The sequence below is a fragment of the Shewanella sairae genome, from assembly GCF_023283535.1.
GTDB classification, from domain to species: Bacteria; Pseudomonadota; Gammaproteobacteria; order Enterobacterales; family Shewanellaceae; genus Shewanella; species Shewanella sairae.
Genome location: NZ_JAKILT010000042.1, coordinates 1 through 45,770, shown reverse-complemented (window position 1 = coordinate 45,770; position 45,770 = coordinate 1). Strand labels below are relative to the sequence as shown.

General features: G+C 43.7%; 37 protein-coding genes and 1 riboswitch. Of the genes, 24 read left to right on the top strand and 13 right to left on the bottom strand.

Annotation, left to right across the window (positions count from 1 at the left end):
* Positions 1 to 333: 333 nt before the first annotated feature.
* Positions 334 to 798 (top strand): flavodoxin, encoded by a 465-nt coding sequence (locus L2748_RS16460; protein WP_220781445.1) that lies wholly within the window; start codon positions 334 to 336, stop codon positions 796 to 798.
* A 261-nt stretch (positions 799 to 1,059) separates the two neighbouring features.
* A complete protein-coding gene (gene purU / locus L2748_RS16455; protein ID WP_220781444.1) occupies positions 1,060 to 1,893 on the top strand; it encodes a formyltetrahydrofolate deformylase in 834 nt (277 codons plus the stop codon).
* Between the two features lie 72 nt (positions 1,894 to 1,965).
* Here the strand turns inward: purU and L2748_RS16450 are convergent, their stop codons facing one another.
* The 4 genes from L2748_RS16450 to map all read right to left on the bottom strand — a co-directional run bounded on the left by L2748_RS16450 (position 1,966) and on the right by map (position 7,031).
* Positions 1,966 to 2,307, bottom strand: a complete 342-nt coding sequence (locus tag L2748_RS16450; protein ID WP_220781443.1) for a DUF3718 domain-containing protein — start codon at positions 2,305 to 2,307, stop codon at positions 1,966 to 1,968.
* Positions 2,308 to 2,519: 212 nt separating this feature from the next.
* Positions 2,520 to 3,344, bottom strand: a complete 825-nt coding sequence (gene dapD / locus L2748_RS16445) for a 2,3,4,5-tetrahydropyridine-2,6-dicarboxylate N-succinyltransferase (protein ID WP_220781442.1) — start codon at positions 3,342 to 3,344, stop codon at positions 2,520 to 2,522.
* Between the two features lie 33 nt (positions 3,345 to 3,377).
* The gene (gene glnD / locus L2748_RS16440; RefSeq protein ID WP_220781441.1) at positions 3,378 to 5,933 is read right to left on the bottom strand and encodes a bifunctional uridylyltransferase/uridylyl-removing protein GlnD; all 2,556 of its coding nucleotides are present in this window, start codon (positions 5,931 to 5,933) and stop codon (positions 3,378 to 3,380) included.
* 258 nt (positions 5,934 to 6,191) lie between these two features.
* Positions 6,192 to 7,031 carry a type I methionyl aminopeptidase gene (gene map / locus L2748_RS16435; RefSeq protein ID WP_276516290.1) on the bottom strand — a complete coding sequence of 280 codons (840 nt, stop codon included), beginning with the start codon at positions 7,029 to 7,031 and terminating at the stop codon, positions 6,192 to 6,194.
* A gap of 255 nt (positions 7,032 to 7,286) precedes the next feature.
* Between map and rpsB the strand changes: the two genes are divergently transcribed.
* The 17 genes from rpsB (at position 7,287) to tilS (ending at position 27,293) form a co-directional block, all read left to right on the top strand.
* A complete protein-coding gene (gene rpsB / locus L2748_RS16430) occupies positions 7,287 to 8,015 on the top strand; it encodes a 30S ribosomal protein S2 (RefSeq protein ID WP_012156108.1) in 729 nt (242 codons plus the stop codon).
* Positions 8,016 to 8,148: 133 nt separating this feature from the next.
* Entirely contained in the window at positions 8,149 to 9,000 is an 852-nt protein-coding gene (tsf, locus tag L2748_RS16425; RefSeq protein ID WP_220781439.1) for a translation elongation factor Ts, read from the top strand.
* 144 nt (positions 9,001 to 9,144) lie between these two features.
* Positions 9,145 to 9,873 carry a UMP kinase gene (gene pyrH, locus L2748_RS16420; protein ID WP_220781438.1) on the top strand — a complete coding sequence of 243 codons (729 nt, stop codon included), beginning with the start codon at positions 9,145 to 9,147 and terminating at the stop codon, positions 9,871 to 9,873.
* A 32-nt stretch (positions 9,874 to 9,905) separates the two neighbouring features.
* Entirely contained in the window at positions 9,906 to 10,463 is a 558-nt protein-coding gene (gene frr, locus L2748_RS16415) for a ribosome recycling factor (RefSeq protein WP_220781437.1), read from the top strand.
* Positions 10,464 to 10,703: 240 nt separating this feature from the next.
* Positions 10,704 to 11,504, top strand: a complete 801-nt coding sequence (gene uppS, locus L2748_RS16410; protein ID WP_220781436.1) for a polyprenyl diphosphate synthase — start codon at positions 10,704 to 10,706, stop codon at positions 11,502 to 11,504.
* Positions 11,505 to 11,523: 19 nt separating this feature from the next.
* The gene (locus L2748_RS16405) at positions 11,524 to 12,381 is read left to right on the top strand and encodes a phosphatidate cytidylyltransferase (RefSeq protein ID WP_220781435.1); all 858 of its coding nucleotides are present in this window, start codon (positions 11,524 to 11,526) and stop codon (positions 12,379 to 12,381) included.
* Between the two features lie 4 nt (positions 12,382 to 12,385).
* Complete coding sequence (gene ispC, locus L2748_RS16400; RefSeq protein WP_220781434.1) at positions 12,386 to 13,576, top strand: 1-deoxy-D-xylulose-5-phosphate reductoisomerase; 1,191 nt, start codon at positions 12,386 to 12,388, stop codon at positions 13,574 to 13,576.
* A gap of 14 nt (positions 13,577 to 13,590) precedes the next feature.
* Positions 13,591 to 14,961 (top strand): sigma E protease regulator RseP, encoded by a 1,371-nt coding sequence (gene rseP, locus L2748_RS16395; protein WP_220781433.1) that lies wholly within the window; start codon positions 13,591 to 13,593, stop codon positions 14,959 to 14,961.
* Positions 14,962 to 14,992: 31 nt separating this feature from the next.
* Positions 14,993 to 17,476: an outer membrane protein assembly factor BamA gene (gene bamA, locus L2748_RS16390; protein ID WP_220781432.1), complete on the top strand. Its 2,484-nt coding sequence runs from the start codon at positions 14,993 to 14,995 to the stop codon at positions 17,474 to 17,476.
* A 57-nt stretch (positions 17,477 to 17,533) separates the two neighbouring features.
* Positions 17,534 to 18,031 carry an OmpH/Skp family outer membrane protein gene (locus L2748_RS16385; RefSeq protein ID WP_220781447.1) on the top strand — a complete coding sequence of 166 codons (498 nt, stop codon included), beginning with the start codon at positions 17,534 to 17,536 and terminating at the stop codon, positions 18,029 to 18,031.
* A gap of 4 nt (positions 18,032 to 18,035) precedes the next feature.
* A complete protein-coding gene (lpxD, locus tag L2748_RS16380; protein ID WP_220781431.1) occupies positions 18,036 to 19,052 on the top strand; it encodes a UDP-3-O-(3-hydroxymyristoyl)glucosamine N-acyltransferase in 1,017 nt (338 codons plus the stop codon).
* 32 nt (positions 19,053 to 19,084) lie between these two features.
* Positions 19,085 to 19,546, top strand: coding sequence for a 3-hydroxyacyl-ACP dehydratase FabZ (fabZ, locus tag L2748_RS16375; protein WP_012278046.1), 462 nt, complete (start codon positions 19,085 to 19,087; stop codon positions 19,544 to 19,546).
* Positions 19,543 to 20,313, top strand: coding sequence for an acyl-ACP--UDP-N-acetylglucosamine O-acyltransferase (gene lpxA / locus L2748_RS16370; protein WP_220781430.1), 771 nt, complete (start codon positions 19,543 to 19,545; stop codon positions 20,311 to 20,313). The genes fabZ and lpxA overlap by 4 nt, the downstream gene beginning before the upstream one ends.
* A 67-nt stretch (positions 20,314 to 20,380) precedes the next feature.
* Complete coding sequence (gene lpxB / locus L2748_RS16365; protein WP_220781429.1) at positions 20,381 to 21,532, top strand: lipid-A-disaccharide synthase; 1,152 nt, start codon at positions 20,381 to 20,383, stop codon at positions 21,530 to 21,532.
* A complete protein-coding gene (gene rnhB, locus L2748_RS16360; protein WP_220781428.1) occupies positions 21,532 to 22,149 on the top strand; it encodes a ribonuclease HII in 618 nt (205 codons plus the stop codon). The genes lpxB and rnhB overlap by 1 nt, the downstream gene beginning before the upstream one ends.
* Positions 22,150 to 22,329: 180 nt before the next feature.
* Positions 22,330 to 25,800: a DNA polymerase III subunit alpha gene (gene dnaE, locus L2748_RS16355; protein ID WP_220781427.1), complete on the top strand. Its 3,471-nt coding sequence runs from the start codon at positions 22,330 to 22,332 to the stop codon at positions 25,798 to 25,800.
* Positions 25,801 to 25,874: 74 nt separating this feature from the next.
* Positions 25,875 to 27,293 carry a tRNA lysidine(34) synthetase TilS gene (gene tilS, locus L2748_RS16350; protein ID WP_220781426.1) on the top strand — a complete coding sequence of 473 codons (1,419 nt, stop codon included), beginning with the start codon at positions 25,875 to 25,877 and terminating at the stop codon, positions 27,291 to 27,293.
* Between the two features lie 116 nt (positions 27,294 to 27,409).
* Here tilS and dgcS read toward each other — a convergent pair whose 3' ends face one another.
* The gene (gene dgcS, locus L2748_RS16345; protein ID WP_220781425.1) at positions 27,410 to 28,279 is read right to left on the bottom strand and encodes a diguanylate cyclase DgcS; all 870 of its coding nucleotides are present in this window, start codon (positions 28,277 to 28,279) and stop codon (positions 27,410 to 27,412) included.
* A gap of 204 nt (positions 28,280 to 28,483) precedes the next feature.
* On the opposite strand from dgcS, the gene L2748_RS16340 reads away from it, so the two are divergent.
* Positions 28,484 to 30,433 (top strand): monovalent cation:proton antiporter family protein, encoded by a 1,950-nt coding sequence (locus L2748_RS16340; RefSeq protein ID WP_220781424.1) that lies wholly within the window; start codon positions 28,484 to 28,486, stop codon positions 30,431 to 30,433.
* Positions 30,434 to 30,475: 42 nt separating this feature from the next.
* A complete protein-coding gene (locus L2748_RS16335) occupies positions 30,476 to 31,189 on the top strand; it encodes an SGNH/GDSL hydrolase family protein (protein WP_220781423.1) in 714 nt (237 codons plus the stop codon).
* Here the strand turns inward: L2748_RS16335 and L2748_RS16330 are convergent.
* The 8 genes from L2748_RS16330 to L2748_RS16295 form a co-directional block, all read right to left on the bottom strand.
* Positions 31,186 to 32,310, bottom strand: a complete 1,125-nt coding sequence (locus L2748_RS16330) for a patatin-like phospholipase family protein (protein ID WP_220781422.1) — start codon at positions 32,308 to 32,310, stop codon at positions 31,186 to 31,188. The two genes, L2748_RS16335 and L2748_RS16330, sit on opposite strands and share 4 nt — an antisense overlap.
* A gap of 234 nt (positions 32,311 to 32,544) precedes the next feature.
* Entirely contained in the window at positions 32,545 to 34,257 is a 1,713-nt protein-coding gene (locus L2748_RS16325) for a proline--tRNA ligase (RefSeq protein ID WP_220781421.1), read from the bottom strand.
* Between the two features lie 187 nt (positions 34,258 to 34,444).
* Positions 34,445 to 35,077, bottom strand: a complete 633-nt coding sequence (locus tag L2748_RS16320; protein WP_220781420.1) for an acyltransferase — start codon at positions 35,075 to 35,077, stop codon at positions 34,445 to 34,447.
* A 9-nt stretch (positions 35,078 to 35,086) separates the two neighbouring features.
* Positions 35,087 to 35,845 carry a tRNA (N6-threonylcarbamoyladenosine(37)-N6)-methyltransferase TrmO gene (tsaA, locus tag L2748_RS16315; RefSeq protein WP_220781419.1) on the bottom strand — a complete coding sequence of 253 codons (759 nt, stop codon included), beginning with the start codon at positions 35,843 to 35,845 and terminating at the stop codon, positions 35,087 to 35,089.
* Positions 35,846 to 35,875: 30 nt separating this feature from the next.
* The gene (rcsF, locus tag L2748_RS16310; RefSeq protein WP_220781418.1) at positions 35,876 to 36,259 is read right to left on the bottom strand and encodes an Rcs stress response system protein RcsF; all 384 of its coding nucleotides are present in this window, start codon (positions 36,257 to 36,259) and stop codon (positions 35,876 to 35,878) included.
* 121 nt (positions 36,260 to 36,380) lie between these two features.
* On the bottom strand, positions 36,381 to 37,769 hold the full coding sequence (locus tag L2748_RS16305; RefSeq protein WP_220781446.1) for an amidohydrolase family protein: 1,389 nt from the start codon (positions 37,767 to 37,769) through the stop codon (positions 36,381 to 36,383).
* Positions 37,770 to 37,843: 74 nt separating this feature from the next.
* The gene (locus L2748_RS16300) at positions 37,844 to 40,888 is read right to left on the bottom strand and encodes an amidohydrolase family protein (RefSeq protein WP_220781417.1); all 3,045 of its coding nucleotides are present in this window, start codon (positions 40,886 to 40,888) and stop codon (positions 37,844 to 37,846) included.
* A 154-nt stretch (positions 40,889 to 41,042) separates the two neighbouring features.
* Positions 41,043 to 41,435 carry an H-NS histone family protein gene (locus tag L2748_RS16295; protein WP_220781416.1) on the bottom strand — a complete coding sequence of 131 codons (393 nt, stop codon included), beginning with the start codon at positions 41,433 to 41,435 and terminating at the stop codon, positions 41,043 to 41,045.
* Positions 41,436 to 41,790: 355 nt separating this feature from the next.
* On the opposite strand from L2748_RS16295, the gene L2748_RS16290 reads away from it, so the two are divergent.
* The 3 genes from L2748_RS16290 to L2748_RS16280 all read left to right on the top strand — a co-directional run bounded on the left by L2748_RS16290 (position 41,791) and on the right by L2748_RS16280 (position 45,542).
* Positions 41,791 to 42,540 carry an electron transfer flavoprotein subunit beta/FixA family protein gene (locus tag L2748_RS16290; RefSeq protein ID WP_220781415.1) on the top strand — a complete coding sequence of 250 codons (750 nt, stop codon included), beginning with the start codon at positions 41,791 to 41,793 and terminating at the stop codon, positions 42,538 to 42,540.
* A complete protein-coding gene (locus L2748_RS16285; RefSeq protein ID WP_220781414.1) occupies positions 42,540 to 43,463 on the top strand; it encodes an FAD-binding protein in 924 nt (307 codons plus the stop codon). The genes L2748_RS16290 and L2748_RS16285 overlap by 1 nt, the downstream gene beginning before the upstream one ends.
* 195 nt (positions 43,464 to 43,658) lie before the next feature.
* Positions 43,659 to 43,881, top strand: a riboswitch (Lysine riboswitch).
* Positions 43,882 to 43,961: 80 nt separating this feature from the next.
* Entirely contained in the window at positions 43,962 to 45,542 is a 1,581-nt protein-coding gene (locus L2748_RS16280; RefSeq protein ID WP_220781413.1) for a Na+/H+ antiporter NhaC family protein, read from the top strand.
* The last annotated feature ends 228 nt before the right edge of the window (positions 45,543 to 45,770 follow it).

Genomic DNA, 45,770 nt, shown 5'->3' with positions numbered 1-45,770 from the left:
GGTTTTGATTTACGGGTCATTTGTTCACCTTGTGTTTAGATGGGGATTATACCCCTTACATCTTGGTGTCCAAATTCACTATGCCACTACAATTCGCAAGTTCGGCAGTGAGGGGGCTATGATGAGTTTTAAAGCACTGTACAGTATTGAAATAACACATTCTTCGGATATGAGCACTGCGTTGTAAGTGTTTACGGTGCCTTTGTCTACAAGAATGCTTCATCGCATCAGTCCTTCTTGAGGTCACTTTATTCTTGCTACAAAGCTTGCAGCAAAGTTCATCTATACAGTATGTTAAGGATATAACTAAATGGCTTTTAGGCGAAGTAAAACATGAAAAAAGTGAATCTAGTTTTTGGAACAGTTTATGGTGGCGCGCAGTTTGTTGCAGAAACCTTGCAACAGGCATTAACCAATTCAGGACGAGAGGTAAACCTTTTCCAACCTGATCAGCTTGGTGGCTTTATTCCACCAGAAGATGAATTGCTGCTGATTATTTGCTCAACAACAGGGCAAGGGGATATTCCTGATGATATTCAACCTTGGTTTTACGAAATGCAGTCTAAAGCGCCTTACTTACCCGAACTTAAGTTTGGTCTGATTGGCTTAGGTGATTCAAGTTACGAAACTTTCTGTGGTGCAGGGGAGCAGTTCCTCGCGTTATTTGAAGAGTTAGGCGCAAAACGTCTAGGTGACTTCCTTAAAATTGATGCAGGTGAGACGATGGAACCAGAGGTCGAAGCGCTCGCTTGGTTACCAAGTTGGAATGAGTTGATTGATAAAGAGTTGGCAGCCTAATTGCGACAAGCAAATGTTCAATAAAAAGCGCGTATCGTTAACGCGCTTTTTTTATGCCTCTATTTTAGCTTGCTGTTATTGTGAAGCCAGGACTCAATCTCGCTGTTTTGTTTACAGTATCTTTAATATTCCAGCTTAAAAAATACAGGATCTATAATTAAAAAGCCAAGCGGATAATAAATTTACCTGCATGATTGAATGTCGATTTTTGGCGAGGTAGCTTGATGAACAGACGGCGACTTTTATCACAATAGAGGGCATATGGAACGCAAAGTGTTAATTATTGATTGTGCTGATGCACCTGGACTTATCACCAAGATTACTGGCGTATGTTTTGCCCATGGTTTAAACATCATTAAAAATAGTGAGTTTGTTGATAATGCTCAAGGTCGTTTTTTTATGCGTACAGAGCTTGAAGGGCCAGCTTTTGCTAACTCTTTATTGACTGAATTACAAACGGTATTGCCAGAGAAGAACCAAACTCGTTTGGTCGATGCTGGCAAAAAACGGGTGGTGATCATGGTGACTAAAGAGGCGCACTGTTTGGGGGACATTCTTATTAAGTCCTATTCAGATGCACTTGATATTGAGATTGCTGCAGTGATAGGTAATCACCAGGTATTGCAGCCTTTAGTTGAAAAGTTTGATCTTCCTTTTCATTACATCAGCCATGAAGGGTTAAACCGCCATGAGCATGAAGCTATGATGCTTGATGTTATCGCCAATTACAGACCTGACTATATTTTATTAGCGAAATTTATGCGGGTACTAACTCCTGAGTTTGTAAGCCAGTATCCAAGTAAAATTATTAATATTCATCACTCTTTTCTACCCGCCTTTATCGGCGCGGCACCGTACAAACAAGCTTGGGAACGCGGCGTCAAAATTATTGGCGCAACGGCGCATTTTGTAACGAACTCATTGGATGAAGGACCCATTATTAAACAAGATGTCATTCCTGTGGATCATAGCTTTAGTGCTGAAGATCTTGCGCGGTGTGGTCGTGATGTTGAAAAGAGTGTGTTAAGTAAGGCATTGCACTTAGTGGTTAATGAAGATGTGATTGTATACGGTAATAAAACCGTGGTGTTTTAATGCGTATTTTTTGCGACAGTTTACCGATATTAAAACAGAGGCTTAGGCCTCTTTTTACTGAAAACGTGGGGCTTAAAAGTTAACGACGTACAGTGTCTGCTCGTTATCTGTCATGGCAATATCTTTAATGGTGACAGAACCGACATTGTAAGGGGCTATTTTTCTCGCGGTTTTATCTGCTCCGGCATTGACGGTAAAATTGTAAAAGCTTTCACCATTGCAGACTAAGCGTGGAAAAACGCGACTCTTCTTAATGCGATAATCTTTCATAGTGCGGTTAAATGTCATTACATTGTTGCTGAGAACTGCTTTACAGACTTGGACTAAGGTTTGTTCAATTTGTGGTGACATTGCGGCATTAACACTAAATGACATGGCTAGTGCAGCACCAGCTAAAGCAAATGTTTTAATCATGTCTTGCTCCTAACACTCAATATTGGGGTTCAACATTGAGTTAAGCGTATAGGCTAACAAAGGACGGAAAAAGCCGTTTAAGTTGTATCAAAATATTGAGACAAATGCAGAATGTGTCTGTAGATGTCGAAGTGTGTCACTTATGAAAATATACCAACAAAAAGCCCGCATTAATGCGGGCTTCAATATTCAGCTAAATACGAGTAAACAAACTAGTCAACGATACGTAGTAGTTCGTTTATGCCAACTTTTCCGCGAGTCTTTTCGTCTACTTTTTTAACGATGATCGCAGCGTAAAGGCTGTAAGTACCGCACTTAGATGGCAAGTTACCAGCAACAACCACAGAGCCTGCTGGAACGCGACCGTAATGTACTTCGCCAGTTTCACGGTCAAATATGCGCGTGCTTTGACCAATGTATACGCCCATTGAAATAACGCTACCTTCTTCAACGATAACGCCTTCAACGATTTCAGAACGTGCTCCAATGAAACAGTTGTCTTCAATAATCGTTGGACCAGCTTGTAATGGCTCTAAAACGCCACCAATACCCACACCGCCAGATAAGTGAACGTTCTTACCAATTTGTGCACAAGAACCTACAGTGGCCCATGTATCAACCATAGAGCCTTCATCTACATACGCACCAAGGTTGACGTAAGAAGGCATTAGTACTGTATTCTTACCGATAAATGAACCTTTACGTACAGCCGCTGGTGGTACAACACGGATAGCTTCTTTACGGAAACGTGCTTCATCATAATCAGCAAATTTCATTGGTACTTTGTCGAAGTATTTGGTTTCTGCGCCATCGATGACTTGGTTATCGAAAATGCGGAAAGAAAGCAGTACCGCTTTTTTTAGCCATTGATGTACATGCCACTCACCATTAATTTTTTCTGCAACTCTGGCTTCACCAGTGTCTAGCATTGCAATGGCTTTCTCAACATCAGCACGAACACTTGGTTCTACTGTTGCTGGAGTGATTTCTGCGCGCGCTTCAAAAGCCGCCTCAATACGTTGGCGTAAAGCCTCCATTAACTTCTCCCAATATTTTGTTTAATATAAAATCTATAAAGCACTGACTAGTGCGTCACGTAATTTATTCTGTTGGCTTTCATCAAGCTGCTGACCGTCCGTTGTCTGCAATAAAAAGAAATCTTCTGCTCTTTCACCTATGGTGGTGATCTTTGCTGCTAGCAATACGACTTCACAGCGATACAGTACCTCACCGACTCTGGCGAGTAAGCCAGGAGAGTCAAGCGAGATGAGCTCCATCATACTTTTACCATGGCTTCGGGTCTCAGGGAAACTGACTTGAGTCCTAACTTTAAAAGGTTTCATCTTTCTTGAAAGATTTCTAAACTTTGGCAACTTAGGCGTTTCATTACTCAAGGCTTTAATTAACGTTTTTTTAATCCCTTGGATCCGTGAAAGCTGGCTTACTGGCTGGCCATCTTGTTCCAAAATGACAAAAGAGTCTAGCGCATATTGGTCTTTGGAGGTCATGATACTGGCATCGTGTACAGTGATGTTTTTATTGTCCAATATCGCCATCACAGTCGCAAATAGCTTAGGTTTGTCTTTACCGTAGACAAATAGTTCGGTACCACCTCGAGTAGCATGCTTTGAGATAAGTACTAAGGTTTCATCTTGCTTGTGCTTGATAATCGCTTCTGCATGCCAGGCAATCTGGTTAGGCTGATTACGTAGGAAGTAATCCGCTTTAAAGCGTTGCCATAGACTATCTATGTCTTTTTCTTTTATGCCACGACGCAAAAGCTCTTTTTTTGCCTTAGCTTGGTGTTCGCGCACACGGGCTCGGATATCAATGGGCTTTTCTTTGCCGCGGGCTAACACGCGTTGGGTAGAAAAATATAAGTCTCTTAATAGCGAGCCTTTCCAGTTATTCCAGGTACGCTCATTGGTGGCGCAGATGTCTGCAACGGTTAGACAGTATAAATAGCTCAAATGCACCGCATCACGCACGCGCTCGGCAAAATCAGCCACCACATCAGGATCGGATATGTCGCGGCGCTGAGCGGTCACGGACATGACTAGGTGGTTTTCGACTAACCAGCTTACGAGTCGACCGTCATGGTTGTTCATGCCATGTAATTTACAAAAGTCGAGTGCATCAGTGGCGCCGAGTTTACTGTGGTCGCCGCCGCGACCTTTGGCAATATCGTGAAATATGGCACCTAATACCAATAAGCCTTTTTTAGGCAGCTGATTGATTAGCACTGAGCCTAATGGAAACTCTTCTTTTTGCTCTGGCTGTGCAAAACGCTCGATATTAAGCAGTAATCTATGGGTATGCTCGTCAACGGTATAGGCATGGAACAGGTCGAACTGCATTTGACCTTCAATGGCGCGCCATGCTGGTAAGTAAGCTGACAACACGCCATGTTTATGCATGAGTGATAACGCGACTATACCGCGAGGGTGTCGTAAAATTTGCATAAAGAGGTTGCGGCATGACTCGTGATACATCAAGGCTTGCGGCTGCGCGCGCCTTGCCTGACGTAGCTTGCGCAGTGTCACGGCATAGATAGCTTGAATATTGGAGTTTTTAGCGACCCATAAAAAAAGCGCTAAGATATTTTCTGGCGTATCGAATAGATCGCTATGCAGGCTTTCTATAAAGCAACCACGACGTTGGAAATTTTCATCAATAGCAACCACTTCTAAGGCTTTGATATGGCCTAGTGTGGCGCGCTTAAACAGTTGCAATAGCATTTGATTTAGCTCCATTACGCGCCTAACTGTGCGGTAATAGTTTTTCATCATTTGCTCAACAGCAAGTTGGGTGCCATCTTCATAGCCCATTAGCTTGGCAACTTGTGGTTGCAGATCAAACAACAAGCGGTTTTCGTCGCGGCCCGAAATTAAATGCAGGGAGCAGCGCAGTCGCCATAAAAACTCTTGGGCTTCTAAGAGCTCGTCAAGTTCGACAGGTTCAAGAAAACCGTGTTGAATAAGCTCTTCAAACTTCTCAGCATTAAAATGGCGCATTGCTACCCAAGCAACAGTTTGAATATCACGCAGGCCACCAGGGCAGCTTTTTAGGTTGGGTTCTAAGTCAAAGGCACTAGCGCGGCTATGACGGGCATTCTGCTCGTCACGTTTCGCCACGTAAAACTCGCTGCTTGGCCAAAAATCTGCTTGTCTAATATTACGATAGAGTAGGGTAAATAGCGCTTGTGGACCGCAGAGTATACGCGATTCTAGTAGATTGGTTGCCACTGTAACATCTGCACGACCTTGCTCTAAGGTTTGCTCAATAGAACGTACACTATGGCCAACTTCTAGCCCGGCATCCCAGATGAATGCAATAAAGGCGCTGAGAGCCTGTTCAGCTTCAACGGATAATTCACCTTCAGTCAAAAACAACAGATCGACATCAGATTGTGGGTGCAGTTCACCACGGCCGTAGCCGCCGACGGCGATCAATGCAATGGGATAATGCTCAAGATGGTGTGCTAGCCATTGCTGTTGCAGCAGCTTATCAACGTGTTGGCAGCGAGTGCTTACTATCGAACGAACATCTGATGTAGCACTAAAGCTATCAAGTATCGTTTGATTTAGTTCAATTAAAGCATGTTTGGCAGACTGAGCACTATTCATCAAATCTCTTTTTCGAGAGCGGATCCGTTGCCAACGATTATCTATGCAATAAATGCTAATTTAAAGGGCTTTATGGTGATAAATCATCAGTTAATGTGGAATTATTTAACTTGCTTTATTTTGGTGCAGACTTTGCTGCCTAATTGAGCATAAATTAATAAGATTTCGCTAACTGCAGCGAATGCAATTTAAATTTGCAATAGAAAATAAAAAGGCGTGCCTAAGCACGCCCTGTACACTTAAATCACGTAAATGTTGTTAGTGATTAATTACACGTGGTAATTCTTTCTCTTCTTCCCTTAACGTTAGCACTTCAACACCTGTTTGCGTCACCAATAATGTGTGCTCCCACTGGGCTGAGTTTTTGCCGTCTGAAGTGGTTACAGTCCAGTTGTCTTTTTTATCTAATACACTGGTGTGACGCCCTGCGTTGATCATTGGCTCGATGGTGAAACACATGCCTGGACGCAATACGGTTTTGTCATTATTTTTATAATGCATAACTTGTGGCTCTTCATGGAAGCCTGCGCCAATACCGTGACCACAGTAGTCCGTCACAATGCTGTACTTCTCAAGACCCGTTTTCTTCGACTTGATGAACTTTTCGATTAAGGTACCAATTTCACCTAGTTTCATACCAGGACGTACTTTTTTCACGCTAACGTACAATGCTTCTTGCGCAATGCGGCAAAGACGTACGTTTTTCGGGCTCACATCGCCGATAAGGAACATTTTTGATGTGTCACCGTGGTAGCCATCAACAATAACGGTAATATCGATATTGACAATATCACCATCAACGAGCGCACGATCACTTGGAATGCCGTGACAGATCACATCGTTAATTGAGGTACAGATTGACTTTGGAAAACCGTGGTAATCAAGTGGGGCTGAAATCGCACCATTTTCTTCAGTAAATTTGGCACAAATATCGTTTAATTCATTGGTCGTCGCGCCCGCTTTTACATACGGAGCAATCATTTCGAGTACTTGAGCGGCTAATTTACCCGCAGCACGCATTTTTTCAATCTCTTCAGCTGTCTTAATTACTATACTCATTTTCTGATGTCTCTTTGTCTTTAATTTGTCGTCTTTCAATATGACGATTATGCACGAAAAACGACGTAAATATTTGTGCTTTTTTTCATATTATGGTATAAAGCGCGCCGTTATGTTTGACTCTTGTCGTTATCACTTTAGGTGATTCGCCCGAGTTAAGATGGCGGCCATTATACATGGCTATTGATAAATACTAAATCACACACATATCGACACGTTCTTCGGGGTGCCCATAATCGGGTCGAAGATATGGGATATGTGGAGGTCTAACCCCCATTTTTTAAGGTAAATAAAATGACTACAGTTTCAATGCGCGACATGCTACAAGCCGGTGTTCACTTCGGTCACCAGACTCGTTACTGGAACCCAAAGATGAAGCCATTCATCTTCGGCGCTCGTAACGGTGTTCACATCATCAACCTAGAGCACACTGTACCAATGTTCAACGAAGCACTTGCTTTCATCAGCAACGTTGCATCTAAGAAAGGTAAAGTTCTTTTTGTTGGTACTAAGCGTGCTGCAAGCGAAGCTATCAAAGAAGCTGCTGTTTCTTGTGATCAGTACTACGTTGATCACCGTTGGTTAGGTGGTATGTTGACTAACTGGAAAACAGTTCGTCAATCAATCAAGCGTCTTAAAGACCTTGAAAGCCAGTCTGTAGACGGTACTTTCGACAAGCTGACTAAGAAAGAAGCGCTAATGCGTACTCGTGAACTTGATAAGCTAGAGAAGTCTCTAGGTGGTATCAAGAACATGGCTGGCCTACCAGACGTAATTTTCGTTATCGGTGCTGACCACGAGCATATCGCTATTAAAGAAGCTAACAACCTAGGTATTCCTGTTGTTGCTGTTGTTGATACAAACTCTTCTCCAGACGGTATCAACTACATCATTCCTGGTAATGATGATGCTATGCGTTCTATCCGTCTATACACTCAGTCTGTTGCTGCTGCTGCGAAAGCTGGCCGTGGTCAAGACCTAGCTGTTCAAGCTGAACAAGACGGTTTCGTAGAAGCTGAATAATATCGGTTGATGAATTTTCATCACCCTTATTAACCAAGATACATGATTGGTGAACAGGGGCACTTTCATTCAAATGATTGGCCCCTGTTTCTTATCTATTGAATTTGAAAAATTATCTGTAGAGGATTTAGCAATGGCAATTACTGCTGCCCAAGTTAAAGAACTTCGTGACCGCACTGGCGCTGGCATGATGGACTGTAAAAAAGCACTGACTGAAACTAACGGTGACATCGAGTTAGCAATTGATAACATGCGTAAGAGCGGTGCTGCTAAGGCTGCTAAAAAAGCGGGTAACATCGCTGCTGAAGGTACTATCCTTATCAAGCAAGGCGAAGGTTACGCTGCTCTACTAGAAGTTAACTGTCAAACAGACTTCGTAGCAAAAGATTCTAACTTCCTAGGCTTCGCTAACGAAGTACTAGAAGTTGCTGCTGCATCTAAAGTAACTATCGAAGCACTTAAAGAGCAGTTTGAAGAAACTCGTGTTGCTCTAGTTGCTAAAATCGGTGAAAACATCAACGTACGTCGCGTTGAGTACATCGATGGCGCTAACCTAGCTGAATACCGTCACGGCGAGCGTATCGGTGTTGTTGTTACTGGTGAAGCTGACGAAGAGACTCTAAAGCACATCGCAATGCACGTTGCTGCTTCTAAGCCTGAATACGTTAACCCTTCAGACGTTCCTGCGGAAGTTGTTGAGAAAGAAAAAGCTCTACAAATCGAAATCGCAATGAACGAAGGCAAGCCTGCTGAAATCGCTGAGAAAATGGTTATCGGTCGTATGAAGAAGTTTACTGGTGAGGTTTCTCTTACTGGTCAAGCTTTCATCATGGAACCAAAGAAAACTGTTGCCGAAATTCTTAAAGAGAAAGGCGCTTCAGTAACTAACTTCATTCGTTTAGAAGTTGGTGAAGGTATTGAAAGAAAAGAAGAAGATTTCGCTGCAGAAGTTGCTGCACAAATCGCTGCTACTAACAAAGGTTAATTTCCTTTCTTAGTACACATAAGACCGTAGCAATTGCTGCGGTCTTATCGTATATAATCAACTGGTTTTTTGTATTAGTTAGATAAAACGCTAATAAATGAGTTGAGTGTATAACCCCTATCGCCATAATCAGGACTAATAAATATGAGTACCAATCCTAAACCTGCTTTTCGTCGTGTTCTTTTAAAACTAAGTGGTGAAGCCCTAATGGGTGAAGAAGGCTTCGGCATTGATCCTAAAGTTCTCGATCGTATGGGACAAGAGATCAAAGAGCTTGTTGAACTCGGTATTCAAGTGGGTGTTGTCATTGGCGGTGGTAACTTGTTCCGTGGCGAAGGTCTAGCTACAGCGGGTATGAACCGCGTAGTAGGCGACCATATGGGCATGTTGGCAACAGTGATGAACGGCTTAGCAATGCGTGATTCATTGCACCGTGCATACGTAAATGCACGTTTAATGTCAGCCATTCCGCTAAAAGGCGTGTGTGATGACTACAACTGGGCTGAAGCAATTAGTTTGCTAAAATCAGGCCGTGTTGTTATTTTTGCTGCAGGTACAGGTAACCCATTCTGTACGACTGACTCTGCTGCGTGTTTACGTGGTATTGAGATTGAAGCAGAAGTTGTGATTAAAGGCACAAAAGTTGACGGCGTATATTCAGATGATCCGGTTAAAAACCCAGATGCCGTCAAGTATGATGTTATGGGGTACAATGAAGTACTCGAAAAAGAATTGAAAGTAATGGATTTGGCTGCATTCACTATGGCCAGAGACCATAACATGCCATTGCTAGTATTTAACATGAATAAGCCAGGTGCACTGCGCCGCGTAATCATGGGCGAGCAAGAAGGCACAATGATTAAAGCTGATTAAGCTATATTTAGTGACTTAAAAGGACATATAACGTGATTAACGAAATTAAGAGCGATGCGCAAACTCGTATGGACAAGTGTGTTGAGTCAACCAAAACTCAAATGGCTAAAGTTCGTACAGGCCGTGCACACCCAAGCTTATTGGATACTATCCAAGTACCTTACTACGGTTCGCTGACTCCGCTTAAGCAAGTTGCAAGTGTATCTATTGGTGATGCACGTACACTGACTGTATCAGTATTCGACCGTACTATGATTGCAGCAGTTGAAAAGGCGATCATGAGCTCTGATCTTGGTCTAAACCCAATGTCAGCGGGTGCGACAATTCGTATTCCATTGCCAGCACTAACTGAAGAACGTCGTAAAGACCTAATCAAGGTTGTTCGCGCTGAAGCTGAAAATGGCCGTATTGCTATCCGTAACGTACGTCGTGACGCTAACTCAAGTGTTAAAGAGTTAGAGAAAGAAAAAGAGTGTACTGAAGATGACGTTCGCCGCAGTGAAGATGATGTGCAAAAGCTAACTGATGCGCACATCAAACTAGTTGACGAAATCCTAGTAGCAAAAGAAAAAGAGCTGATGGAGTTCTAATTAGAACTGCTCAGATAGGGAGTGTTGGTTATTTCAATTAGATTTTTGACTCGTTTTGGCTTTTTTAGTGAGATATAGCGTTCTTTTTACGTTCAGTATTAAGCCTTATAGCTCACGCCTTGTAACAAAAGCGATGAGCTCGAACAAAAATTAAACTTGAATGAACAACATGCCCTAGAGTTCAGACGCCGTGTAGAGTTATACTACACGGCGTTTGTCTATTTTTAAGGGTTGTAATAGATGTCAATCGATTCCCAGTCTGGCAAAGAAGATGTTCAGACCTTACCAAGCGAAATATCCGCCTTGGTAAAACAGTCGATCCCTAAACACGTTGCTATCATTATGGACGGCAATGGACGTTGGGCACAGGCTCAGGGAAAGCCTCGCGTTATTGGTCATAAGGCCGGTGTTAAGGCTGTTAGACGAGCGGTAAGCACAGCCCGTAAACTGGGTGTGGAATCATTAACTTTGTTTGCGTTTTCAAGCGAAAATTGGCGCAGACCTGACAAAGAAGTCAGCTTGTTAATGGAACTGTTTTTTACTGTGTTACAGCGTGAGCTTAAGCTGTTACACAACAATGGTGTTCGCCTTAATATTATTGGTGATACCAGCCGTTTTTCTCCACGTCTGCAAAAACAGATTGCTGCGGCTGAAGAGAAAACCGCCGACAATAAAGACTTGGTCCTAAATGTTGCTGCTAATTACGGTGGTCGTTGGGATATCATGCAAGCGGCGCAGAAGCTGGCTGCAAAGATTGAAACGGGTGAAATGAGCAGTACTCAGTTTACCGAAGAGGCTTTAAGCGAGCATCTTTGTATGCAAGAGCAAGCTGAAGTCGATTTAATGATCCGCACTGGTGGTGATTACCGGATCAGCAATTTTGTTTTATGGCAAGCGGCATACGCCGAGTTAGTTTTTACTGACACACTTTGGCCAGATTTTGATGAGGATGCGTTCAAAGACGCGATAGCAATTTTTGCTAATCGCCAACGTCGATTCGGTTTGACTGGAACTCAAATCGATACCATCCGCTCTTTGTAATAATAATGAGGGAAGTTTTTTGCTAAAACAACGAATAATAACAGCAATTTGGTTAATCCCCTTAGTTTTTGGTGCCATCTTCGGTTTACCGAATGAGTATTTCTCTTGGGCACTATTGGGAGTATTTTTAATTGCCGCTAAGGAGTGGGGGCGTATCATTGATAGCCGCTGCAATATGACACAGTGGAGCTTTACCGTCACTATCGGAGTCTTGTTGGTTGCACTAAATATCCTAGTGCCAGCAGATGAAATTTGGCTTAGAGGTATGTTACACCCGATATTTTTGGGGGTGATTCTCATCGGTGGTTTTTGGTGGTTTCTATCATTCTTCATGGTACTTTCATTCCCTAAAAGTGCAAATTTTTGGGAAAAAAGCCACATACTTAAGTCCATGTTTGGTCAGTTAACGCTCATTCCTTGTTTTGTATCTTTACTTGCACTTAAAGGGTTAAGCACTCAAGCATCGCCATATTATGGCGCAACGCTAGTTTTCTTAGTGATGTTAGTTGTATGGGCGACAGACTCTGGTGCTTACTTTGCAGGTAAGCGCTTTGGTAAACGAAAACTGATGCCTAATGTGAGTCCGGCTAAGACCATTGAAGGTCTATTGGGCGGTTTACTCACCACTATGATAGTTGTTGCTGGTGTGATGTATGCTTCACCTGAACAAGAATTAGGTTTACTGATTGCAGTGACATTGTTTACCGCACTCGCATCGGCGGTGGGCGACTTGTCTGAAAGTATGTTTAAGCGCGTAGCTAAGATTAAAGATTCAGGCACTATCCTACCAGGTCACGGTGGCGTATTAGATAGAATTGATAGCCTAACGGCTGCCTTACCGATATTCACATTAATCTATATAGCTTTTTGGATGTAACTAAATGCAAAATATGGTGATTTTAGGCGCAACGGGTTCAATAGGAACCAGCACATTAAGTGTGGTCGCGTGTAATCCAGAGCAGTACAAAGTGTACGCTTTAGTGGCAAATACCAATGTCGCAAAGATGCTAGAGATCTGTGCTTTACATCAGCCTAAAATTGCCCATATGGTCGATGCTACAGCAGCGACAGCGTTAAAAGAGCAACTGCCTAGCCATTTATCGATTGAAGTCACGACAGGTGAAGATGAGCTGTTATCACTCGTCAGCAGTAATGAAGTTGATACTGTGATGGCGGCGATAGTCGGTGCTGCCGGACTGCCTTCAACGTTAGCAGCGGTTAATGCGGGTAAGCGAGTACTGCTTGCTAACAAAGAGTCTTTGGTGATGTCTGGCCAATTATTTATTGAGGCGATGCAAAAATCTGGTGCACAAGTTCTGCCTGTGGATAGTGAGCATAATGCTATCTTCCAATGTTTGTCTGAGCGCTCACAATTAGAGATTGGCCGTTGTGATTTAACTGGCGCAGGCGTATCGCATATTTTGTTGACGGGGTCGGGTGGTCCATTCTTAACGTCAGACTTGTCTGCGCTATCTGCTATGACGCCTGATCAGGCTTGTAAGCATCCTAACTGGTCAATGGGGCGTAAAATCTCTGTTGATTCGGCAACCATGATGAACAAGGGTCTTGAGTATATTGAGGCGCGTTGGTTGTTTAATGCAAGCCAAGACCAGCTAAAAGTGGTTATTCATCCGCAAAGCGTGATTCATTCAATGGTGCAGTACCGCGATGGTTCGGTATTAGCGCAATTAGGTAACCCTGATATGCGCACTCCAATTGCGCATTGTATGTCTTTTCCACAGAGAATTGCCTCTGGAGTTGAACCTTTAGATTTTTTCAAAGTCGGACAGTTAAGCTTCTTAGAACCTGACTTTAATCGTTTCCCTTGTTTAGCGTTAGCGATTGAAGCATGTAAGCAAGGTCAAGAGGCAACGACGGTATTGAATGCAGCCAATGAAATTTCTGTACAGGCATTTTTAGATGGCAAAATCCGTTTCACCGATATAGCAAAAATAAACGAACAGAGCTTAATGAATACGGCAACGCATCCATTAAATAATATTGACGATATTTTGGCATTAGATTCACAGAGCCGCAGATATACGTTAGATGCCATCAGTAAGCTGAATTAGTTCAGAGGAAAGGAATGATCGATTTTTTATGGAACCTCGGTTCTTTTATTGTTGCTTTAGGGATTTTAATTGCTGCCCACGAATACGGGCACTTTTGGGTGGCGCGTCGCTGTGGCGTTAAAGTTGAGCGCTTCTCTATTGGCTTTGGTAAAGCAATTTGGCGCAAGACGGGCCAAGACGGCACTGAGTATGTGCTGGCGATGATCCCGCTTGGTGGCTACGTCAAAATGCTTGATGAGCGTGTTGATGAAGTCCCTGAAGAGCTGAAAGACCAAGCCTTTAACCGTAAAAGCGTTTGGCAGAGAATTGCGATTGTCAGTGCTGGACCAATTGCTAACTTCCTGTTTGCAATAGTCGCACTTTATGCCATGTATCTAATTGGTGTTCCCGCTGTAAAGCCTGTTATCGATTCAACGATTGCCGGCACTCCCGCTGCGCAAATTATCGTTAAAGAACCTATGCAAGTCATTGCCGTCGGTGGCCAGAAGGTCAGAGATTGGGAAGAAGTGAATCTTGCATTGGCCGGCCATATTGGCGATAGCAAGGTTGATGTCACTGTTGCGCCTTTGTCGCGTTTAGAAGGTGCTTCAGGCGATGAAAAAACTTATTCGTTAAATACCCAAGGTTGGAAGTTTAATCCTGAGAAAGAATTGCCAATCACAGCGATTGGTCTTGGGATGTATCGTCCTTCTATTTTACCTGAACTTGGTATGGTAACCGAAGATGGTGCCGCTGGGCTTGCAGGGATTAAGGTAGGTGATACCTTAGTCGCAATCGATGGCGAGAAATATAAAGATTGGCCACGTTTTGTTGAGATTGTACAAAATTCAGCGAATAAGTCGATTACGATTACGGTACGCCGTAACGGTGAACAGTTGAAAATGACCGTTACGCCAAAATCACGCGAGAATGCCGCAGGCAAACTTGAGGGGGTTATTGGTGTTGCGCCAACGGCAGAACCTTGGCCTGAGAATATGAAAGTGCAGTTGGAATATGGATTTTTAGAATCTTTTCCGGTTGCGGTCGATAAAACATGGCAACTTGTCTCTGTCAGCATTAAGATGATTGGCAAGTTATTTACTGGTGACGTTTCGGTTAAAAATTTGAGTGGCCCTATTTCAATTGCACAAGGTGCAGGTAATAGTGCTAACGTCGGACTGGTATATTTTTTAGGATTTCTCGCATTGATTAGCGTTAACTTAGGCATTATTAACTTATTGCCTTTGCCAGTGCTCGATGGGGGACACCTTTTGTATTACTTCGTTGAGGTAATTACAGGCAGGCCTGTACCGGAGAAGGTACAGGAAATTGGATTCAGAATTGGGGCAGCTTTGCTGCTGATGTTGATGAGCGTTGCGCTTTTCAATGACTTTTCCCGACTCTGAGCAAGGACAGACAAATAATTAGAAGTGCTCTATGAGATTGAATAAACTTTTTGCCTCGATGTTATTAGTCGGAGCGTCTTTTTCAGGGAACGGTTGGGCCGAAACATTCCAACCTTTTGAAGTAGCTGATATCCAAGTTGAAGGTTTACAGCGAGTGGCACTCGGTGCGGCTTTGCTTAACTTACCTGTGAAGGTAGGGGATACTGTTGATCAATTAAAATTGCAGCAAGCGATTAAAAGCTTATATGCATCGACTAACTTCGAAAAAATAGAAGTGCTCCGGGATGGTAATATTCTGGTTGTGAAAGTCACTGAAAGACCTACCATTAGCTCTGTTACTTTTGAAGGTAACAAAGATATTAAAGATGAGCAGTTGCAGGAGAGCTTAGATGGCTCTGGTGTAAAAATCGGTGAATCACTTGACCGCACTATGCTTTCTGGTATTGAGAAAGGTCTACAAGATTTCTATTATGGTGTCGGTAAATACGGCGCTAAAGTTAAGGCTGAAATTATTAACTTACCTCGTAACCGAGTTGAGCTTAAATTCACCTTCACTGAAGGCTTAGCGGCTGAAATTCGTCAAATCAACGTAGTGGGTAACACCGAGTTTAGCGATGCCGAGTTAATTGGTATGTTAGAGCTTAAAGACTATGTTGCCTGGTGGGATCTGTTTGGCGAGCGTCGCTACCAAAAGCAGAAGCTGCAAGCAGATTTGGAAACCATTAAGACATACTATCAAAACCGCGGTTATATTCGTTTTGATGTGACATCGACTCAGGTTGCTATGACACCTGATCGTAAAGGTCTATATATCACTATCAATGTTGATGAAGGTGAACAGTATAAGGTCAAAGACGTTAATCTAACCGGTGATTTAATGGGTAAAGAGGAGCTGTTAGAAGCCATTTTACCGTTAAAAGCTGGCGATATGTATAACGGCGGTGATGTGACCTTTACCGAAGAAATGTACGGTAAGTATCTAGGTCGATATGGTTACGCATACCCAGAAGTTAAAACCTACCCTGAAATTGATGATGAAACTAAAGAAGTTAATCTAAATATCAATATTAAGCCAGGTAAGCGTGTGTATGTTCGTAACATTAACTTCACGGGTAACACGGTTACTAAAGATGAAGTAATGCGTCGTCAACTACGTCAGATGGAAGGTGCGTGGCTTAACTCTGGACAAGTCGAGTTATCTAAGTCAAACCTTAACCGTCTTGGTTACTTTGAAACGGTTGATACTGAAACAGTGCAGGTTCCAGGTACTGACGATTTAGTCGACGTAGCCTTTAACGTGAAAGAGCAGCCATCAGGTTCATTTAACGCCGGTGTGGGTTATGGTACTGAATCGGGGCTGAGTTTGCAGTTTGGTGTGCAGCAAAGTAACTTCCTTGGTACAGGTAACCAAGCTGGGGTTAACTTAAACACTAATAAGTATTCGAAGAACGTTAATATTAACTATACCGATCCATACTTTACTAAAGATGGCGTAAGCCTAGGTGGTAGTATTTATTGGAGTGAGTTTGATGCGGACGAGGCAAACCTTGAAGCCTATAAGAATAGCTCTTACGGTATTGCATTAAACTCTGGTTTCCCGATCAACGAATATAACCGAATTAACGGTGGTATTGGTTATCGTCATAACGAAATTTCTGAAATTTCAGCTTATGAGCAGGCGATTCGTTTTTACGACATTTATCGTGACAGTGATGATCCTAACGCAGGCTTGAGCTTTGACAACTTCGAGTTGAGCTTAGGTTGGTCTCGCAGTAACTTGAACCGCGGAACCTTCCCATCAGATGGCTCATCACAGCGTTTGAACGGTAAGATGACGGTACCGGGTTCAGATTTGCAGTATTTTAAAGCAGATTTTGATACTAACTTCTATTTCCCTATCGATCGTAAGCATAGCTTCGTTATGCTAGCACGTGCGCGTTTAGGTTATGGTAATGGTTATGGTCAGTTTAACGATAATGACCAAATCCTTCCTTTCTGGGAGAACTATTACTCAGGCGGTAGTAGTTCACTGCGTGGCTTTAAGTCTAACTCAGTAGGTCCACGTTCATTCTACCTATACCGTGGTAGCGAGCCTTGTGCACCGGATCCATCTGGTGACGGTTGTAGTTTACCGGGTGACCCTAATCAAATTCAGGTGAGTTCAGGGCGTTCTATTGGTGGTAACGCCATTGCAACCGCCAGTTTAGAATTGATTGTGCCGACACCATTCTTGGATGAGGCTTATACAAATTCTGTACGTACCAGTTTCTTCGTTGATGCGGGTAACGTATGGGATACTGAGTTTGACTACGATTCGTATCGTTACCTTCCAGTTGAAGAGTTTGATAGACTAGAAGATTATAGTGATCCGAGCCGTATTCGTGCCTCTTGGGGCATGAGCGTGCAATGGTTATCGCCGATGGGACCAATGGTATTTAGCCTTGCATGGCCAATCAAGGAATTCGAGGATGATGAAACTGAAATCTTCTCGTTTAATATTGGTAAAACTTTCTAAAATCAATTTATTACAATCGGCAAGTTTTGCTGAATCAAGGAGTTTGTTTTGAATAAGATGTTGAATCGCGCAATGATGGTTTTGGTTCTTTTAGGTGCGCCGTTAGCAGCGCACGCTGAAAAGATTGCTGTTGTTGATATGCAAGCCGTTTTTGAGCAGCTACCACAACGTGAACAAGTGAACGAGACACTGAAGTCTGAGTTCGGTGATCGTGTTGCTGCAGTACAAAAGATGCAGGAAGAGCTTCGTGGTTTGCTAGAAAAGCAACAGCGTGACGCAGCACTGATGAGCGAGACTCAGAAGACTGAAATGGTGCGTAAAATGGAATCTATGAAAGCTGAGCTACAATTAAAAGGCAAAGCGTTAGATGAAGATATGCGTCGTCGTAACGGAGAAGAGCAAAACAAGCTACTACTTCAAGTGCAAAAAACAATTAATACTATTGCTGAAAAAGAGCAATATGACATGGTACTTCAACGTGGTGCCGTTATCTATGTTAAGCCAAGCGCTGACATCAGTAACAAGGTGGTTGAAGCTTTAGGTAAAGGCAACTAATTAGATGAAAAGCTATACTTTAAGAGTATTGGCAGACCATTTAAATGCAGACGTTCAAGGTGATGAAACAGTTGAAATTTCAGCTGTAGGCACCTTGGACGGTGCAGGTTCAGGTCAAATCTCTTTCTTGGCAAATTCTAAGTATCGTTCGCAGCTGGCTACTTCAGCTGCGTCTGCGATCTTAATGACGCCAAAAGATGCTGAAGATTTTGTAGGCAATGCGATTGTATTAAATGACCCTTATGTGGGTTTCGCTCGCATTGCACAATTTCTTGATACAACGCCAAAGGCTGCTGACAGTATCCACCCATCTGCACAAATAGCGGCTTCTGCTATGCTAGGCGATGGTGTTGCGATAGGTGCAAATGCCGTTATTGGTGAAAACGTTATTTTAGGTAATGACGTACAGATTGGTGCAGGCAGCGTTGTTGGTCAAGATAGCATAATTGGCTCAAACACTCGCCTATGGGCGAATGTAACTGTTTATCACAATGTACATTTAGGCCAAGATTGTATTATTCACTCAGGTGCAGTTTTAGGTTCAGATGGCTTTGGTTATGCGAACGAGCGCGGTGAGTGGATTAAGATCCCGCAAACCGGTGGTGTACGCATTGGTGACCGAGTTGAAATCGGTGCTAATACGACCGTTGACCGTGGCGCAATTGATCACACTGAAATTCATGACGGGGTTATTATTGATAACCAAGTTCAGATTGCCCATAACGATATTATCGGCGCTAATACTGCTATTGCTGGCTCTACAGTGGTAGCGGGCAGTGTGACTATCGGTAAATATTGTATTATAGGTGGTAACAGTGCCATTTCTGGCCACTTAAGTATTGCTGATGGAGTTCACGTTTCTGGTGGTACCAATGTCACCAGCGTTATCCGTGAAAAAGGCATTTATTCATCGGCAACTGTTGCAATGGATAATAAGCTGTGGCGTAAAAATACCGTTCGTTTTAGACAGCTAGATACGCTATTTCAGCGCGTTAAAACGCTGGAAAATAACGTAAAGTAAATGACTGCTTTGAGCAGATAAAGGAAAGTTTTGTGTCAAATCAATTGAATACAATGGATATCAAAGAGATCTTAAAATTTTTACCTCATAGGTATCCTTTTTTATTGATCGATAGAGTTTTAGATTTCACTCCAGGTGAAACACTACATGCTATCAAGAACGTCACGATTAATGAGCCATTCTTTCAGGGACATTTCCCGGTTCAACCAGTGATGCCTGGTGTATTAATCCTAGAAGCAATGGCGCAAGCCACTGGCCTTTTAGCATTTAAAACCATGAGTGAAGAGCCATCTAATGATGCGCTATACTATTTTGCTGGTATCGACAAAGCGCGTTTTAAGCGTGTCGTTGAACCAGGTGACCAACTACATTTTGAAGTACAAATGATTAAAGAGCGCCGCGGGATTGGCGTGTTTACTGGCGTAGCTAAAGTGGATGGCGAGATTGTTTGTTCAGCTGAAATCATGTGTGCACGTAGAGAGATTTCTAAGTGATTGATAAATTAGCGTATATCCACCCTGATGCCAAGATTGGCAACAACGTAACAATTGGTCCTTGGACTTACATTGGCGCAGATGTCGAAATCGGTGACGATTGTTGGTTTAGTTCGCACGTTGTTGTGAAAGGCCCAACAGTCATCGGCAAAGGCAACAAGTTTTACCAATTCGCATCTGTTGGTGAAGATTGTCAGGATAAAAAATATGCTGGCGAACCGACTCGTCTGATTATCGGTGATAATAACGTTATCCGCGAATCGGTAACCATTCACCGTGGTACCACTCAAGATGAGTGGGAAACACGTATTGGTTCAAATAACTTATTCATGGCGTATGTTCATATTGCCCATGATTGTGTTGTAGGCAGTAATGTGATAATGGCAAACAATGCCTCTATTGCTGGTCATGTGCACGTGGGTGACTGGGCTATCTTAGGTGGCATGACCGGTGTACATCAGTTTGTGCGTATCGGTGCTCATGCTTTTACTGCGGGTAGTTCGTTAATCTTAAACGATGTGCCGCCATTTGTGATGGCATCAGGTTCGCCTGCGATCCCACGTGGATTGAACATTGAAGGCATGAAACGCCGCGGCTTCTCTAAAGAGTCTCAGCTGTCGGTTCGCCGTGCTTATAAGACCTTATATCGCAGCAGCCTGACGGTTGCCGAAGCGGTAGAGCAGCTTAAAGAGGCTGCAGTTGATGATGAGCAAGTTCAAATGTTAATTGAGTTTGTCGCCTCCTCCCAACGGGGCATCATCCGCTAAGTCAATTATCGAACCCGTGTAACAGCGGGTTCTTTGTTTCCAACCTACCAATAATAGACTTCACTATATGAGTTCAAACAATCCTCGTGTTTTTGCTATGGTTGCCGGAGAGATATCTGGCGACATTTTAGGCGCAGGTTTAATTAAAGCGCTGAAAATTAGCTACCCAGATGCCAAGTTTGTCGGTATTGGCGGCCCACGTATGGAAGCACTCGGTTTCGAATCGATTTTTTCATACGAAGAGCTTGCTGTAATGGGAATAGTCGAAGTACTTTCTCGTTTGCCGAGACTGTTGAAGGTCCGCAAGACCCTGATTGAAAAGCTAACGGCAATTAATCCAGATTGTTTTATTGGCATTGACGCACCTGATTTTAATATTGGTTTGGAACTAAAGTTAAAACAGCGTGGGATTAAAACCGTCCATTATGTCAGTCCATCAGTGTGGGCATGGCGACCAAAGCGTATTTTCAAAATTGCCAAGGCTACCGACATGGTATTGTCGCTGCTACCTTTTGAAAAAGCGTTTTACGATGAATATCAAGTGCCTTGCACTTTTGTGGGGCATACCCTCGCTGACGATATTCCACTGGAAAATGATAAGCTGCAGGCTAGAGAACAACTAGGGCTAGATAAAAACGCTGAGTATTTAGCTATCTTGCCCGGCTCTCGTGGTGGTGAGTTAAAACAACTCGCTGAGCCTTTTGTAAAAGCGGCAAGTCTGATTAAGCAGCGTTACCCAGATATCAAGTTTGTGACGCCTTTAGTGAATCAAAAGCGTCGTGACCAATTTGAACAAGCATTACGTGAGCATGCACCGGATTTAGAGATCCATCTAATAGAGGGACAATCTCGCGAAGTCATGGCGGCGGCTGATTGCATTTTGTTAGCATCGGGAACTGCAACCCTTGAGGCAATGCTGGTTAAACGTCCTATGGTGGTAGCGTACCGTGTTAGTCCTATCACTTATCGTATTGCTAAGGGCATGATGTTGACTAAGCGTTACTCATTGCCAAACCTACTTGCAGATGACGATGTGATTGAAGAGCTAATTCAAGCCGATTGCACACCAGATAAGATTGCTAACGCAGTTGGAGTGCAATTAGATAGTGATTTTTCGCCAACCTATGAACGCTTTATGACCATGCACCAAGCCATTCGTTGTGATGCAAGTGCTCGCGCTGCTGATGCAGTAAAAAAATTAGTTGAGGAACAAGCATAATGGCTGTCATTAAAGGGATCACTCCGGAACAAGTTGCTCAGATTTGTGTGGGTCAATATGCCGGCGTTGATGAAGTGGGTCGCGGTCCGCTTATCGGTAATGTTGTCACTGCAGCAGTGATTTTAGATCCGAATAATCCGATCGAAGGTTTGAATGACTCTAAAAAGCTGTCAGAGAAAAAGCGTGAATTGCTGTTCGAGCAAATCCAACAAAAAGCGCTAAGTGTCAGTGTTGGTTCTGCCACACCTGAAGAGATTGATGAACTCAATATTTTACACGCGACTATGCTTGCTATGCAGCGTGCTGTAGTTGGTCTTAGTATAAAACCTAGCAGTGTATTGGTTGATGGTAACCGCACGCCTGATTTCGGCGTTGAAAGCCACGCAATCATCAAAGGTGATGGATTGATTGATGCCATTAGTGCTGCTTCAATTATCGCCAAAGTGGTGCGTGATAGAGAGATGGACACTTTGGCTGCGCAATATCCACAGTACGGATTTGAAAAGCATAAAGGCTATCCAACGAAAGCCCATTTTGAAGCGCTTGCTGAGCATGGCGTATTGCCTGAGCATCGTAAAAGTTTTAGACCTGTACGTGAAGCATTAGAGCTGAAATAACGTTGGTTAATACTCTTTGCCGGCTAGAGCTGTTAAACCAGAAAATCTAGCAGATTCGCACGAAAACTAACACATCTCTCATCTGGGCTAATAGTTTAACTTGTTTGCTGTTGGCCCATGTTTTACCCTGTAAGATTGACTAGCAGTCTTCATCTATCAAAAAGAAAGATACTCCATATTATGTCTGATCCACGTTTTGTGCATTTGCGCGTCCACAGTGACTTTTCCATGTCTGATGGACTTTCTAAAGTTAAACCCATTTTAGGTAAAGTATCAGAATTGGGAATGCCTGCGGTTGCCTTAACAGATCAGACAAACATGTGTGGTTTGGTTAAGTTTTACGAGGCTTGTCATGGCAATGGCATTAAACCGATTATTGGTACTGACTTTTGGGTGCAGGTGCCAGGCTTCGATGAATTCTGCTCCATCACTGCGATCGCGATGGACAATACTGGTTACTCTAACCTGACGTTATTGATCAGTGATGCATACTTACGCGGCAATATTAAAGATAAAGCGGTCATTGACCATGAATGGCTAGCCAAATACAGCGAAGGCTTAATCTTACTTTCTGGCGCTAAAGATGGTGATATCGGTCGTGCGTTGTTAAAAGATAACAAGGCTCAGGTTGATAGCTTAGTCGCGTTTTATCAAACTCATTTTCCTGATAGATATTATTTAGAGTTGCTGCGTACTGGTCGCCCTGATGAAGAGCGCTATTTGCATATGGCTGTTGCGCTTGCCGAGCAAAAAGACCTGCCAGTGGTCGCCACTAACCAAGTGGTATTTAATAAACCAGAGCAGTTTGACGCGCACGAGATCCGTGTGGCGATTTATGATGGCTTTACCCTTGCTGACCCTCGCAGGCCGAAGAAGTACAGTGACCAGCAATATTTTAAAAGCAGCGATGAGATGTGTGAGCTGTTTGAAGACATTCCAGAAGCGATTCAAAACACGGTTGAGATTACTAAACGCTGTAACGTCACGGTACGTTTGCACGAATATTTTCTACCCAATTTCCCTACAGGTGATTTAACCATTGAAGACTTCTTGGTTGAAGTGTCTGAAAAAGGCTTAGAAGAACGCTTAGAGTTTTTATTTCCAGATCCTGAAGTGCGAGCTGAAAAGCGCCCAGAATATGATGAGCGTCTCGATATTGAGCTTAAGGTTATTAACCAAATGGGGTTCCCTGGTTACTTCCTTATCGTAATGGAGTTCATTCAGTGGGGTAAAGATAACGATATCCCGATTGGGCCTGGCCGTGGTTCGGGTGCTGGCTCGCTTGTGGCATATGCACTTAAAATTACCGACTTGGATCCACTTGAATATGACTTACTGTTCGAGCGATTCCTCAACCCTGAACGTGTATCTATGCCCGACTTCGACGTCGACTTTTGCATGGATAGACGTGATGAGGTGATTGACCATGTTGCCGACCTTTATGGTCGTGATGCGGTATCGCAGATCATTACCTTTGGTACTATGGCAGCCAAAGCGGTAATTCGAGACGTTGGCCGAGTGCTTGGTCATCCTTATGGCTTTGTTGAGCGCTTATCAAAAATGATCCCTGCAGAGCCTGGTATGACTCTGGCTAAAGCCTTTGAGGTCGAGCCAGGGCTGCAAGAGTCATATGACGCTGATGAAGAAGTCAAAGATCTTATCGACATGTGCCGTATTTTGGAAGGTGTGACACGTAACGCGGGTAAGCACGCCGGTGGTGTGGTAATCGCGCCAACTAAAATTACTGACTTCTCACCAATTTATTGCGACACCGAAGGTTTAAACCCGGTTACTCAGTTTGATAAGAACGACGTTGAAACCGCGGGCCTAGTAAAGTTCGACTTCTTGGGTCTACGAACGCTGACCATTATTGACTGGGCGCTGCAGATGGTGAATAGCGTTAAAGATAAAAATGGCGAAGAGCGGGTACGTATCGAATCGATTTCACTTACCGATCCTAAATGCTTTAAGTTACTGCAGCGTTACGAAACAACCGCGGTATTCCAGTTGGAATCCCGTGGCATGAAAGACTTGATTAAGCGCCTTCAGCCAGATTGTTTTGAAGATATGATTGCACTGGTAGCACTGTTTAGACCGGGCCCTCTACAATCGGGCATGGTAGATAACTTTATTGAGCGTAAGCACGGCCGTGAGGAAGTATCGTATCCCGATGCTGAATATCAGCATGAATCGTTAAAAGAGCTACTGTCACCGACCTACGGCATTATCTTGTATCAAGAGCAGGTGATGCAGATTGCTCAGGTACTTGCTGGTTACACCTTGGGCGGCGCGGATATGCTTCGTCGTGCTATGGGTAAGAAAAAGCCAGAAGAGATGGCTAAGCAGCGTGGTACGTTTGAAGCTGGCGCGATTGAAAACGGCGTAGATGGTCCACTGTCGATGAAGATTTTCGACTTGGTGGAAAAATTCGCCGGTTATGGTTTTAACAAATCTCACTCGGCAGCATATGCATTAGTATCCTACCAAACACTTTGGCTTAAAACTCACTATCCAGCGCAGTTTATGGCAGCGGTAATGTCTGCCGATATGGATAACACCGATAAGATTGTGACCTTGGTGGACGAATGCGAGCGCATGGGCATGCCTCTATTACCGCCAGATGTGAACAAGGGCTTATTTAGATTTACCGTCGATGACGACTTAAATATTGTTTACGGCATTGGTGCGGTGAAAGGTGTAGGTGAAGGCCCTGTTGAATCGATCCTAAAGGCGCGTGAAAACGGACCGTTTATCGATCTGTTTGATTTCTGTGCTCGAGTCGATCTTAAAAAGCTCAATCGCCGCGTGATAGAAAAGCTGATTTGCGCTGGTGCATTGGATAATCTTGGTCCGCACCGCGCAGCCATGATGGCAACCTTGCCTGAAGCTATTCGCGCTGCAGACCAACATGCAAAAGCTGAAGCTATTGGTCAGCATGATATGTTTGGTTTGCTTAATAGCGAGCCAGAAGACAGCAAACAGCAATTTGTTGAGTGTACGCCTTGGCCGGATAAAGTTTGGCTAGAAGGTGAGCGTGACACCTTAGGTTTATACCTAACGGGTCACCCTATCAACCAGTATTTGAAAGAGCTAAAACACTATACATCTGGTCGATTGAAAGATGTACACCCAACAGATCGCGGCAAGACTATGAAAGCTGCGGGTTTGGTGGTTGCAACACGAGTGATGATGACCAAGCGCGGCTCAAAAATGGGGCTAGTAACACTCGATGATAAGAGTGCGCGTTTAGAAATTATGCTATTTACTGAAGCATTCGAGAAGTTTAATCACTTACTCGAAAAAGACCGTATCTTGATTATTGAAGGTGAAGTCAGCTTTGATGACTTCTCCGGTGGTAACCGGATGACGGCGCGTAATATTATCGATATGGGCGAGGCTCGTAGCCATTTTGCTAATGCGGTGGAAATTGAGCTGCAAGCAGACAAAGTTAATGAGCAGTGGCTAAATGAGTTCCAGGCCGCAGTTGAACCTTGGAAAGCGGGTGCCGTGCCAGTCGTGATTAACTATGCGCAGCCACAATCTCAGGCGCAGTTTACTTTAGGTGATGCGTGGCGAGTTAACCCAACCGATGAGTTAATGCTGGCACTAGAATCGCTAACAGGGTCTGGTAAGGTCAAAATCGTTTTTTAAAATCAAGTAAAGCGACCCTTCATCAATCGCTGTAGGGCCGCTTAATCGAATGTTATAGGTATATAGCCCTTTAGATGAATATCGTCTCTCTTATCCAGCTGTCTCTGCATCAACTGACAAATAAGCTTGCTGCAGAGCCTAATCCGTTAATGAGCTCTGCGCAAAAGCGTAAGCTTGTTCTGGCTTATAGTGGCGGTGTTGACTCAGAGATCTTAGCCCATGGTTTAGGTCAGTTTGCCAAGGTAAACGCCGATTTTGAGTGTGTGTTGGTGCATGTTCATCATGGTTTAAGCAACAATGCTGACGCTTGGGTAGAGCACTGTATATCTCAGGCAAACAGCTATGACCTAGCATGTAATATTAAGTATGTTGAGGTAAAACAGGCGCCTAGAGTGAGTGTGGAAGCGCAAGCGCGTAGCGTGCGATATCAGGCGCTGTTATCCGAGCTTTCCAGCAATGATATCCTAATGACAGCACATCATCAGGACGATCAACTTGAAACCGTATTACTGGCACTAAAGCGCGGCTTAGGTCCAAAAGGCTTATCTGCTATGGGCAAGGTGCAACGTTTCAATCAACAGCACTGGTTGATAAGGCCTTTGCTTGATTGCAGTAAAGAGCAAATCGAGCAGTATGCGCGCCAGCATAATATTGTTCATATCGAAGATGAAAGTAACTTCGATGATAAATACGATAGAAACTTCTTACGCTTAGATATTATCCCTAAACTCAAACATCGTTGGAGCGCAATTGCCGCCACGGCTAGCCGCAGTGCTGAACTTTGTGCCTTGCAGCAATCCGTGCTTGAAGAGGAAACGATTAAACGTTTACCTCAAGTACAACAGCAGCTTGGTTGCGACAATGTGCTTGAATTGACCAAATTAGCTGATTTTTCTGATGCTTGGCAGTCGTTACTACTGCGAGGACATATGGAGCAGCTTGGTTTTGCTCCGCCATCAAAAGTGCAAGGTGAGCAAATTTTATCTCAATTATTAGATGCCAAAGCGGATGCATCTATTGAGCTGCGCTTGACTGATGTGACGATTAGACGTTTTAAAAACAATGCTTATTTTCTGGCAAATGAAACAGGCTCACTTGAGGTGAGCCCTCAGCAACAGCATTGTACTTTGCAACAGACGAACATTAGTTTAGAGGATTTATTAACGGCTGGCATTAGCTTGCCATCGGGTGAGTGTTTATCGGCTGAAAATATAGTGGATCAGACTCAGGCATTATTGAGGCTACCGCTTGCCACTGAGAAAGTGTCTATCGTATTTGCTTTAGTTGGAAGTACTCGCTGTCATCCTCACTTTCGCAGTAAAGGGCGCGAGCTTAAAAAGTTATGGCAAGAGCTTGAATTACCACCTTGGAAGCGTGGTCGAGTGCCATTATTGTGTTACGACGGTAAATTGGTTGCAGCTGTTGGTTATTGGATTGAAAAATCCGCTTTAGCTCATCCAGAAACATCGGGTCTTAGATTGACGCTTCGCTAGTCGGCTTTGTGCGCACACTAGCAATTTTCTTGCGTACTCACTTGAGCATTTTTAACGATGAGTGCCCTAATACCCAATATCTGATGTTAGATACTGAGTCTTTTTAGAGACTCATCTTAAGAGCGTTGTATTTTATAGCATTGCCTTCCCGCCGCTTTTGCATCATACAGTGCATTATCGGCACGTTGGTAAAGCGTTTTTTCTGTGTCATTCTTTTGCCATTGCGCTATGCCCATGCTGGTACTGACTTCATACTTATCAAGATACTGGTGTATGCTAAGCGCGTTAAGGACCCTTTGACACAAGATCTCTGCAACTTTCGCGTCTGCTTGAATTAAGATTGTAAATTCATCACCACCAATTCTAAACGCCTGATCAGTGTCTCTAATTGTATCGTTGAGCATTTCTGAAAACTCAATTAATGCACTATCACCAAGTTGATGACCAAAGTCATCATTGAGCTGCTTAAAGTTATCAAGGTCCAGAGCGATCAGCGATACAGGGTGCTCTCCACGTTCAGCGCGAGCAAGCTCTTTTCTAAGGCTTTCGCGATAATAATGGCGGTTTCCTAATTTAGTTAGGGCGTCATACATTGCCTGATTAGACATTTCTTTATACTGAATAGCATTAAAGAGAGGCTGTAATACTAGCGGTTGTATTTGGTTCAATCTTTGGGTTTGCGACGGCACTAAAGGCGCTTTTAGCATATAGTAAATAGTGAACTGCTGGTCTGCAAAAGTGAGAGTTTGTTCAATCGAATAACCCTTTTGTTGCCCCCAATGAAATAAATGGTCTTTATATTTCAGCCGAGCACCGTACAGCGGCAAGTGTTGCCCCATAATTTTACCAAAGGAGGCAAACACTGTCCGCGGATCCAAATGTTGATGCAGCTGCTGGATAATATTGACGAGGTCAATCTCCATTGGCACCGACATAGGTTTGCGGTATTCAATAGGAAAAGATTCGGTTGCTAGGCCAAATTCCATTGCTTGTTACTCCCTATGGCAAACACTATTGTTTTACCGTACTTTAAATAATCTTGTTAAATTATTTATGCAACAACTATGCCGTTACGTAATGTAATAATATTTGTCTTTATTTGTCATTAGGTTACTCTCTAGTAAACCGAGTTGAATAAATGAGCGTCGGCATTTTGACAAATGCAGATGATTAAGGAGGACATAGCGCCAATGGAACACAGCTTTCTTATTCAAATTTTGCTGATGCTGGTGATTGCTATCGTGTCGATTGCAATTTTACGGCGCGCGGGGCTGCCTGCGATTTTGGCTTACTTGGTAACAGGCGTAATAAGTGGTCCTAGTGGCTTCCATTGGTTTACTCAGCATCAAATGCAGTCGGTTGCAGAGCTGGGTGTTGTGCTGTTGATGTTCAGCCTAGGTCTTGAGTTTTCTCTGCCAAGATTATGGGCAATGCGCCGTACGGTATTTGGCTTAGGTAGTGCTCAGGTTGTGGTGACTACCATGCTCAGTATGGGCATAGCGCTATTATGTAATCTCACTTTAACTGAATCAGTAGTGGTGGGCGCTGCCATTGCATTATCTTCTACTGCGATTGTGTTAAAGCTATTAAATGAACAAGGCTGGCTGCGGCGCAGGCATGGCGAACTCTCAGTTAGTGTGCTGTTATTTCAAGATATTGCAGTCGTGCCACTACTTATCTTACTGCCTTTACTTGCCAGCGATGGCGAAGCGCTGCTATGGAATGACGTGGTCTATGCCTTACTCAAAGGCGTACTCGCTTTTATCGCCCTAATGGCCTTCGGTAAGTGGGCTCTGCCGAAGTTATTTGATGAAGTGGCGCGGTCCCGCTCCAATGAGTTATTCGTTCTTTCTACCTTAGTGGTCGCATTGGTTACGGGAGCAATAACCCAGTGGCTGGGCTTGTCTATGGCGCTTGGGGCGTTTATGGCTGGTATGTTACTTGGAGAAAGCCAGTACCGTAGGCAGCTTGAGGCCGATATTAGACCGTTTAGAGACTTATTGATGGGATTGTTTTTTATCTCTATCGGGATGTTGCTCGACTTTCAATTGGTGGCACAATTCTGGTGGCAAATAATCTTAATTCTTATCGCGGTGATTCTAGGTAAAGCCCTCGTTATTTTTTCTCTTCTTAAAGTTGCCAAAGAATCTTTTCGCTCTTCAGTCGCCACCGCCCTGAGTCTAGCTCAGGTGGGTGAATTTAGCTTTGTAGTACTCGCTTTAGCGGTGAATTATCAATTGTTGGACAATAAAACCAGTACAACTTTAGTGATGGTTGCTGTGCTTTCGATGGCGCTTGCGCCTTGGCTTGTGCGCCACAGTGTGGATATTGCTAGAAGGCTGCAAGGTCTTAAACCTAAAAAAGATACCAGTGAACCGTTAAATGTTTCGGTAGATGCCAAAGACGATTTAGTGCTTATCTTAGGCTATGGCCGTGTAGGGCAAACGATTGCACGTTTTATGAAAACCGAAGCGATACCTTATTTGGTGCTCGACCTGGATCCTACTCGGGTATCAGAGGCGAGAGCAGCAGGGGAGCCTGTGTATTTTGGTGACGTGTGCAAAAGAAGTATTTTAAAGCAGGCAAAGGTCCGCGATGCTAAGTTGATTGTCATTACCTTTAGTAGCGAGCGGATCTTAGAAGAGGTTTTGCCGCTTTGTCGCCAATTAGCTCCAGAGGCTAAAATTTTAGTACGTACTCGTGATGACTCAGGTATGGAAGCATTAGAAGAGGCGGGCGCGAGTCAGGTTATACCTGAAACGCTAGAAGGTAGCCTAATGTTGGTATCTCAAGTCTTGTATCAATGTGGTGTGCCGTTAGCGCGGATATTAAAGCGACTTGAAATAGAGCGGCGTAACCATTACCAATATCTGCATGGTTTCTTCTCAGGTGCTGAAACCGATTTTACCTTGGAGTTATTGCACGCGGTAGCCTTGCCTAAAGGCGCAAACGCTGTGGGGTTAACTTTAGCGGATATTCCTTGGGATAAACTACGCGTTGAATTAAGGGCGGTTCGACGTTCGGGCGCAGAAGTCGAAAGCCCTGAGCTTGATTGGCTGATTAAGTCTGGCGATATTTTAATATTACTGGGTAAGCCTAGACGTATTGAAAAGGCCGAGATATTTTTACTGCAAGGCTAACGCTGAACTGTATGAAAACGCTCAAGGAGAGATTATACCATTATGCATTATTTGGTTTTTATCATACTGGCTCCTTGGCTGTTTTTACAGGGCAAAAGGGTCAAACAAAACACCCCAAGATTGCCTGAGGCTGCAGGCCCTCGTGCGGGAGTTTCAGGCTCTGGTGAAAACTTATCGTTGTTAATCTTTGGCGACTCTGCGGCTGCAGGCGTAGGGGTTGAGTATCAACAGCAAGCGCTTAGCGGCACGCTGGTCGGTGAATTATCGCCTCACTACCAAGTTAATTGGCAGCTACTGGCTAAATCTGGTTACAACACGCAGAGGGCGATCAACATGTTGCAGCGAAGCTTAAGTGCTACGCCGTCTTTGCACTTTGATGCGGTAGTGGTGTCGCTTGGGGTGAATGATGTACTCAGTCCGCTGTCAGCAAAGCGCTGGATTGAGCAACAAAGGGCATTAATTGATTTGCTTGTGACTAAGGCTAATTGCCAAACGTTGATATTAACCCGAGTGCCGCCAATGGGCGACTTTCCTGTGCTACCACAACCGCTACGCTGGTTTTTAGGTAAGCGTAGCAATGAGTTTAATCGCTATTTGGAAAACGTTGCTGCAAAGGATCAAGGTTTTACGTTGCTCGATTTTGGTCATCAGCTTGATGCTAGCGCAATGGCAACAGATGGCTTTCACCCCGGAGAGCTAATTTATCAAGATTGGGGAAAAAGCGCCGCAGCTTTACTGATAAAGGCTAAAGGCTAACGAATATCGAAAAAGCTTTTTATATCATCAATCTGGCACATGGCATCTTGATAACCCAGTTCAATTAAGGCGCTGCAATAGCCTTGCTCAAACAGCAGGTATGACACAATACTCGAGTCTGAATGCTCATTTATCCCCAACGCTCTTAACATCATTTTGATGGCAAAAGGCATATCTTCAAAGTAGCGTGACGCCATTGCACTTAGATCTTCACTGGGTTTTATCACTAAGGTTTCAATGCGCTTTAAGGCCAGTTTTTCTCGGCTCTTCTCTGGAATAAGCTCAAGAGTGCTGTTGATCCGCTCAAGCCTCTCAAGGTCACTATTTAGCGTGTCAGAGAAAATCGTATCCAGCAAGTGGCCTGCAATGGTTGCTGTTTTGGGGTGATGATTTAGCTCTTTGGCTTGTACCTTGTGCGGGCTCTCAAGGTTAATCACCATAATTTTATCAGCGCCTAGGTGAATAGGGCCGCTAAGAGGCGCCAGCTGATGCACTGAGCCATCACCATAATATTCTTGATTTAAGCGTATTGAAGGAAAGACCATCGGAATGGCTGAGCTTGCTAATAAGTGGTCGGTATTAAGCCGAGTACGTACGCCATGGCGCCTTGCTCTTTGCCAGTTATCAATATGCGCATTGGCTTGAAAAAAGGTGACTGAGCGTGAGTTATTATAACAAGAGGTATCTAAGCTCACCGCTTCCAATGCGCCGCTATTAATATTGCGATCGATGCGCTCAAAGCTGATTAAATTGTTTAGCAGATGACGCAATGGGTCGCTATTAAATAAGCTACCAGCAGTACTGGAGGCGCCATTACTTTGCAGACCTTTAAGGCCCATTTTACTCAGGTGCTTTAATACACCACCGATAGATGCATGGTAGACCTTTTTAGCATGGATATGGCGCCAAACCCATTCGAGTTTACGCACTCCTAAATGAAAGCAAGAGGCATGAGTTGCAATTGAAGTCGCGTTTATTGCGCCAGCAGAAGTGCCACAGACGATTTTAAAAGGAATACCATGGTTACGTGGGTAAAACTGCACAATCGCCTTAAGCACGCCTATTTGATAGGCTGCTCGCGCGCCACCGCCCCCTAGTACTAACGCCGTTTTTTTTGACAATTCGACGCTCCTTATCGTTTGAAAAATACAATGTATTTATAATCTTGCTGTTAATTTCAGCATATGTGACTCAGCTGGCTTGTTCAAGAAAAAGTCAAAAAATATTCGTCTGCCTATACTAATTGGTATTATTGAAGGGTGTTAAAATTTGGACATAAAAAACGCCGATGAAATCATCGGCGTTTTTATCAGCTTGTAAGCTATTACACCTGAGTGCTCTAGCTTATCGAGCCATTAAGCTTGTTGCGCTTTTAAGAACTCAACGATTTGGTCTAGTGGAATATCTTGCTTCTCACCAGTACGACGGTTCTTATATTCGAACATACCGTTGTCGATGTTACGATCACCAATAACCACTACATGTGGAATACCGATAAGCTCCATATCAGCAAACATTACACCTGGACGCTCTTTACGATCATCAAACATCACTTCGATGCCAGCGTCGTTTAGATCTTGGTAAAGCTGCTCAGCGATATCTTTAACGCGATGCGACTTGTGCATGTTCATTGGCAAAATACCAACTGTGAACGGTGCAATCGCTTCTGGCCAGATAATACCGCGGTCATCGTTGTTCTGCTCAATTGCTGCAGCAACCATGCGGCTTACGCCTACACCGTAACAACCCATAAGTAGCGTCTGTGACTTACCGTTCTGGTCTAGTACGTTGGCGTTCATCGCTTCTGAGTAGTTAGTGCCTAACTGGAAGATATGACCCACTTCGATACCGCGAAGTAGGGCAATCGTACCTTTACCACATGGGCTAGGCTCACCTTCGATAATGTTACGTAGATCGAATGCTGCCGCTTCTGGAAGATCGCGCTCCCAGTTGATACCGAAGTAGTGCTTGCCATCTTCGTTTGCACCAGCGCCAAAGTCGCTCATGATGCTAACGCTGTGGTCAACAAATACAGGCATGTTTAGACCAACTGGACCAATAGAGCCGGTGCCAGCACCGACTGCATCACGGATAGCCGCTTCGTCAGCAAACTCAAATGGTGCTAATACCGCGTCAATTTTTTCAGCTTTCACTTCGTTTAGCTCGTGGTCACCACGAATAACGATAGCCACTAGTGGCGCTTCTTCAGTCGAACCTTTAACGATAAGTGTTTTTACTGTTTTCTCAATCGCAATACCGTGTTGCTCAACAAGTTCAGCAATCGTTTTAGCGTTTGGCGTGTCAACTAATGTCATTTCGCTAGTCGCGGCTTGACGTGTTTCAGTTGGCATTGGCGCTTCACATTTTTCAATGTTTGCTGCGTAATCGCTTTCAGTAGAGTAAGCAATTAAGTCTTCACCGCTGTTAGCTAACACGTGGAATTCGTGCGACAAGCTACCACCGATAGAACCGGTATCAGCCATAACTGGGCGGAATGCTAGACCTAAACGCTCTAGGATGTTGCAATAAGCTTGGAACATCGCTTCATAAGTTTCGTTCATGGTTTCTTGATCGATATGGAAAGAGTATGCATCTTTCATCAAGAATTCACGTGAACGCATTACACCAAAACGTGGACGAACTTCGTCACGGAATTTGGTTTGGATTTGGTATAGGTTAAGTGGTAACTGCTTGTATGAGTTAACCTCTTTACGCACGATGTCAGTGATGACTTCTTCGTGAGTTGGGCCTAGTACGAAGTCACGGTTGTGACGGTCTTGGAAACGAAGTAGTTCAGGACCAAACTTGTCAAAACGACCCGTTTCAACCCAAAGATCGGCAGGCTGAACCATAGGCATAAGAATTTCAACCGAGCCGGCTTTGTTCATTTCTTCACGAACAATCGCTTCGATTTTACGTAGTACACGTAAACCTGTCGGCAACCAGCTGTATAAGCCTGATGCGTTACGACGGATCATACCCGCACGTAACATTAACTGATGACTAACGACTTCTGCGTTTGCAGGAGTTTCTTTTTGAGTTGATAGCAGGTACTTGCTTACGCGCATTACCGGTGTCCAAATTTGAGTTGAATGGGCGCTATTTTATCACTTGTAGTGGTTCTGTCACCTACGGATTGAGTGAATTGGTGGTTTTTATTCGCTTTAAAAGGAATTGGAGGCAGGCGAGCTGGATTTTATGAGTCAAAAAGCAGTGGCCTATTGCTAAAAAATAAGCCACTTAAACTGGAGGATATTAGGCTTTGTCGCGTCTATCGCCTATGACACGAGCTGGGTTGCCGGCAACGATGGCATAATCAGCCACATCTTTAGTCACAATAGCACCCATACCAATAACCGCATGATTACCTATGGTGACACCATCTACAATACCTGCTTGGGCGCCGATCCATACGTCTTCACCAATCACCACACCTTTAGAGTTTGAGGCTTGTTGGTAGATTGGCATGTCTGGCGCCATACCGTGATTAAAGGCATAAATGGTGACATGGTTAGCAATCCGAGTTTGATTACCTATGTTGATACCGTGGCGGCCACCGTCAAGGGAGCAACCATGATTAATAGCTACTTCATTGCCTAAGGTGATCGGCCCATGTAAAAAACTATCAGCGGCAATCATACACTGCGCGCCGATAATAATATTACGCCCTGGCTCAGCAAATAAATTAGCTTCTGGTGCAACAAAGCAACGCTCGCCAATACTGACGGTTTCAACTGCACTAAAATGCGCTTGAACTTCATCTTGCCAAGGCTTTGCCCACTCAAGGTGTTTATCTTTTAGCGAGAAATAAAGCCAAGGCATATAAGACAAACGCTTTTTATGCTGAGTTTGGTAATCGGGCTTATTGATTGCAGGTGGCTGTTGCATAGGCTGTACTTAACTCTGTGCTGTCGACTGGTCAGATTGACAATCTTTGCCGATCGTTGATGGACGCAGTTCAGTGACCTCAATGCCTTGCTCGGTGATAACCCATAGAATATCCAAATCGTATAAAGCTACTTGGTACAATTTAGGATCGGCTTTGGCCTTTTTATAAGCCGGACGGGGGTCTTGCGCTAAAACACCTTCAATCAATTCTGCAAGGCGCGGGTAAGCTGGATTTTGCTGATACTTTGTAAGCTGAACTTGCGCTTGCTCATTAAAGTACACATTGGCTAACCCTGGCGCGTCTTGAGCAATGCCCCCTTGAGCATTCTCAATCGAATCTGAAAAGGGAATATAAGGTTTAATATCAATAATTGGCGTGCCATCGAGCAAGTCCATGCCTGAGATCTCAAGGCTGACTTTACCGTTATGGGTATGCACTGCGTGCAACTTAACCACTGACTGCCCAATACCATTTGGTCGAAACGTTGAGCGGGTTGCAAATACGCCCAGTTTTTCATTACCGCCTAGCCTTGGTGGACGCACTGTGGTTTTCCAACCTGCGGCGAGGTTTTCATGAAAGCAGAAAAGTAACCATAAGTGTGAGTATTGCTCTAATCCTCTCACCGCATCAATTTGGTTAAATGGCGGGGCTAGCTCAACAAAACCGCGAGCAGCACTAACAAGCCCTGGCTGTCTGGGAATACCAAACTTTTGTTTATAAGGAGTGCGGCAATATGCCACGGCTTGAATTTGGCTATTAAAAGACATTTAGGTTACTTCTAAAATCAGTAAATAAAATTACTGTGGGTTGTTAGTGGTGACAATTGCCTGACCAACGCATAGTGCGCGGCTAACACAATTTGGGCTTGCTTCTTCAATCAGCAAACAATTCTTGATAACTAGACCGTTGGCTTGTTTATCTGCGGCGGCGCGGCGAGCAATAGTACGCGCTTCAACAATAGACGCAGGTGCATCATTTTGAGAAATCTGGCAGGTTTCTCCCTCAACTAAGCCTTTTATTTCAAATGGGCCAATAGGTTGCAACGTGCCTTCATAAACGGTGACGTCTGATGCCTTGAAATAGTCATTAATCGCATCGCTGTCCAAGTTACTGTTAAAGGCGTAATCACCGGCGCAACCGCTAAGCATTAAGAGAAAAGCTGATGGTAGTAAGTATTTCATTATTGCGAGCCTATATTATTGTAATGATTGGGAGCAGTGGTTGAAAACGTTAAATAAAAAAGTGCTCATTAAGAGCACTTTTTTAAAGGATTTATGTTTATTGCGCTATTAGTTAGAAATTCTAGCGCTTTAGATACTTTTGATAAAGCTGTTGATGACGATTATTCAAATCAATTTTACGGCCATCAATAAAGATAGACTCAATTCCAGCCTGCATAGGATCTAATATATCGCCCGTAGCAACAATGATATTAGCTTTAAAGCCTGAAGCAATCGCGCCCATATCGTCAATATCTAATATTTTTGCCGCATCTAAAGTAATACTTTGCAGTGCCTCTTGCTTTGTTAAACCATAGGCAACGCTTTGCCCAGCAGCAAAGGGCAGGTTACGGCTATTCCAATCAGATGAAAAGCCGATAGCAAAAGGCACTTGCGCTTGCTTAAGCAATGCCGGAATTTTAAAGGCGAGATCGATTGGCTCATCTTTGCGCTTTGGCAGGGCAAGAGTCTGGTTATAGATAACCTTGGCATCGATTTCAGCCAAAGCACTGGCAATGCGCCAAGCATCATAACCGCCAACAATAACAAGCTTAAAATGGTATTGCTTAGCTAACGCGATCGCTTGCTCAATTTGTTGCTGTGACTGGGCATGGACAAATAACTGCGCATTACCTTCATACAAGGGGGCAAGTGCTTGCCAACGAAGGTCGATTTTTTTCAGTTTACCCGCTTGCTGAGCAAGCTGGTATCGCTGCCCATCTTCAAAAGCGCGTGAGACTGCATCGATTCGGCTTTGCAGATCGGCTAATTGCTGTTTGCGTTTGTCAGTATCTTTCGATAGCCAACGTATGTGTGGCCAATAAAGGTGAAATTGCTGGTTAGATTGAACTAACGCATCTTCAATCGTCCAGCTATCCATGGCAACCAGTGCCGATTGACCCGCTAAACCATCACCTTGAGGGACAACTTGTGCATGGGTGATACCATTTACACGTACCGTCGGAATGATTTCTGAGTCGGGATTAAATGCCGTTATTGCCTCTAGTTGCGGATTAATAAAGCCCACTTCGTAAGCATCATTACTTGGACGCATCATTTCAACTTCCACAAGCCCCATGGTGGTATCGAGTGCAATGAGTCCAGGATACAAGTGCTTATTGGTCGCATCAATAACTTGCACGTCAGCAATTGTTACATCGCTCAGTTGCGCAGAGTAACCGGGATTAGTTGTTGAAGTTTGCTGTATTGTCGCAGGATCTGTGTCGGCATTAGACTGACTTGCTAAAGAGTTGCTCGCTAGAGACTTATCGAGATCTTGTCCTACCGCGATAATGTTACCGTCGATAACCAGTACATCGCTTTCTAGCATCACGCCATCGGTTACCGTATGTACCGTTGCATTGGTAAACAGTATCGGCTGAGTTTGTGCTTTTGCCGGTAGCATATCATGGGCATTAGCCACAAATGCCAATGGGAGAGAAGCCCAAGCCAAAGCCAAAGCTTTCAGCATGGGAGCTTTGAAGCTTGTTGGCTTATGAGTTGCCTGCTTATTAGTTGCTTGGGCTAGAGAAGTATTATTGTTCATTACAGTGCTCCTGTAGCTGATTGCTGCCAAGCATTGAAATGCGTATCGCAGTGCCATTCAGGTTCCGTTAAATCGATAGGGGATTCGCCTTGTTTATGGGCATCATCACTTTGTAACACTTTTTGAATTAAAGCAGCACGTTCAGAGGCTACTTCGATTTGGGCGACGCTATCTTGCTGGCGGTCAAAGTAGCGGCGGCCTGCAATCCAAGTCGAGTCGACTTTTGCGTATACAGATAACGGTGCGCTGTCCCATAACACAATATCAGCTTGTTTATCTTCGACAAGAGAGCCGACTTTATCTTCAATACCTAACTGAATAGCCGGATTGATGGTGATCATTTTCCATGCATCTTCTGCTGACATTCCACAATACATCATTGATTTAGCGGCTTCTTGGTTAAGGCGGCGCTGCATTTCATAATCATCAGAATTGATACTGGTTAACACGCCTTTGTCTTGCATTAAGCAGGTGTTCTGCGGGATAGCATCATAAACTTCAAACTTGTACGCCCACCAATCAGAAAAAGTCGAGGCATGAGCGCCATGCTTAGCCATTTCATCTGCAACTTTGTAACCCTCAAGGATATGGGTAAAGGTACCAGCTTTGAAGTTATAGGCTTCTGCTAAACGTAAGAACATTAAGATTTCAGATTGCACATAAGAGTGAATATGAACATCACGGGTTTGTTCAAGCACTTCTGCTATGGCTTCTAAGCGGTAATTATATTGTGGTGCTACAGTGCGCCTACGTTCACTTGAACGCATTTTTTTATAATCAGCTTGCGCTTTACGATAGGCGAGGGCTTCATTAAACGCTTCACTAAAGAGGGCTTTTACGCCGATGCGACTTTGCGGAAAGCGATGGGTAAATGCATCTCCCCAGTTACTCTGTTTAACGTTTTCGCCCAAGGCAAACTTAATGCTGGCAGGCGCGTCTGCAAATTTCATCTCTTTAGCAGTGTCACCCCATTTGAGCTGGATGAGCTGCGCTTGGCCGCCAATCGGGTTGGCGCTGCCATGTAAAAGCTGTGCCGTGGTCACACCGCCTGCAAGGCTGCGATAAATGGCAATATCATCGGGGTTGATAACATCGCCAATACGCACCTCAGAGGTAACCGCATCTGAGCCTTCATTGGTGCCGCCATTAAGTGCAATATGGGAGTGCTCATCAATAATACCGGCTGTCACATGTTTGCCTGTTGCATCAATGCTGCTATAGCCTGAAGGAGTCCTTAGGTTTTGGCCTATTTGCTTAATTTTACCGCGAGCAATAATCAAGTCACTGTTGGTTAAAATGCCGCTTTTATCCGATGTCCAAATAGTGGCATTTTTAATGTGCACTTTTTCAAGTTGTGGCTGTGCACTTAAACCATAAGCCACATTTGGTGAGGTTTGTTTTGAAATTAGCTCGACAGGCGCTTTTTCAGCGCTTTTATCTTTGTCGGATACAAGGATTGGCTCAAGCTTAATGCCACCAAAAGGAATCGTTTGGTTACTGGCATCAAGTAGTCGGCCTCTCAGACCTTGATTGTCTAGCCAAAGGGTAAAGCGGCTAATGCCCTTAATACCCGCTTCTGAGAGATCAGCGCTAAAGGTCAGGCGACCGGACTGGTAATTTAGGTTTGCGAGACTGATATCTTGCTCGCCGCTAGTGAGGCTGCCACTAAGCTTTGGTGTTTGCTCAATAGTTAAATCAAAATTAAGCTCATTTATCTGTAGCTGATATAGATTATCTAACAGAGCGTTTTCTCGGTTAATAACCTGTTGCTCGTCGCCTTGCAGCCACATACTGACAATTTTACCGTCATTGAAGATATTGCCATCGGTGATGACTAAATCAGCCATATAACCCGGTTCGAGCTTTCCAGCGATATGCTCAATTCCTGATATTTCAGCTGCATCAGTGGTTAACGCTGCTAGTGCTGCTTCTTGTGACAGGCCTCTTTCTACAGCTTGTTTTAATCTAGGCCAAAACTTGTCTGACTCAATACCATGTTGAGTTAATGCAAACGGTATTGCAGCATTGGACACCATCGCTAAATTACTCGGTGCACGCTCCCAATGTCTTAAATCAGCGAGACTGACTTCGCGCTCACTGTCGCCATCGGTTATTTCTGGCGCAGCTGGGTAATTAAGTGGAACTACTAGACTGAAGGGATACGATTTAATTTCTGCTAGTTTTGCGTATTCTCGGCCGTTACCTATTAGGCTACCGCTTAATTCGTGCTCATTTAATAGTTCGGCGGCGCGGATCTGATTATTCAGATTGGCAGTATCAAAAATGAAGTTTTGCTTTTTAGCATCCGCTAAGCGTTCAAAGGCAATATTAAATTCGACTGACTCTCCAGACGTGGAAGTTTTATTCTTATTGTCGTTATACCACTTAGCGTCTGAAAATGTTTGTCTGATTAAGGCAATACTTCCCATTAATGATTGTGGGTAGTCTTGAATAGAAGCGCCCTTGTTAAAGGCCATAAATTGGCTAGTTTGTGCATTATAAATAACATCATTAGCTTTTTTATCTGCTAAAGACAAAGCCACGCCTTGACCGCGGAATATGCCATCTAAATATCCAGACTGCACACTGGTAAAGCCATTACTTATCCATTGTTGTGCTTGTTCTTTATCTGGGTAAATATAATTAAACCATTGCTTTTCTGAATGTATTGCCCCATTACTTGCATTACCACCTATACGCTTTATTTCATATACCGGCCCGGACGTTTCCTCTACTTCTGGCTCGTATTCAATGGCGTATTCGGTAAAAGGGTCAATGAAGCCTGGATAGATAGTGTGACCAGTTAAATCGATGACAAAGGCATCGTCAGGAATATCATTGTTTTTAACCACGGCCTTAATTTTATTGCCTTGTATCAATAAGGTCGCGTTGGTTAAGGTTTTACCAGGCTCAATGGCCAGTGTGGCGTGGCTTAAGGCGGTGAGTCTAGGGGTATTATCGGTAAGTTGCTCATTGGCGATAGCGGCTTGCGAGCATAACAAGCTTAGTAAAGCGGCTGGGGTTATGATGACATGTTTACGCATTATTCTACTTATTATTGTTAGATAAACAGGGATGTTATGAGAATACCCTAACTTATTAACAATGACTAAGCGCTAATTGTAACTTTCAATGTAATACTTTTAACCTAAAACTAAAAAGCCCGCATTAAGCGGGCTATTTTAAGAAGATTTTAATTTAGATTAAAAAGTCTTCCATAGTACGGCCTTGTTCAAGCTCGTTCTTAAATACTGTTGGCATACGGCCTTGACCAGTCCACTGTACCATTTCACCATTAACTTCAATTTGGTATTTAGCTGGGCGTGGAGCACGCTTTTTAGGGGCAGGTTTTGCTGCTGCACCGCCAATATCATCAACTGAAAGGCCGATAGCTTCCATTTGCTTACGAATTTCTTCGATTTTAGCATTACGCTCAGCCATTGCTTCTTGCTCTTCGGCTTCTTGAGAGGCTTTATCTTCAATAATTTTATCTAGCTTTACTGCCAGTTCTTTTAAATCAGTAAGTGACAACTCTTTAACTGCTGCTTTAAAACGACGGCCATGGGTCAATATTTCAAGAAAATCGCTCATAATTATTTAAGTCCAATTAATAATAAGGTGGGAATAATTTTATTAGGTAAATAATAGAAACTATTTTAGGAAGGATCAAATATTATTTATGAATTAGACATATTCAGTTTTTATATTCCTTATTAGTTAAAATGAATAGCAGAACGAATATAGTCGGTTAATAAATGTTTTTAGCCTGTTTAATTCAAGCAAATGTTATGTAGTGTCAACCTGAATGAACAGGCGTTTGAAACCTAGTTGACGTTAACGTTAACAGCACGTAAAGTGAGCTTAATTTCAGTAATCGCAGTTAACTAATATATAGCTGCAACATTACTTAACCCGATCATGATAAGAGACGTAAGAAGGAAGCCCTATGAAAGTATTGGTGCCAGTTAAACGTGTCGTCGATGCCAATGTAAAGGTCAGAGTTAACGCTGACAATACAAGCGTTGATACCGCAAACTTGAAAATGGCAATTAACCCGTTTTGTGAAATTGCTGTTGAAGAAGCCGTTCGTTTAAAGGAAGCCGGAAGCGCCTCTGAAATCGTGGTGTTAAGTGTTGGACCTAAAGCAGCTCAAGAGCAATTAAGAACAGCATTAGCACTGGGTGCTGACCGCGCGATTCATATTGAAACTGATGAAGATTTAGTGCCACTTTCAATTGCTAAGCTTATTCATGCAGTGCAGCAAAAAGAGCAAGCGCAGCTGGTTATTTTAGGTAAACAGTCGATTGACGGTGACAATAACCAAACCGGCCAAATGCTTGCTGCCATCGCCAAAATGCCACAAGCGACCTTTGCATCAGAAGTGAAATTGGATGGCGATAAGCTTGTTGTTACCCGTGAAATTGACGGTGGTCTGCAAACCGTTAACTTATCATTGCCTGCGGTTGTTACAGCGGATCTGCGCTTGAATGAGCCTCGCTACGCTAAGCTACCGAATATTATGAAAGCTAAACGCAAGCCACTTGAGTCGTTAACGCCTGCTGATTTTGACGTAACACTTAAGTCTCACCAGAACATTATTAAAGTGGCGTCACCTGCAGAGCGCAGTGGCGGTATTATGGTGGGTTCTGTCGAAGAGTTAGTTGAAAAGTTAAAAAATGAAGCGAAGGTGATCTAATGGCGATTTTAGTATTAGCAGAACACGATAACGTTAGCTTAAAACTTGATACCGCGAAAGTTGTAGCTTGTGGTCAAGCAATCGGTGGTGACATCGACGTATTAGTGGTTGGTCATGACTGCGCGGCAGTAGTAACTGAAGCACAAAAACTTAATGGCGTGCGTAATGTATTAGTTGCTGATTCAGCTTCATACACCAATCACCTAGCCGATAACGTAGCTGATTTAATGCTGGCAATTGCTGCTGATTATGAACATGTCTTAGCAGCCGCTTCAAGCTTTGGTAAAGATGTACTGCCGCGTGTTGCCGCACTATTGGATGTGTCTCAGTTATCTGAAGTCATTGAAGTGGTGAGTAACGATACATTTGTGCGTCCAGTATATGCGGGTAACGCGTTAGCGACTGTGCAAAGCTTAGATGACAAGAAAGTGATGACAGTGCGTTCAAGTGCGTTTGACGCAGTTGCCGCTGATGGCTGTGCTGACTTAGTTACGCTTTCACAAGATATTGCGCCACAGGTTGAATTTGTTACGCAAAGCTTAACGGAATCAGAGCGCCCAGAACTGGGTAGCGCCTCAGTTGTGGTATCGGGTGGTCGCGCATTAGGTAACAGCGACAACTTCGGTATTTTAGAGCAACTGGCTGACAAACTTGGTGGGGCACTCGGTGCATCGCGTGCTGCAGTTGATGCCGGCTATGTGCCAAACGATTTACAAGTAGGCCAAACAGGTAAGATTGTTGCACCAGACTTATATATCGCCGTCGGTATTTCCGGTGCGATTCAGCACCTTGCAGGTATGAAAGATTCAAAGGTGATTGTCGCAATTAACAAAGATCCAGAAGCACCCATTTTCCAAGTCGCAGACTATGGCTTAGAAGCGGATCTTTTTGAAGCAGTACCAGAGCTGTTGGCGAAATTGTAATCTATACAGTCAGATCCAATAACAGGCTCTTTAGCGCCAGTTGTATTTAATTGGTGTGTGAACTGTTAATGGCTGTGAGGTGTATTTGGTATTGTGTGTGATCTGTGTCACGATAAGCGGCTTTAGAGTAGCATCTCTAAAGCCGCTTATGTTTTTATGTCCGTCACGCTTTTTGAGCTAGTCTTAAATTGCGTCCTGAGAAGTAGAGGTGCATTAAATATCAGTATCGATAAGTAGGGTGATGCCGCTGATCTATCGAGAAAGGATTTGATGCCGAAGTGACATAGCATATCGGGGCTAGTTGCTGGGGCTGTGACCAAATAGGGACAGCACTGCCATAGTATTTCTTATCTGGAAGATAAGAGATTTTTATATTAATGACGAACCATTAATATGGCTATGGAGCGCTACTGATAGGACAGGTGTAATCAGATATTTATTGCTATATCCCACCAGTTCAGTCGGCCTCCATTCGTATTTAACGAAGAAACTAAAACAATGACAATTATAAGTTACGCCGATTCGGCTTTATCGCTGCTACCTCCGGTTGCGGCAATCGTACTTGCGATGTTAACTCGTCGCGTCCTACTGTCACTGGGTGTGGGTATTTTATTGGGGGCATTATTGCTTACCGATTTCTCTGCCATGCAAACAGCACAATACCTAGGTGAAAAAGTATCCGCACTGGTTTGGGATGATGGCGCATTAAATAGCTGGAACCTTTATATTTTAGGCTTCCTTGTGTTGCTTGGTATGATCACTGCGTTGATCACCGTTAGTGGTTCATCTAGGGCCTTCGCCGATTGGGCGCGTAATCATATTCGTAATAAGCGCGATGCAAAACTATTAACTATGTTTTTAGGTTGTGTGGTGTTTATTGATGACTACTTCAATAGTTTAGTAGTTGGTAGTGTGGCAAGACCACTTACCGACCGATACTACATCTCTCGCAGTAAACTGGCTTACTTGCTAGATTCTACTGCTGCACCGATTTGTGTTATCTCACCTGTATCAAGCTGGGGCGCTTATATTATCGCCTTGATTGGTGGTATTTTAACGGCACACGGATTTACTGATACCGGACACTTAAGTGTGTTCGTGCAGATGATCCCAATGAACTTCTATGCGATTTTTGCATTGTTACTATTACTTTGTGTTGCTTTGATGGGGCTAGATATTGGTCCAATGCGTCAACATGAATTAAAAGCGCAGAAGGGCGAGCTGTACGATGCTTCTAAAGGTCTGCCACCTGGAGCAAACTCAGATTTGCCAGAAGCAGATACTGGTAAGATCATGGGCTTATTCTTGCCAATTACAGTATTAGTATTTGCCACTTTCTACTTTATGGTTAGCAGCGGCGGCGACGCCTTAGCAGCTAAAGGTGCAGAGTTTAGCTTGATTGGCGCATTTGAAAATACTGATGTTGGTTCATCACTATTCTTTGGCGCTGCAATTGGTCTTGTAGTTACGCTTGCACTGGTTATTTATCAAGGCGTTGAGAAGTCGATGATTGCAAAAGGCTTATTTGAAGGCGCGAAATCGATGCTACCTGCTATCTATATTCTACTGTTTGCTTGGACTATCGCGGGTGTGATTGGTCAGCTAGAAACGGGCAAGTATATGGCGAGCTTAGCAACCGGTAATATTCCATTTGCGATGTTACCTGCTGTGTTGTTTATTCTTGCAGGTTTAACCGCTTTCTCTACCGGTACCAGCTGGGGTACCTTCGGTATCATGTTGCCAATTGCAGCAGATATGGCGATGGGTAGCCACACAGGTATGATGTTACCTATGCTTGCCTCTGTGCTTGCTGGTGCGGTATTTGGTGACCATTGTTCACCGATTTCAGATACGACTATTTTGTCGTCAACTGGTGCTAACTGTCACCACATTGACCACGTAATGACACAGCTACCTTACGCACTGATTGTTGCTGGGATCAGCATGGTGGGTTACCTAGTATTAGGTTTCACAGAATCTGTTACCGCAGGTCTAGTTGCTTGTAGCGTATTGTTTGTGATTAGCATTATTGTACTTCGCATCAAATCTTGTTCGCCTGATGCAGCTTGTAAGCAATAGGACGACACAATCATTGGCTGAGTGATTAAAGACTAATTCAAAAATAATAAAAACCGCTCTTTATCGAGCGGTTTTTTTATTGCTGAAATTGTTGCTAGGGGATAGCAGGATAATCGTTAATGTTTATCTCGAATGACTATCTCGAATGACTATCTCGAATGACTATCTCGAATGACTATCTCGAATGACTATCTCGAATGACTATCTCGAATGACTATCTCGAATGAC

Bases quoted from the DNA above. Each gene is read 5' to 3' on its own strand.
- L2748_RS16460 (WP_220781445.1), top strand. From the start codon at position 334: ATGAAAAAAGTGAATCTAGTTTTTGGAACAGTTTATGGTGGCGCGCAG.
- purU (WP_220781444.1), top strand. From the start codon at position 1,060: ATGGAACGCAAAGTGTTAATTATTGATTGTGCTGATGCACCTGGACTT.
- L2748_RS16450 (WP_220781443.1), bottom strand. From the start codon at position 2,307: ATGATTAAAACATTTGCTTTAGCTGGTGCTGCACTAGCCATGTCATTT.
- dapD (WP_220781442.1), bottom strand. From the start codon at position 3,344: ATGGAGGCTTTACGCCAACGTATTGAGGCGGCTTTTGAAGCGCGCGCA.
- glnD (WP_220781441.1), bottom strand. From the start codon at position 5,933: ATGAATAGTGCTCAGTCTGCCAAACATGCTTTAATTGAACTAAATCAA.
- rpsB (WP_012156108.1), top strand. From the start codon at position 7,287: ATGACTACAGTTTCAATGCGCGACATGCTACAAGCCGGTGTTCACTTC.
- tsf (WP_220781439.1), top strand. From the start codon at position 8,149: ATGGCAATTACTGCTGCCCAAGTTAAAGAACTTCGTGACCGCACTGGC.
- pyrH (WP_220781438.1), top strand. From the start codon at position 9,145: ATGAGTACCAATCCTAAACCTGCTTTTCGTCGTGTTCTTTTAAAACTA.
- uppS (WP_220781436.1), top strand. From the start codon at position 10,704: ATGTCAATCGATTCCCAGTCTGGCAAAGAAGATGTTCAGACCTTACCA.
- ispC (WP_220781434.1), top strand. From the start codon at position 12,386: ATGCAAAATATGGTGATTTTAGGCGCAACGGGTTCAATAGGAACCAGC.
- rseP (WP_220781433.1), top strand. From the start codon at position 13,591: ATGATCGATTTTTTATGGAACCTCGGTTCTTTTATTGTTGCTTTAGGG.
- bamA (WP_220781432.1), top strand. From the start codon at position 14,993: ATGAGATTGAATAAACTTTTTGCCTCGATGTTATTAGTCGGAGCGTCT.
- L2748_RS16385 (WP_220781447.1), top strand. From the start codon at position 17,534: ATGTTGAATCGCGCAATGATGGTTTTGGTTCTTTTAGGTGCGCCGTTA.
- lpxD (WP_220781431.1), top strand. From the start codon at position 18,036: ATGAAAAGCTATACTTTAAGAGTATTGGCAGACCATTTAAATGCAGAC.
- lpxB (WP_220781429.1), top strand. From the start codon at position 20,381: ATGAGTTCAAACAATCCTCGTGTTTTTGCTATGGTTGCCGGAGAGATA.
- rnhB (WP_220781428.1), top strand. From the start codon at position 21,532: ATGGCTGTCATTAAAGGGATCACTCCGGAACAAGTTGCTCAGATTTGT.
- dnaE (WP_220781427.1), top strand. From the start codon at position 22,330: ATGTCTGATCCACGTTTTGTGCATTTGCGCGTCCACAGTGACTTTTCC.
- tilS (WP_220781426.1), top strand. From the start codon at position 25,875: ATGAATATCGTCTCTCTTATCCAGCTGTCTCTGCATCAACTGACAAAT.
- dgcS (WP_220781425.1), bottom strand. From the start codon at position 28,279: ATGGAATTTGGCCTAGCAACCGAATCTTTTCCTATTGAATACCGCAAA.
- L2748_RS16340 (WP_220781424.1), top strand. From the start codon at position 28,484: ATGGAACACAGCTTTCTTATTCAAATTTTGCTGATGCTGGTGATTGCT.
- L2748_RS16335 (WP_220781423.1), top strand. From the start codon at position 30,476: ATGCATTATTTGGTTTTTATCATACTGGCTCCTTGGCTGTTTTTACAG.
- L2748_RS16325 (WP_220781421.1), bottom strand. From the start codon at position 34,257: ATGCGCGTAAGCAAGTACCTGCTATCAACTCAAAAAGAAACTCCTGCA.
- L2748_RS16320 (WP_220781420.1), bottom strand. From the start codon at position 35,077: ATGCAACAGCCACCTGCAATCAATAAGCCCGATTACCAAACTCAGCAT.
- tsaA (WP_220781419.1), bottom strand. From the start codon at position 35,845: ATGTCTTTTAATAGCCAAATTCAAGCCGTGGCATATTGCCGCACTCCT.
- rcsF (WP_220781418.1), bottom strand. From the start codon at position 36,259: ATGAAATACTTACTACCATCAGCTTTTCTCTTAATGCTTAGCGGTTGC.
- L2748_RS16305 (WP_220781446.1), bottom strand. From the start codon at position 37,769: ATGCTGAAAGCTTTGGCTTTGGCTTGGGCTTCTCTCCCATTGGCATTT.
- L2748_RS16300 (WP_220781417.1), bottom strand. From the start codon at position 40,888: ATGCGTAAACATGTCATCATAACCCCAGCCGCTTTACTAAGCTTGTTA.
- L2748_RS16295 (WP_220781416.1), bottom strand. From the start codon at position 41,435: ATGAGCGATTTTCTTGAAATATTGACCCATGGCCGTCGTTTTAAAGCA.
- L2748_RS16290 (WP_220781415.1), top strand. From the start codon at position 41,791: ATGAAAGTATTGGTGCCAGTTAAACGTGTCGTCGATGCCAATGTAAAG.
- L2748_RS16285 (WP_220781414.1), top strand. From the start codon at position 42,540: ATGGCGATTTTAGTATTAGCAGAACACGATAACGTTAGCTTAAAACTT.
- L2748_RS16280 (WP_220781413.1), top strand. From the start codon at position 43,962: ATGACAATTATAAGTTACGCCGATTCGGCTTTATCGCTGCTACCTCCG.